This is a genomic window from Methanolobus vulcani (assembly GCF_006546655.1).
GTDB classification, from domain to species: domain Archaea; phylum Halobacteriota; class Methanosarcinia; order Methanosarcinales; family Methanosarcinaceae; genus Methanolobus; species Methanolobus vulcani_A.
The window spans coordinates 57,672-115,342 of sequence record NZ_VIAQ01000008.1; the positions used below are offsets into that span (position 1 = coordinate 57,672).

Below are 57,671 nucleotides of genomic sequence, written 5' to 3' on the forward strand. Positions count from 1 at the left end.
GTTTTTCCACGGACAGGACAGCAGAACTTGCAGGAATGTTCGAAATAAGTCCCTTACAAAAATTGGTTGTTGAACAAATGGGTGTACCCGGAAAAGGAGATGGGATACACACCGTTATGGAAATAGCCCACGAGACAAATTCAAAATCTGTTGCCTTTGTAGACGGGGACCTTTTATCCATCAAAAGAGAATGGATAGAAGAAATGGTAATGCCTGTGCTCTATGGAAGAACAGACCTTGTAGTTCCTTTTTATGTTCGGGATAAATTTGACGGAGTTATAACTAACAATCTTGCATATCCATTCACAAAAGCATACTATGGGAGCGACATTAGACAGCCCATTGGAGGGGAGTTCTGTATTTCCAGGAAGCTCATGGAAATTCTTCGTAATCACCCTCTTTTCCCGTCGGATTTTGGAATAGACATATTCATCACAACGGTTGCTGCGGCTGAAAGAGTAAGGATAAGAGAAGCCATGCTGGGGCTCAAGCTCCATGAATCTACAACAAAGTACCTTGACCCGGAATCATCCCTTATACCAATGTTCAGGCAGGTAGTCACAACCATGTTTGATCTGGCACTTTATTATTCATACAGGAACGGAATACCTGCAAAAACAGACATAATAGCATCAGACTACTACGGGCCTATACCTGTTCAGGTGGAAGTGAATAGGGAGAAAATGGTGGAAACAGTTGCAACACGCTATGATGAATATAGTGAGATATTTGAAAAGATACTACCAGAAGAGGTACTGAAAATTATACAAAGATTCCCTGAAGGTAATGTAGCACTTGATGCAAAGAACTGGGCAAAATGTGTCTGGCATCTGTTCTATAAATATTCAAAAACAAAGGATGCTACACTGATAGATGCACTTCGTGTACTATGGCTTGCCAGGTTTGTGGAATTCTACAACGAATGCAAGGATATGAATTTCATTGAAGCTGAAACAGCCATCCGTGAAAATGCAGGTATCTTTGAAGACCTTAAATGTGAAATATTGAATAAAAACTTATGATGTAGGTGGCATACCTTTGCTATAGGAAAAAACGAAGCCTGCTTAAAGGTAGGCTTCAGTAACATAACGATGCATCATCCTGTGACTGTTGAAATAGTAGGCTATCATCTCAATTGAATTGTTCATGAGGCACATCCATTCATCCTTTCTATGATAGTATTTAGGGATCATGATGTATTCCAGCTTATTGTACAGGTCATCTAGTTCTATCATTTCAATTTCTTCAGGTGATTTATTTACATGAGGCATAGGGCCGATAGCATAACCGGTAACACCTTCCACACACCCTTCCAGCCACCAGCCGTCAAGAACACTGAAATTCACGACACCATTATGGGCTGCTTTCATTCCGCTTGTACCTGAAGCTTCAAGAGGTGTTTTAGGATTGTTCAGCCAGATATCCACGCCAGGAACAATTTTCATTGCAAGGTCCATACCATAATTTTCAAGGTATGCAATTTCGATTTCACCTTTAAGTTCCTCTTTGTACTGGAAAATCCTTTCAATAAATTGTTTCCCCTGTATGTCTCTTGGATGAGCTTTGCCTGCAAATATCAGTTGGATCTTTCCTGCTTCATTTACTTTTCTCAGTCGTTTAAGTTCAGAAAATATGAAAGTAGGTCTCTTGTACTCTGTAATGCGCCTTGCAAAACCAATTGTCAGAACATCAGGGTCCATGTTTGTTCCGCATTTACTATTAACATAATCAAGAAGATCTTTTTTAGCAAGCTGGTGTGCATCCCATATCTCATTATCCGGAATGCTCCTGACCCTTACAAGAAGTTCAGGTTCATTGGCCCAGCCAGGAAGATACTTGTCGTAAAGTTCCCTGAAATAGGGGCAGACCCATGTATATGAATGTATGCCGTTGGTAATGGCATTGAACTTATAACCGGGAAACATTTTTTCAGAAATTTCCCTGTGTCTTTTTGCCACTCCGTTGATATGATTGGATAGATTTAATCCAAGAAGAGTCATGTTAAGCTCATGTTGCCCACCGTATTTTTTGAGTTTCTCAAGATCAACACAATCATTCATTAATTCAAGAACAATATCATATGGAAAAGTATCGTGACCGCTTTCAATTGGAGTGTGAGTGGTAAAAACACAATGATCTTTTACATATAAGGCATCCATGTTGTTCTGACGCAGCAGTTCAGTAGCAAGAAGGCTGGAATGACCCTCGTTCATATGATATTTATTGATCGAACAACCAAGGCTGTTCAGCATCCTTACACCACCGATTCCAAGTACTATTTCCTGTTTCAGGCGGTATTTTCTGTCTCCTCCGTAAAGGCTGTAAGTAATTCGCCTGTCTTCCGGATTATTTTCTTCAATATCCGTATCCAGGAAGATAACAGGAACTTTTTTATCGGTTAGGCTGAAGTGATTGTATATCCATGCCTGTATCCTTACGTCCCTTCCCTGTATCTTAACTGTTACTTTATAGGGCAAAAGTTGCATATAATTAGAAGGTGTCCAGTCATGCTGATGCTCGGTTTGTCTGCCTGCATCATCCAGTTTTTGCATGAAATAGCCTTTTTTGTTAAGGAGGGTGACACCTATTAAAGGAAGACCCAGATCGGCACTTGCTTTTATTGTGTCTCCGGCCAGTATGCCCAGACCGCCACTGTAGGTCGGCATTTCATTTTTCAATCCAATTTCCATTGAAAAATAGGCAATCTTACTTCCGCTTACTCCAATAACATTATCCATGTTGTCTAACACCTTTGTTACATATACATTATTTAATAAGATTATATATGATATTCTTGAGAATTAAAAAGACTTTCTGGTAAGATTTTTGAATTTCAGTTTCATTTTGATTGCATGGAATCAAGGTCCTTCAAAGCAGCATCCCTTAATTGTTCTCTCAGGTCTGGTATCGCCGACAATGCCCGCTTCCAGTCCGGCATCTGAATACTATGGGGCGTTTCCAGATGGGAATATTCCTGATAGGAATTACCTGTATCCAGGATTATCCGGGAGAAGACCTCAACATACCTTTCTTCCACATGCCTGTCATATTTCAGATTATTACATATGGCATCAGCATGATGCTGTCTGATAAGATCCTGTGCAAAGCGTATGTACTTCACATACACACTCTGAATGAAGGACTGGGAGATATGGACGCTTGTGGTCTCATTGGCAATACGGAGCAGGGTTAGTACAATATCATTCACCATCTTTGACAGACCTTCACTTACGTCCTCTCCGGCATCCTTGTGTTTGTGTTCATAGAACCCAAGATCAGTCTGACATGTTCTTTTCAGGGAACTGTTCCTATAAACTTCAGCAAGAAGACCCACTTCAAGCCCCCAGTCGGCCGGAAACCTCAGGTGTAACGCAAGGTCAGATGAAAAAGCGAATTCTCCTGCCAGTGTATATCTGAAAGCCTGAAGATAATCAAGTACATGGGATTCGTAGTTAACATCCTTCTGTAAAGCTACCAGGAACGGACGGACAAAGAGACGGAAGACCCTTCCATACATAATCCCTTGCTTTCTGTTTATGCGTGCATAGTATCCTTTGTTAAAAAGGAAGTTAAGGTCTGGATTCAATATAGGATATAATAGTTTAGCCGGGAAGTCCTTTGAATATGTAACAACATCCGCATCGTGAAGTGCAATAGCAAATGAATTAAGACTTGCTACACCAATAGCAAGCCATACATCCTTGCCCTTGCCCCTAAACTGGGAGAAATCAAGATCCTTTTCACTCATCTCATCAACGACTTTTGAGACATTCGGACCATTGCACCATACCACTATATGATTCAATTCAAGTTTCCGAAAGAAACGTACTACATGTTCGTATTCTTCCCTGCTATCAGCAGCAAGCGAAATGACAACTTCATTAATGAACTCACATTTATTCAGTTCATCACGTATGTTTGCAAGGCATGGACTTTTAATTTCCTTGTACAGCATTGGAATTATCAAAGCAGCAGGTCTTGATTTAGAAAGTTCCTGTAAATGCCTTACCATTACGCTATTATCTGTTGCAAAATCATGTATTGTAGTTATTTTCTCCTGATAAAAATCCATTAGTACTCACTCCCTTTATTACCCCTTTTAATATTGAATTATGGAAATATGTATAATTTGATCATCTGCTAAAGAGCAGCTATTTGAAAGAGTATTCATTATCAAATTTACTGGTATAATTCCTGTAAGCTCTGATATATTCTGCATGCGGCCATATCAGAGGTATTGTTACATACGCAAGGCCGTCCCCCCATTTAGGATGTGAACGGACGTTTTCTATCATGGTCATTTTACTGTCCCTGAGTATCTTGGCATTGGTATAGTCCTCCAGCCAGAGTTCAAACCTGTCTATTGTTGAGATATGTTCAGGCAACATGCAGTTGTGAGCCATATCAACCACCCAGCCAAGGTACATTTCGGCCATATCCATGTTATCGGTTTCAACATAATGGTTGGCAAGCTGGCATGTAAAATGACACCATGGCCCGTATCCGCCGTTATTCCTACCCCAGTATTCAGGATACCTGTTAAGTCCCCCTATTTCCTGGTCCCAGAGTTTTTCATGTATTCTTTTTACAGTGGACCTGATCTTCACATCATGGTCACTCAGAAGTCCGAAATATGCAGGTGAATACTCCACCACATCCACATCTATTACAGTGGAAGCAAATGCATCATAACCAATTGGTTTGCTGTTGCGGTCTTTTATTCTTATGCATTTGATGAAAGACCTTCTTCTCGGACTGTAAAGACGAGTCAGAATTGAATCCTTTACTTTTTGTGCTTCTGACTTCCACTCAGAAACATCTTTACCAATTGCCTCTCCCATTTTTACGGCTGCAAGTACTCCGGCACAGCAGGCACAGTTAGCATATATCTCAAATCCATGCTCATATGCCGGATACTCATGAATGCTATTGATGGTATGAATTAGGTCAACCTCTTCATTCTTGTTCATGAGAATGAAGTCCACAGCTTTTGTGACCTGTTCCCAATACTTTTCAACAAACCCACGGTCTGCCATTTCATCAAAAAAGGAAGCACCTGTGGCTTCAAAGTATTTTCCCATTGCAAACAGGACAAGACCATTACCGTCTATCTGCAGATCCTTGTAACTTGCATCGTTTCCATCAACATCATATCTCTGGGAGAACTCCCCTAGAGGTTTTTGGGCATTCAGGACAAATTCAAGTCCTTTCTTTGCCTCATCCAGCATGCCCGCGGCAACCGCACCGAGAATATCTACTGAATGGTCTCTTGGATATATGAATGGGTAACGGGTGCCCGGTGGACTTGCATAGAAACCTCCATTCTCATGCTGATTTTCTTTCAGAATCCTGACACTATTCTCGTATATTTTAGCAGCCTGTGGGAAATTCAAAAAATCACTCCTTTTTAGGTCTTACTTATCAAGGTATTCTACTTTATTTACACAAAAAGCACGGTCGAGTATTTTATTTACCTGTTCCTTTGTCATCCTGGCTTTTTCTATTGCTTCTTCATTGTAAACTTTGATGTTCTTAATTACCGATTTACTACCCACATTGTAGATTCTTGCTCCTGCAAGTTCAGCCCGGCGCTTGACATAACTAGTCTGAAATATGTCAAGAACACTTATTATAGCAGGATAATTCCAGGGTTCATCTGATTCTTCTTTTAGTTTGTTCACGTAGTTTGTAAGCTCAGTAAACTGGTGCGGAGTCTCCCCACCATAAATATGAATGAAATCTATCAACTCGTTTCCAAAAGGATAGATTGGAAGATAGTTTATGTCATCCTCCCACGCACCTTCAAATCCAGGACCTTCTATGTCAGCCAGTTTGGTGCCAAGGGTATCGATCCATTCATAAGTCTTCTCAACCCCTGAGATATCCACCATTTCAACTATCCCAATTAAAAATGCTTTTGGAAGTATGTTCTTTAACCGTATCATCTTGAGTCTCCCTCTCCTTGATTATTATAATACAATGTATCCTTATGCAAATCATGCGGTATGATTGCTATAAAATATCGGATGTTATCTACGTCTCCCTTGCATATAGTTTGTATTAAGGGTATAAATAATTTAAAGCTAGCAAGTCTGTAGAAATATTCAAATTATTATCGGAAAAGGAAAAAGAAGGAATAATAGAGCTTTTTACATCAACAACTCTGATATTGCCATGTTCCATCCAACAGGACCTATGCCTTCAACTTTGTTGACTTTTGCATCCATTATTTTAGGGTCATGCTTGCCGTTATGTTTTTGAACTAAATACGGAATATCAACGACTTTCAGCATTGGATAATCATTAAGACTATCCCCAAGACCTACTGTTTTTATATCACCGTATTGCTTACGGTATATTTGTGTGAGAATGTTTACGGCTTTTCCTTTGTCATTCTCTCCGATGATATGCCAGTATCTACCACCACGGGTGTAGTTTAAGCCGTTTGCCTGAATTTTACTGATGAGCGTTTCAGCATCCTTTTCGTCACCATCAAGTTTGAATGCTTCATCGTATTCCCTTTGTTTTGCAAGGCAGGCCGAATCAAGATCAAGTCCTGTATCTTTGCTAACTTCCACATCGGTCATGTCTCCAAAACCTGTAACTGATAGGTCTTCAGATGCTGCAATATTAAGCAGTACATTTCTCAGCAGGCTATAATCCGTTCCAAGCTCAATTATATCATACTTCTCTGTTGATCTTGAAGATACATAATCCACATCAAAATAGTCATGCGGGATAAAAATTGCTCCACCGTTCTCTGATATGAAAGGATGTCCTGTATTCAGTTCATCTACATAGACCTCAATCTCAGCCCGGGTCTTACTGGTACAGAATACAAGTGGTATTCCCTTCTCTTTCAGCATATCGATAGCCGGCATTGCAGCTTCATACGAGTATGTGTCATGATCTACCAGTGTCCCGTCAAGATCCGTAAAAACGATGTATTGCATTGAACTACTCCCTGAAATGATGGTAGTAGTATTTTGTTGGGAGTTATTGTTAAATGATTGGGTATGAAAAAAGAAAGGGATTCTATTTGTTTTGCATCACAAAATCCACAAAGCTACCTGCAAACTCCCTGTAAGAGCTTGCAACCAGATGCGCATAACATCCAATAGTATTATTGACCGTAAGTCCGTCCCAGCCATCGATAATGCCGGTTCCGCGGGAGAGTTTGATTGCAAACTTTGCATCCTTTGGAATCTCTGTAACTTCGGAATGATGGAACTCATGACCACGGAATGAATTTCCTGATTTACCAATAACAGAATTCATTGCAAGTTCACCAATGTTGTAACTGACAACACGTTTGTGACCCATAAGAGTGTGTCCGGGGAGTGCACCAACCATATCATGAGTGGATTCAGGCATCTCTGCCATATGATGTGCACCTTTGCCTTTAACTCCTGTACTGAGTTTCTCTGTCAGGTACATAAGGCCGCCGCATTCTGCATATATCGGCATACCGGAACGGGAAACATCTAAAATTGCCTCTCGCATGGATACGTTATCTTCAAGTTCTGCGGCGTAAAGTTCGGGATAGCCACCGCCAAGGTAGAGTCCGTCAACATCCGGCAGCTTGCTGTCGTGTATCGGGCTGAAGTACTTGATATCCGCTCCTGCCATTCCAAGCAGTTCAAGATTATCGTGATAATAGAAATTAAAAGCCTCGTCAAGGGCTACACCAATAACCGGGCGCTTACCTTCAATTTCCCTTGGAGTGAAAACTGTCTTTGAAGGACGCTCAAGTGCCGGAGCAGCATGAGCCATTTCCAGAAGCCGGTCTATCTGAATACCATCTTTTATCTTGTTCTTGATAAATTCGATTCTCTCGTCGTAATTATCTGCTCGGCGGCGCTCCTCTATTGCAGGAACAAGACCAAGATGTCTCATGGATATCTTCATCGAATTATTACGGTGGATCACACCAATAACAGGAATTCCTGTGTAATGCTCGATAGCTTCAGTAGCTTTCTTAGTGTGCCTTGGACCACCAATATTGTTGAGAATAACACCGACAATATTCACGTCCTTATCAAAGTCCTTGAAACCATTGACAAGAGCAGCAGCTGAACGTGTAATACTCCTTGCATTAACAATAAGGATCACAGAACATTTCAGTATCTTGGCGATCTGTGCAGTGCTGCCGGTGTCGGTAAAGCTGTCAAACCCCTCATAAAGACCACGGACACCTTCGATGATTGCAATATCAGCATCCTCATCAACCTCTGCGCCGTGAATGAAAACGTCCCTGACACCATCCTCATCCATGAGGAAGCCATCAATATTGCGGGCTCTTCTACCTGTAATTTCAGAATAGTAACTTGGATCGATATAATCCAGTCCGACTTTGTAAGGCTGGACCTTGTATCCGGCTTCCGTAAGAGCTGCAAGCAGCCCTATTGTTATTGTTGTTTTTCCGGAGGACGAACTCCCTGCTGACAGGAGTATTCTTGGTATTTCTTTTTTCTCAGGAGGTTGAGTGACGTCAGACATTTTTTATCAAACCTTAACGTGTAAGTTCACGCAGTCTTTCGTCTTCAAGGGATGAAGGAAGCACTGAACTGTCGTTTGACATAATAGCATGTGCAAGCTCACGATATACACCTGCAACAGATGAATCCGGAGCTTTTTCAAGTACAGAAAATCCATCTCTCTCACAGTCCTGGACGATCTGTTCCTTTGGAATAAAAGCCATTAGCTTGCTTCCAATCTCTTCAGAGAATTTCCTGACAATTTCTTCTTCTCTGGTAACACTTCTGGAATTGCAGATTATGCCTGAAAGTGGAGTATCGATCTTGGCAAGTCCCTTGCAGATATTGTTTGCCGCGTAAAGTGGCATATATTCTCCTGATGTGAGTATGTAAGCCTCGTTTACAAGTCCCTTGCGTATTGGAGCTACAAAGCCGCCACATACGATATCTCCGGGGACATCGTAGATGATAAGATCCATGTCATCAATGGACTTGCAGACCTTTTTCAATCTCTGTATTGCCACAATGATGCCGCGTCCTGCACAGCCTATTCCGGGCTCAGGACCACCGACCTCTACACATTTTACACCCTTGTAACCGTCAAAGACAATGTCTTCTTCCTTGACATCAATTTTCTGCCTTAGCAGGTCAAGGATTGTTGGTATTCTCTTACCGCCAAGAAGTGTGATGGATGAATCACTCTTAGGATCACATCCGATGATCATAACTTTATAGCCTTCGTCTGCGCAGGCTGCTGCAACATTGGAAGCAGTGCTGGATTTGCCGATTCCACCTTTACCGTAAATGGCTATCCTTTTCTGTTCCATCAGGCTTCCTCCGTTTTTTGCATGTCCTTTACAACCTCACGCATTGTTGCACCGAACTCGGATTCAACAATGTTGCTTACGCCAAGTGTCTTTGGATGCAGGTCAATTTCCACAATAACATTAGAGTGTCCCATATCCTTGAGAGGGTGTACCTGTCTTGGACCGTTCGTTACGGAAATTACGTCCATGTTCTGAAGGTTGTCCATTGGTATGGCATGTGGAACACCGGTAATTACGGCAAAGTCAAAGTCGCTGTACTTCTCAGCTATAAGCTCGCTGACCTTTTCACCAGTGACCGGGTACTCATCCATGCCACCGATTATCTCATGGATTTCAATTCCCTTTTCTCTGAAATCGTTCATAATGCTGATTGCATGGTGGCGTACACGTGGAAGGCCGAGTGTGTCATCCACATTTGCCATGTTGATAACATTATCAGAAACACCAAGCTGTTCAGCTACTTCATTGATTGCAACAGTTATATCTGCAAACATGTAACCCGTTTCTTTCTTGGCGTTCATGATTGTCAGGCATTTCTTGCCTTCTTTCAGGTAATTGATAATCTTTTCAGCAACCTTATACTTCAGATCGCCACGGGATGGAACAAGGTATTCCTTACTTGCTGCACCATGGCGTTTCTCAACGTTAGTTGCTTCCTTAAGCAGCACCTTCTGTCTCTCAAGTTCCTCATCAGTAATTACACCTGCATCACATGCTGATTCGAGGGCAATAAGAACACCTTTGGTATTGTTCGGGTATCCTGCATGTACCTCCACACATATGACGGGCACGTCAAGGTTTGCGTCCTTTACAGGTTCGCTTAGTTCCTCGCCAATGATCATACTGACACATGTCCCAACAATTCCTATGAGTTTTGGGTTGAACATCTCATTGACTTTGCCAAGCAGAGTTGAAAGTTCTTCACGCCCTCCGAAGACAAACCCGTTCTCATCAAGAGCTGTTGTTACAACGTGTATGCCATCTTCCTCAAGCAGTCTTGCATGTTTGAATGAGCATCCTGGCGGACCGTGCAGTATTGCAACATCTACATTCAGGTCACGCAGTGTGTATAACGCAGCCACAATGGAGCTGGGCCGCGGGTGTATTATAGAAATATCTTTTTCAGCCATATTTATCCCGATAAACTTGGTTGATTCTTTTAGGTTATTATAATTTTGCAATTTCGTAATATTTAGTATACTTATTACCAGTCTGTTTTTCTGCATTATCTATATCTTTATTGTATAAAAGCCCTAATCATCATAGTCAATAAACCATGAATGGATGAATCTCATCTGAAGCATTTCACACATGATAGAATTATGTCTTTTTCAGAAGCCATCTCTGTGGCCATCTCCAGTCCTTCTTCAAGTCCGCTGGCATAAGTGTAATTGTCATTTCCTATGTCCTGCATCCTTTCTCCGACAAGTATCAGCCTGGAAAGTTCATCACTGCGCCGCATCACAAACTCAGAAACCTGTTCCGGTGGAAGTCCTTCGCATACCTGTGCGGCTTCTTCACCAAGCACCATAATAATTCCTGATTTTTCATCCTCAAGCCTGCTTAAAGCATAGTCAAGCGAACGCTCTGCTGATTTAATGTCCATTCCCGAGTTTGAATTATCAATGAGTATCCTGCCAGCAAGCTCTTTTTCCTGCATTCTTCCCTGGAGTCCTTTAAAAGAACCAATGACTTCAATGATGTCCTGTTCAGGAATATCCATCTTCAAAGCAACAGCAGTTGATACTGCAAAAGCTGTTGCATATGACTTTGAATTGTATTTTTCTGACAATCCAGATGAGAAAGTTCCATCCTGGTATTTGAAAATGACAGCTTTGCTTTCAATGTCAGCCACAAAATCTGCATTCTTATAATCATCGCCGGAATATTCCGAATCTCCAAATGTAAAAAATGCTCTTCCAAATTCGCTTGCCATTTTCAGGGCTTTCCTGTCTTTTACATTTAGGAAAAATACCTCGCTCTTTCCAGCATAGGAAAGCACACTCATTTTTGCATCGCTGGAGTTCGAAGTTGATGCAGCTATTGGGTAATCCGGTTCAAGTGTTGTAATAATTCCTATATCTGCAAAACCTGTCAAACCGATGGAAACTTCAAAAATGTAACAGTCAGCCGAAACATTAAGTTCTTCCAGTTTGTCAATTGCAAGCAGTATGCTCCCAGGTGCAATGCTAAGTCCTAAGTTTAGTATTCTGCACTGCCCTTTTTCCCACAGTTCCAGACCTCTGGATGTGTGAAGTACTACTTTCATCTTCCGTGAAAGCATTTCAGCAAGCAGGGATGCAGAACTGGTTTTAGCTTTTGACCCTGTAATTTCGATAACAGTTCCTTTCTCAGGCCATCCTTTCATGGATAATATACTGCCTACTGCCTGATGGTGAGTGACTGTTTTTATGCCCTTTTTCCTGGCTTTTACCAGTACCGGATATTCAGGGTCAAGATGAGCAGGACTGATTATAAGGTCATTATCATTAACTGGTACTGGTTCTTTTGATGTCTTAATGCCATATCTTTCTTCCATTTCCAGAAGCACGTTCTCATTGACAGTTCTGTACACATCAACAGCTGTTACGGAATAGCCCATCTCTGCAAGTTTTGTGGCAATAATAATTCCTGCATGTGTCAGGTCAAGGACAATAATTCCGGAAGCGTCCTGGAATCTTATTTTGGAAATATCCATATTATCAACTGAAAGCATAGCAAGTGTAAAAGAACAAAAAGAAAAAGATTGTTTTTAGTCAAAGCAAGAATGTCAAATCAGAAATATGAGAGTGGAAAAATCCTTAACTCTCATCGTCTTCTTCGTCATTCTTATAGCTGTCAGAGCCTACCATTGCAGCTGCGATGGAGTCGATTCCATCAAGCCATTCTGCAACAAGTCCGTATGGAACTTCTTCCATGACCTTTTCTGTAAGCTCTTTTCCGCTAAGAACAAGGGCACCTATTTCTGCAATTGTGCCAATAGCAATCTCAATATCATCAGAAGCTTCTGCTTCAAGTGCAACCTTTACAAGATCAGCAATCTCTGCGTTCTCATCATAATCTCCACTCAGGTATGCTTCACATGCTGCAAAGCTTCCCATGAGGGATGTCTGGAGTGATTCGATCATCATGTCCGCATCTTCTGATATTGAATCTATCTCTGCAAGTGCAATATCCCTGATATCTGCAATGGAGAGCATTGCAGTTTCCGGTGAGATCTGCCCGTTCTCACACTTTGCGATGATCTTGAGGCATGCAAGGATGATGTCATCTTCCATGTTTACGAAGATAGCACCTTCTTTTCCCTGTGGCTCATCTGATTCATCAAATTTGAAATCACATTCCTTTACCTGCTTGACCCAGTTGTTCCAGCGTTCTGCTGTATAAAAGTCCTGATGGAATACATCTCCTTCCGTCCCTGACATTCAATTACCTCTATGTGACATTGATAGTTATTATTTAATTATAGTTATTATTCGAAATTTTACTTACACTTACGATTTCCTTTTTATATAAAAGATGTTCGCAACGGAACTATAGTTTAAGTTCCACCTTCTTTAGAGAGCATCCGGATACCATTCCGTCTTCTATTGGCCCGAGTACTTTTATGACAGTACATTTGTCTCCTTCCTTAAGGCCTTCAGGATAAAGGATATCGTACACGCTGTCGTCAAACTCCTCGCATTTTGGAAGTTCGTAGCTCACTTTTGAACCCACGACAGCTTTGCGTGATTCGATTGCTGCAACAATCGGAGAGGTTTCAACCTCTACAGTAATTACTCCACCATCATGTATGAAGCATTCATGGACAGTGTCTCCCCTGAGTTTTGCAACACGATACTTTCTACCTGAATCGAGGTTCATACAGGTTCGCCTCAACTTGCATTTTTTGCACTCGCGGGACTCACCCATAAATACGAAGTCTTCTCCTTCTTTTGCAAGCTTAGAACCAATTAGTGTAATGGTAGTATCATTTGTCATATAATCACCTTGATTTTACTGATTAAGATATTTTACAGTAATTATGAAATAACTTTTGTTAAACGTGCGACCTTCTCGGCTGCTTCAGGGGTCAGACCTGCACCGAGTATCGTATATCTTTCCGGACGTATCTCATGTGCAACAAGAAGCGCCTCTAATATATATCTATCTTCTATGCCGAGTTCACTGGCAGTTGTAGGAGCTCCGATTATCTCCAGACATTCTTTGATCTTCTTCCAGTCACCGCCATGCAGGTACATCATTATTATGGTTCCTACACCACATTGTTCTCCGTGAAGTGCGGAATTCGGTGCAACCATGTCAAGTGCATGACTGAACATATGTTCAGAACCTGATGCCGGTCTGGAAGAACCTGCAATACTCATAGCAACTCCGCTGGATACAAGCGCTTTTACAACGATTCTCACAGAACTTTCCAGTTCAGGCTTGATATCCTCCGGGCAGTCCATCAAAATCTGTGCTGTCATTCTGGAGAGAGCTGCTGCATATTCGCTAAAAGGTTCATTCCTCAGTCTGTGAGCAAGTTCCCAGTCAAGGACTGCCGTATAATTTGAAATAATATCTCCGCATCCGGCAGCAAGTAAACGGTAAGGGGCTTTTGCTATGATACTGGTATCTGCCACCACTGCCATGGGGGCGTTGACCTCTATGGAGGATTTTTTACCTTTATCATGTATGGAAGCTCTGGAAGATACGATCCCATCATGTGATGCGGCTGTTGGTACGCTTATGAATGGTAGGTCAAGTTGTGTGGCTGCAAGTTTTGCCACATCTATAGATTTACCGCTTCCAACACCAATAAGGTATCTGGAATTTGCTTCCTTTGCCAGGTCTGTAATTTTGTTGACTTCTGTCATGGAAGCCTCTTTTGAAGAAGCTATCACAGGGTCATATCCACATTCATTAAGGATATCATATACAACATCCCCGGCTATTTTCTTGGTATGATGTCCCGTGACAATAAAAGCCCCTTCTTTGAGTTTGAGGTCATTACATACATCCTTCAGGTCATAAATAACATCAGGACCAACAACAACGTCTCTTGGTAACTGCATCCATTTTTTTTTGCCTTGTGTGGGAATCACTTAATATACCTGCCAGAAACTGAATAATTTGTTTTTTTATATGGAAATCCATTACAGAGATAATAAATAATATCAAACGAGTACAAGTCTTGTGATAACCTGTCCTTTAAGCAGGAAAAATCTCTTGATACTCTCTTCATTTCCCATAAACTATTAAATGTTAATTGTATTTAGGATATTCCTATATTATGTTACTGCTGTGATTATATGCCATTCATAGATAAAGTTACCCAATTCATTAACGAATATTACATAGACCCGATACTACATGATAGTGGCTACAATATCGTTAATACTGTCACATGGGCAATTGTGCTGGGAATTTGTATTTTCGGCGTTGTGAAGCTGTTGAAAAAACTGGATATCGAGATTGACGACAGGTTTACAGTATCCGTGATTCCTTTTATCCTCGCAGGCTCATCTATGAGGGTTTTAGAGGATACGGGATTCCTTACTCATCCTCTTAGTTATCTTCTCATAACTCCGAACATTTATTTTGTGGTATTTGTCATCACAGTTTTCTTCCTTGTACTTTCCAAATGGATAGTCAAATTGAAAGGAACAGGTGATTACAGAAAGCTGTTTGCAGGATTCGGACTTTTCTGGTTTGCAGTCAATCTTTCTATTCTTTTCTATCTGGAAGATCTGACCCGACCATGGGTTCCTATCTTTGTTCTTGCTGCAGCCAGTATGATAGTAATATTATTAAAAATGTTATTTGACCACATAGGTCTTGACCTTCTCAAAAGCAAGGTCAATATGGCTATTCTATGGGTTCACCTGATGGATGCATCTTCCACAATTGCAGGAATTGACTTTTTGGGATACTATGAAAAGCATGTTGTTCCATCATACCTGATCGACCTTACAGGAACCGCTTTTGTGATGTATCCGTTAAAACTATCTATATTCATTCCGGTACTATATATACTGGATAATCATTTTGATGAGGATGAGGAATCTGAGACATTAAAGACATTCCTGAAACTGGTAATCATAGTCCTTGGATTATCTCCTGCATGCAGGAACACAATCAGAATGGCGTTTGGAGTCTGATCAATGCACGATGAAAATGTAAGAGAGATATTCAGGACATATATTACTGAGTTAAAACCCTATTTGGCAATGAGTTTAATTATTTTTTCTTTTTCATTTGTTTTAGGGTATATTGCCTATGTTTTTTATCCTGAATATGCAACAACTTTTCTTTCAATGCTCGAAGACACTGTTGCGAAGCTGGAAGGCATGAATTCCTTCCAGATTATGCTGTTTATATTTGCCCGCAATGCCAGTGTAATGCTTGCATCCATAATAATTGGAAGTATTTTTGGCCTGGTGCCTCTTATCATTCTACTTGAGAATGGCATAGTAATTGGCTTTTTTACTCATCTCCAGGCAAGTGAAAACGGATTCCTGTTTATTGCAGCCGGACTGATCCCACATGGGATTATAGAAATACCAATGTTTCTGACATCAGCAGCTATTGGATTTAAACTAGGACATCAATCAATTAGATATCTTGCCGGAAAAGAAGTACATCTAAAAGCAGAACTAGTGCGAAGTCTCAAATTTTATTTCCACTGGATATTGCCTTTAGTATTCCTTGCAGCAGTGATAGAGACTTTCGTAACACCACTGGTTATCTACATGGTAAGCGGGGTTTGAACTTAAATTATTCATTCATATGCTACAAACGTAAACAGGTTTATTAAGAGTAAATACAATGTCTGGGCAAAACCGAGGGTAAATAATGATAGACAGAAAAGAGATCGCAGAGATCATCGAAGATTATGATTTAGATAAGGCCAAGATCGGTGCTGTGGCGTCACATTCAGCACTTGATATCTTTGACGGTGCAATTGAAGAAGATTTCAGGACTTTTGCTGTTTGCCAGCAGGGTCGTGAAAAAACCTACACAGAATATTTCAAGTCACAGAGAGACAGCAATGGCAAGGTTGTCCGTGGCATTGTTGATGAACACATAATGTTGAATAAGTTCAGCGAAACCACAAGTGCAGATGTCCAGAAGAAACTCGTAGAAGAGAACGTTCTTTTCATTCCTAACCGTTCATTCACATCATACTGTGGTATTGACGAAGTAGAGAACGATTTTAAAGTCCCTCTTGTTGGAAGCAGGAATATGCTTCGCAGTGAAGAGAGAGGTATGGACCGTGACTACTACTGGCTTCTTGAGAAGGCAGGTTTGCCATTCCCGGAAAGGATCAACGATCCGCAGGACATTGAGGAGCTTGTAATGGTAAAGCTTCCTCATGCAGTCAAGAAGCTTGAAAGAGGTTTCTTCACAGCAGGAACCTATGAGGAATATCGGCAGAAGGCACAGTCTCTGCTCAAACAGGGTGTAATCACACAGGATGCACTTGACAACGCAAGAATTGAGCGTTATGTAATTGGTCCTGTTTTCAACTTTGACATGTTCTACTCACCAGTTGAATCTGAAATGAGCAAACTTGAGATTCTTGGTATTGACTGGCGCTTTGAAACAAGTCTTGACGGACACGTACGTCTTCCTGCTCCACAGCAGATGACACTTGCAGAACACCAGCTCACACCTGAGTACACAGTATGCGGTCACAACTCTGCAACCCTCAGGGAATCTCTTCTTGAGAAGGTCTTCGAGCTTTCCCAGAAATACATAGATGCTGCAAAGAAGCACTATGACCCTGGAGTAATTGGTCCTTTCTGTCTGCAGACATGTGTTGACAAAGATCTTAACTTCTACATATATGATGTGGCACCACGTGTTGGCGGCGGAACAAATGTTCACATGTCAGTTGGTCACCCATACGGAAACACCACATGGAGAAATCCAATGAGCACAGGTCGCCGTGTTGCCTTTGAGATCAGAAGGGCAATTGAAACTGACCAGCTTGACAAGATTATTACATAATTTCATCTTTTAAGCCTGTCAGGTTTTGTCCTGACAGTTTTCCGGCTCCAACGGCCGGATTTATATTTTATTTATTACTTGCAAGAAAATAATATCGCGCATGCAATAATAGTCTTTTTATATAATTATATGCATAAATAATATCACATGCAGATCAACAGAGTTCCTACGGGGATACAAGAACTGGACGAAATTCTGGAAGGCGGTTATCCTGCACAACAGGGTATCCTGGTGAGTGGTCCTCCTGGCTCTGGAAAAAGTATTCTTGCAACCCATTTCCTTTACAGGTCATGTAAGGATGGGAAAAAATGCGTACTCATGCTTACTCAGGTCAATGTAGAAAGTTTTCTTGAACAGGCTTTGAGCATTGGAATTGATTTCAGTTCGTGCATAGAAAAAGGAACTCTTCAAATAAACAAATCTTTTGAGACCAGGACAAACAAGATCTACAATGCTGCAAGACATGGTAGTGGAATAGGATTCCTGGAAAAGGACTGTGTACAGAGTGTTCAGGATATTCCGGATGACACGGAGATTGTGGTTATCGATAATCTGGACATGCTCTCTCTCTATCATGATATGGAAGAGTTTGCGGATAAGTTTTTTACTATAAATGATATCCTTTTTGATAAGAAATGTACAACTCTTTTTTTGATAGGTCAGGAAGAAAGCGGACAGAAACTTGCAATCGCACAGCATACTTCTTTTGGTAATATAGAATTGGGTGTTATCAAGGATAGTGTGACAGGTAAAGGAATGAGGCAAATGTATATTCCTAAAATGAGATGCACTTATCTTACGCTGGAGCCTTTAAACTACAAAATAAGCAATCAGGGTATAAAGATTGAGAAGATCTTTCAGAGAGATGAGATTATAAATGATGCCATGAAATCCATAATCTGATCTCATGTCAGCATTCTCCTTTTTTATATTCTGCTTATAGTAAATTATATACATTATTAAAAGAATAGGGCATGGTTTGCCATACCAACAGGTATATTGCATTTTCTGGTCTGTTCGAAATCATTTAAATATGATTAATCGAATGATAGACCACAAATCTAAACAGGTAATCCGTTAAAACTTATACTGAAATCATTACACTTTTAGAATATTGCCCAACCGGGAGGGAAATCAAAAATTGAGTCAACCTTGTGTTAATATCGGCATGGTAGGACATGTCGACCATGGAAAAACCACACTTGTCAGCGCGCTGTCAGGAGTATGGACAGATACGCATAGCGAAGAGATGAAGCGTGGAATATCTATCAGACTGGGCTATGCAGACACTACTTTCAGGAAGTGTCCAAATTGTCCGGAACCTCAGTGTTATACAGTAGAAAAGACCTGTCCAGTATGCGGTGAACCATCAGAAGAGCTCAGGACCGTGTCCTTTGTAGATGCTCCGGGTCACGAAACACTGATGGCGACCATGCTGTCCGGTGCAGCTATCATGGACGGTGCCATTCTTGTTATTGCGGCAAATGAAACATGCCCACAGCCACAGACAAAAGAACACCTGATGGCACTGAATATCATTGGTATCGAGAATATTGTGATTGTCCAGAATAAGATTGACCTTGTACCAAAGGAAAAGGTCATTGAGCACTATCATCAGATTAAGGAGTTTGTTAAGGGAACTGTTGCAGAGGGTGCGCCGATCGTGCCAATATCCGCACAACAGAACATAAATGTTGATGCTCTTATCATGACAATGGAAGAGAAGATCCCAACACCAGTTCATAAGATCGACAAACCACCTCACATGCTTATTGCAAGATCATTCGATATCAACAAGCCAGGTACACCGATCAAGAAGATTACTGGTGGTGTTATCGGCGGTACACTTACAGAAGGAATGCTGCATCCTGGTGATGAACTTGAAGTCAAGCCGGGAAGAAAGGTTGAGAGTGATGGTATGACGAGGTGGGAACCAATTGTCACCAAGGTCTCCATGATAGTTGCCGGAAAGGAAAACGTTGAAGAGGCAACTCCAGGAGGACTGCTTGCAGTCGGTACTACTCTTGACCCGTCACTCACAAAGAGTGATTCACTTACAGGGCAGGTAGCAGGTATTCCCGGAACTTTGCCACCAACACGCGATGATCTCAAACTCGAGCTTCACTTGCTTGAGAGAGTTGTAGGTGTTTCCGATGAGGAAGTTATCGGACCTATAAAGACAAGTGAACCACTGATGCTGAATGTAGGTACGGCAACGACTGTTGGTGTTGTCACCAGTGCACGTAAGGATATTGCAGAGGTCAAGTTGAAAAGGCCTGTTTGTGCTGAAGGGGATTCCATGGTTGCTATAAGCAGACGTGTGGGATCACGCTGGAGACTGATTGGTGTAGGAGTTATCAAGGATTGAAGGTAATTATTGATACGAACGCATTAATGATACCTGTCCAGTTCAAAGTCGATATATTTGAAGAGCTGAAACGACTTGGATTCGATATTCATGTCGTTCCCACAGCTGTTATCACTGAACTGGACAACCTGATCAAAAATCTCAAAGGACAGGACAGGATTGCAGCGAAGGTTGCCAGATCGATGGCAGAAAGATGCGAAACCGTCCATATGGACGGATATGCAGATGATGTTATTCTGGAACTGGCCATGAAACTTCAAGCAGCTGTTCTTACCAATGATATAGGTCTCAGAAGAAGGCTTGAAGAAAAAAATATCCCGGTGATCTGCCTGCGTCAGAAGAACAGGCTTGAGATTGTATCATAGGTCGTAATAGATCAGTTTAAAATCATATAAGTTGTTATATAATTATACAGGATTATTGGAGTTTTTCATATGTACAAAAAGATGAAGCTTGCCGATACTATTCGTGTTGCGCCCGATCTTTTAGGCAAGGATGTTAACGAGAATGTCAAGAATGCCCTGAAGCACAAGCTGGAGGGCAGAATAGACAAGGAAATTGGTGCTATCGTTGCCATCACACAGATCAATGAGGTTGGTGAAGGTCATATTCTTGTTGGTGACGGTGCTGTATACTACGATGTGAACTTTGATGCAATTGTCTTTGTACCAACTATCCAGGAAGTTATTGAGGGAGAAGTTGTCGAGACGGTTGACTTTGGTGCCTTTGTGAGTATCGGGGCTATGGATGGACTCCTGCACGTAAGTCAGGTAACTGATGATTTCATGTCATACGATGGAAAGAACGGCAGACTTGTCAGCAAGAATGGTGGCAGGTCACTTTCAGAGGGTGACAGGGTCAGGGCACGTATCGTTGCTGTAAGCATCAATGAAAGAGAGCCAAGGGAAAGCAAGATAGGACTGACAATGCGTCAGCATTCCCTGGGTAAGTTCGAATGGCTGGAAGAGGCCAGAAGGCCTTCCGCTGAGAAAGAAGAGTAAACAAAACCGGAGTGCTTTAGATGAGTGAACAGGTTTGTAGGGAATGCCACAGGATCATTAATGGGCAGACATGTCCCATTTGCGGTTCAAGTAATCTCAGTGCTGATTGGAGCGGTATGGTAATTATCATCGATCCGGAACGCTCGGAAATTGCAAAGAAAATTGATGTGAAGGTCCCGGACAGATATGCGTTGAAGGTGCGCTAATTGGGCCTTGAGCTTACTTTGCCCGAGACACTGCGTCCACGTTTTCGGGAAATATTCGGACATCTTTACAGAGGAAAAGGTGCCGATACCATTGAAAAACTTTCAGTGGATCTTGGTAGTCCCACAAAACTTATATCCGTGGGTGATGTTACTACCTTCCACTTGCTCAATCATGGAATTATTCCGGACATCCTTATAGTGGATGACCGAACAAAACGCGGTCCGGCTTCAGATCGGGTCGTGGTGGGTACCAAGCATAAGGGGTTCACCGAAATATCCGTTGACAATCCAGCAGGGGTCATAACCGAAGATCTGATAGATGCTGTAGGAAATGCGCTGAAATCAGATGAAAATGTCAGGATATTTGTGCGCGGCGAGGAGGACCTTGCGGCTGTACCTGCAATTCTTATGGCACCGGAAGGTTCAGCTGTCCTTTACGGACAGCCGGATGAAGGTGTCGTACTTGTTAAGATAACATCAGATAAGAAGGAACAAATGGAGGATCTGTTAACGGCAATACTTGACGAACAGAACTTCTGTAATCAGGATATAGAAACTATTCGGAGGAAACTGAATGGACATCAAAATCATTAAAGAGAAAAATAATGCACTCCTTAACAGGCGTGAATTAAACCTTGCAGTTACATTTGATGGTGCAACACCATCAAGGAACGATGTTAAAGCTAAAATAGCAGCTATGCTCAATGCACCACTGGAACTTGTTATCGTACAGAAGATGAACAACGAGTTCGGTAAGCAGGAAGTTGAGGCATATATCAAGATCTATGAAGATGCAGCTCGCATGAATCAGATCGAGGAAGCATATGTTCTTGAAAGGAACAAGCTCCCGGAGCCAGAAGTTGCTGAAGATGAGGCCGCAGAGGAATAATAATGGCAGCAAAAGACTACTATAAGGTAAACGGCGATTCCATCGAGCGCACACACCAGTCCTGCCCACGCTGTGGAGAGGGAGTTTTCCTCTCAGAGCACAAGGACAGACGTGCATGCGGAAAGTGTGGATACACCGAGTTCAAGAAATAATCTACTTTTTTGCAACCCATAGGGTTGCCTTTTTTTGTTTTCTTTTCTACTTTTTGATATGCTGTATAATTGCTGTGTATCTGAAAGCATTTTCCGGTTCAGTATTATATATATATATTTTGCAGATATCGTTTTATGCTAATTTCTATCTTGCTTTGATCCGGGTAGAGCTAGCTGATTTTGAGTTATTTAATTCGTAACAATTTATTATATTTTTATTATACATGCTCCGGTGGTACGTCGTGAATTTTTGTATCTCTTGATTCTCTTTTTTCATAGGGGGCAATCCGAAAGGTTTAATAATATGTACTATGTTTGCATATATTAGTCTTTAAACAAACAACAGTAATTATAACAATAAGTTCCATGAATGAATTGTAGATACAATTTATTGAATAATTTTGGATACTTAGGTTGTTGTTGATACATACTATCAATTAGTAGGGGGATATTATGAGCTACGTATATGCAGCCGTGATCGGCATACTGATAGGCATCTCTATCTTCGGACTAAAGACCGGAGTAGGGTGTGGCTTTTCGACTGTAAAGAAAAAAGATGTACTGATACTTGCAAGTGGTTATTTTCTTATCTCCGTCATACTTGGAAGCCTTGTGGAAATGGTAGACCAGTCATATCTTGAAAAAATCTCTAATCTTGGAATGACATTACATGTATTCATTGCACTGCTTCTTATTGCTGCAGGCGTCTACACGCAGAAAAAATGGAACTGTGGACATGATGTCTCAAAAAAGACATTCCTTGTAATTTCAGTTCCCTGTCCTGTATGTCTTACAGCTCTTTTTGTATCCTGCATGATACTTGCTTCAACCCTTGAAGTAAGCGGATGGAAGGTCGGGATTCTTGTAGGACTTGTATTCTTCATTTCAGTAATATCATCAACATTTGTCTTCAGGAAAATGAAACGCACACCTGAGGATCTTGGAACTGCAATGATGTTCCTCGGGTTATTCTATCTTCTCGGAGCAATGATAGTTCCCGCTTACATCAAGGCAAAGAAACTCAGCATGGTAATGGACTGTGGTGGCGATTTCGATATAGTTCCGCTGTTGGTATTATCAATATTCATTATTGGGGGCTATGCGCTCAATAGCATAAGAGGTCAATAAAAATGGATGCAACTTCTTCGTTGTTTGGTATATTATATACATTTTCAGCATCATTGCTGTACCCGGTAATTATTATTCTCATATTACTTGTGGTATTTTCTTTGATGCTCATAGGGGAATTCCTCTCAGAATATGCAAAAAGGCACAGAGATATTGAAAACCTTGAACTTTGCTGCAATGCTGTCAGAGAACAGATCAGTTCTCAGGAATTTGAAAAAGCTGCAAAGTCACTTCGCAATCTCAAGCAGAACTTTATGGTCATGAGCTTTGCAGAATCTGCAGCTGGTCATCTTGAAAAGAACATGCTTCCAGCCATTGAATGGCTTTCTCAGGAATATGAGATCAGGATGGCAAAGAGGCTGGAACAGACCAGGATCGTTGCAACAATCTCACCAATGCTTGGTCTTATGGGTACACTTATCCCGCTGGGTCCGGCACTTATCGGTCTTTCACAGGGTGATATTGTCCAGCTTGCAAACAATCTTATGATTGCTTTCGCTACAACCGTTATCGGACTTTTTGCAGGAACTATTGGTTATGTTCTCACCCAGATCAGGAAAAGATGGTACTGGCAGGATATGGCTGATATAGATTATATCCTTGACACGCTGGAGGTTGAGGAGTGACCAAGAGAAGTGCAAGGCGACACAGACGAACAGGACTCATTAATAATGAGGATGAACAGAACCCTCTTACAGGGGTTGCCAACCTTTTTGATATTGCCATGGTTTTCTCAGTTGCATTACTTGTGGCACTTGTTATGTCCTACCAGATGCCTGAACTTCTCAGTCCTACAGAGGATATTACTCTTGTGAAAAACCCTGGTCAGAAGGATATGCAGATTATCATTAAGGAAGAAGGTAAACCCATCGAAGTTTTGAATATGACCGATCAGATTGGTGGTGGTCAGGGTGAAGCACTGGGAACTGCCTACAAACTTGCTGACGGAAGAGTTGTTTACGTACCTGAAGAAGAGGATGCTGGTGAAGAGGAGGTAGAAACTACTACTTCCGGTTAATTTTTTTCTTATATTAAATCAAGTAGGGTGGTTTTAACTTAAATATTATTTATTTAGGTGTAACATGGGTGGTATACACAAAATAAATTGAACATACAAGATGGTGGTCGATATGATAGTAAAAGATAGGAATTGGTTTAAAATCGTAGGAAAGACATTTTTGGTCTTTCTTTTATGTATAGTTATGCTCTCAGCTAATGCAATGGCATTGGATTTGAGTCAGTTCGAGCTTGTATCAAACATAGAATCAAATAGTAATGGTAACTTTATTTTTGAAGACATCTCAAATGGTAATTACACACTAATTGCTGTCAACGAAACCAATAGTTCTAAAAGTGGTCTAATTTACTATAAGAAAGAAATAGTCGTTTCAGTTAACAACAGCGATCTTTCCGATTTTGATCTCTCACTTGATAGTAGTGACCTCACAGAATATGAAGATATCTGTTCACTTTTGGATCGCTCAAACATTTCCGGCCGTGCTTACTATTACTCCTCTGGAATGAACAGAGAGTTCAATAAGGCATGTACTATCGTAATGCTTGATCCAGTAACACAGGAACTGGTTAAAAATACAACCAGTGACAGTTCTGGTAATTATCTGTTAACTGACATTCCAAATGGTAATTACACACTAATTGCTGTCAACGAAACCAATAGTTCCAAAAGTGGTCTAATTTACTATAAGAAAGAAATAGACGTTTCAGTTAACAACAATGATGTTTCGGATTTTGATATTTCACTTGACAGTAGTGACCTCACAGAATACGAAGATATCTGTTCGCTTTTGGACCACTCAAACATTTCCGGCCGTGCTTACTATTACTCCTCTGGAATGAACAGAGAGTTCAATAAGGCATGTACTATCGTAATGCTTGATCCAGTGACACAGGAACTGGTGAAAAATACAACCAGTGATTCCCTTGGTAATTATCTGTTTACTGACGTTCCAAATGGCAATTACACACTAATTGCTGTCAACGAAACCAATAGTTCCAAGAGTGGTCTAATCTACTATAAGGAACAAATACCTGTTACAGTCAACAACAGTGATCTTTCCGATTTTGATCTCTCACTTGATAGTAGTGACCTCACAGAATACAAAGAGATCTGTTCACTTTTGAGCCTCTCAGACATTTCCGGCCGTGCTTACTATTACTCCTCTGGAATGAACAGAGAGTTCAATAAGGCATGTACTATTGTACTCCTTAAGCCAAAATCTATATATCTTCTCCCGATAGCCGGTTTTTCAATAGACAAGACCTCAGGAGAAACTCCATTATCAATTCAGTTCACAGATCAGTCATTAAATGCTGAATCATGGTTCTGGGATTTTGGTGATGGAAGCAATTCAACCGATAAGAATCCATCGCATACTTATCTTAGCGAGGGTACTTTTACTGTAGAACTTACGGTAACAAATTCAGAAGGTAGCGATGTAGAGACAAAGACGGACCTGATTATAGTTCAACTACCCGACCCCATCATTATACCAAATTATGATACGACATTCAAGTTATTCCTCAGTACCACCAGTGATTCCCTTGGTAATTATCTATTTACTGGCATTCCAAACGGTAATTACACACTAATTGCTGTCAACGAAACCAATAGTTCTAAAAGTGGTCTAATTTACTATAAGAAAGAAATAGACGTTTCAGTTAACAACAGTGATCTTTCCGATTTTGATATTTCACTTGACAGTAGTGATCTCACAGAATACGAAGATATCTGTTCACTTTTGGTCCGCTCAAACATCTCCGGCCGTGCTTACTATTACTCCTCTGGAATGAACAGAGAGTTCAATAAGGCATGTACTATTGTGATGCTTAATCCAGTAACACAGGAACTGGTTAAAAATACAACCAGTGACAGTTCTGGTAATTATCTGTTTACTGACGTTCCAAATGGCAATTACACACTAATTGCTGTCAACGAAACCAATAGTTCTAAAAGTGGTCTGATCTACTATAAGGAACAAATACCTGTTACAGTCAACAACAATGATGTTTCGGATTTTGATATTTCACTTGACAGTAGTGACCTCACAGAATACAAAAAGATCTGTTCACTTTTGAGCCTCTCAGATATTTCGGGCCGCGCTTACTATTACTCCTCTGGAATGAACAGAGAGTTCAATAAGGCATGTACTATCTTATTGCTTGAACACAGATTAGTTCAATCACTCCCAGTTGCAGATTTTTCAGCAAACCAGACTTCAGGTGAAAATCCATTATCAGTACAATTCACAGATGAGTCATCAAATGCAGAATCATGGTTCTGGGATTTCGGTGACGGAAGTAACTCAACCGATCAGAATCCATCACATACATATCTTAGTGATGGAACTTTTACTGTAGAGCTTACTGTAACAAACACGGCTGGTAGCGACGCGGAGATAAAGTCAGATTTCATCACTGTCAATGCATCCAGCAATTCCAGTGACAGCTATGGATCGGTATACGAGTTTTTCCTTAGCACCAGTTGTAACAATCTAGGAGAGTTCAGTTTTGCAGATGTGCCTAATGGCGAATACAGGATTGCAGCTATTAACTGGAGTACAGCAATGGCACCAGGTATGTGGCTTACAAATGTCACAGATGTCACCGTGGAGGATGGACTACCGGTTGATGTTGGCAATCTCTCAATGAGAAAGAACTATGAGACTATTGACCACGATGATATCCTCTCAATGTTGAATAATACCAGCATCTCAGGTAAGACGATCGGAAAGAATCTGGATAATAAGATATCCACTGTGTTACTCACCAACCAGTTCGGAGAGTATGTTGCTAATACAACATGTAATGAGGATGGTGAATTCCTGTTCACAGGTATCAGAAATGGGGAATATACAGTGTCAGCCGTGAATTGGAGTACAGCAATGGCACCAGGCATGTGGCTTACGAATGTCACAGATGTCACAGTAGAGTATGCTCAGCCAGTTGATGTTGGCAACCTCTCAATGAGAAAGAACTATGAGACTATTGACCACGATGCAATTCTTTCAATGTTGAATGAAACCAACATCTCAGGTAAGACTATCGGAAAGAACCTGGATAACAAGGTATCCACTGTGTTACTCACCAACCAGTTCGGAGAGTATGTTGCTAATACAACATGTAATGAGGATGGTGAATTCCTGTTCACAGGTATCAGAAATGGGGAATATACAGTGTCAGCCGTGAACTGGAGTACAGCAATGGCACCAGGCATGTGGCTTACGAATGTCACAGATGTCACAGTAGAGTATGCTCAGCCAGTTGATGTTGGCAACCTCTCAATGAGAAAGAACTATGAGACTATTGACCACGATGCTATATTTGCATTGCTTGACAGAACAACAATATCTGGTAAGACCATTGGAAAGAACCTGGATGACAAGCTCAGTGACGTTATACTCATGAGAAAGCGCACAGTTGCAGTGTCCAATGAACCTCATCTGAATGTCTCCTTTATAACGGGATACTCATCATATAAGACACAGCTTGCCAATTTTGCTCAGAGAATTAACTCAAATTCAACATATAATATCGCAGCTAGCTACTATATTACTGATGACCTGCCAGATGATATCGATTTCAACCATACGGATATTATCTATATTGTGATGGTTACGCAGACAGCTTCTGAATTTGAGGAACAGGTCCAATTTGCTATAGACAATGGAGCAGTCGTTATCGGTAAAAACACGGATCTGCCAGAAAGTGATTATGCAATCCCTTCAAGCTTTGGTAACGATACTGAAGAATTCAAAGCCCATCTATATGAATACTGGACAGGAACTGCAATCGATGACACAAACCTTGACAATCTCATGTTTTATCTGGCAAAGGAATATTACGGACGTGAGGATCTTACCGTTGAAGCTGCTGACTATGTGTCATCGGCCATATACCACTCTGCAATAGCAGATAAAGTTCCTGAATACATGATGCTTGATACCGAAGAATACTTTGAGTGGTATGCTAGCAGGACAGATGGTCATGCATTCGATGAAAATGCTCCAACTATAGGCATAACATTCTACCGTTCATACTATCTTGATGATATCGATGCTGTAGACAAGCTAATAGCAAGCTTTGAGGAAAAAGGAGCAAATGTGATAGCTTGTTTCGGAGACCCTGATACATCCATTGATTCATATTTTAACTACAGTGAAGAAACAAAAGTAGATGCTGTTGTTTCGTTCAATTACCGTGGAAATTACTTTGATCTTGAAGAAATGAATGTACCTGTTATAGATGCCATTCTCAACCCGAGCATGAATGCTTCAGAATGGGCAAATTCAAGCACACCACTTGCTATTGCAAGGATGGACAGGATCTACAGACCTGAATCATACGGACTTATTGATCCGATTATGATTGGAGCTACAGAAACAATACAGGTTGCCAACACTACTGCATATATTGCCGTGGATGAACAGATTGACTGGCTCACAGATCGTGCTATTGCACAGGCAAATCTAGGGCTGGAGGATGAATCTGATAAGAAAGTTGTAATTATCTACTACAACCACGGCGGTGGAAAAGACAACATAGGCGCATCATATCTTGAGGTCATGCCAAGTATCGTAAACCTTCTTGAAGGAATGGAAGCTGAAGGATATGATATAGACAGTAGCATGATTCCGAACAAGACCGAACTTGTTGATCTTATTACCTATCAGGGAAGAAATGTTGGAACATGGGCACCGGGAGAACTTGAAGCACTTGTAGAAACCGGTGAAGTTGAACTTATTCCTGAAAGCACCTATCTTTCATGGTTTAACGAACTTCCGGATGAAAGAAGGGAAGAAGTTACTGAAACATGGGGTGAAGCACCAGGAGAGATAATGGTTTACACCGATGAAAATGGTGATAAATTCATCGTGATCCCAAAGATAAATATCAGTGACAATGTGATACTTGCACCACAGCCAACAAGAGGCTGGTTACAGGACAATGAAGTTCTCTACCATGACACAGAACTGGCACCACATCACCAGTATATTGCGTTCTATCTCTGGTTGCAACATGAATTCGATGCAGATGTAATGGTCAACATGGGAAGACATGGAACTGTTGAATGGCTTCCTGGAAAGGAATTTGGTCTTCTGAGTGAAGAGTGGCCCGCACTTATGGTTGGTGATATACCTGTGATCTATCCATATGTAATGGATGGACTGGGAGAAGGAATACAGGCAAAACGCAGAGGTAATGCGGTAATCATTGATCACCTTATACCTCCTGTAATATCCGCCGGTCTGTATGGTGATTATGCAACACTCAGCAGTGAAATCACAATATACAAGACATATGTTTCAGAAGATGAATACAAAAAGGCTCACTTCGATGATATTGTAAACCTCACAATTGCGCTCGGACTTGATGAGCAGGTAAATATGAGCCTGGCAGAAAATGACGACACAATTGATGATTTCCTTGAAGAAGTGGATGATGTACTTATAGAACTTAAGAGCCTGTCAATGCCATATGGACTGCATGTACTTGGTGAAGCTCCTGAAGGTGACGAACTTGTGGGAATGGTCAACTCCATGCTGGGTAATAATTTTTCAGAACTTGTTGAAATGCACAATACATCTGATAGTGCATCAACAGACCTGTTAACTCTTGTATTACTTGAGAACATGCCCACAACAGATGCCCAGCTTCAGATACTTGGAACCTCCGTGGCTGAAATTGATGAAAAATTAAATACATCCATTAAATATGCTGAATTACTTGGAGAAGCTGATAACGAAGTGCAGCAGGTTCTGAATGCGATGGATGGTGAATACATCGAAGGAAACCTTGGTGGAGATCCTGTGCAGAAACCAGGGACACTGCCATCCGGAAGAAATTTCTATTCCTTTGATGAAAATCTTATACCTTCAGAAGAGGCATGGGACAATGCTGTAGAGCTTATCGACAAATGGCTTGCAGAATACTATGCTGAAAACGGAGAATACCCTACAAAAGTAGGATATATACTCTGGGCTGGTGAAACCACACGTCATGAAGGAGTAATGGAAGCACAGATACTCTACCTGATGGGTATAAAGCCGGAATGGGACGACGGAGAAGTTGCAGGAATAACTGCGATAAATTCGTCTGATTTGGGAAGACCACGTATTGATGTGGTTGTACAGATATCAGGTCTTTACAGGGATACTTTCCCTGGAAAGATTGTACTTCTTGATCGGGCTGTAAGGCTTGCTTATGAGCAGGAAGAAACTGCAGATTGTCCAAACTATGTTAAACAGAGCGCTGATGAACTAAAACTCATTTTCGATGAATCCATAGAAAATGAGACATTATCCCTTGATGTTGCTCAGTTCAGGATATTCGGACCTGCGCCAGATGCTTATGGAACCGGAATGGCAAACGCAGTGGATTCCAGTGATACATGGGAAAATACATCTGAACTTGCAGAGCTCTACATAAACAAGATGTGCTACATCTATGGAGAAAATATCACGGGTCAGACAATAGCCGAATACATCAAGCAGCAGACCGGTCGTGTTGTTGAAATAGACAATACAGCTGTCTTTGAGAACAACCTAAACGGAACTGCAGCAATATTCCACAGCAGAAGTTCCAGTACTTATGGTTCTCTTGATACGGATGACTTCTACCAGTACATGGGTGGACTGTACAATGCTATTAAATATATTAGTGGCACCGACCCGGATACCTATGTAGTGAACCTGCGGTATCTCAATGATGCAGAAATACAGACACTTCAGACATACCTCACAAACGAACTTTACGCAAGGTACCTGAATCCATCATGGATAGCAGGAATGCAGTTAAGTGGCTTTGAAGGTGCACGTGAAATGTCAGAGTTCATTGATAATCTCTGGGGATGGGAAGCACTCAATCCAGACATTATCAGTGATGATGTATGGAATAGCGTATATGATACATACATTAATGATGCAGAGCTCAGCAACTGGATGCAGGCGAATAATCCATACGCATATAATGCTGCACTTGCAACTATGGCTAACACAGCCCTTAAAGGAAACTGGGATCCTTCAGATGCCATCTTGAATGACATTATCAAGCGCTATGTTGAATCAGTAGTTGATTATGGAGTTACATGCTGCCATCACACTTGTGGAAATGCACTGCTTGATGACTTTGTACAGGGTCAGATGCAGGCAGCAGGAGTCAGTCTTGAAATGCAGGAAGCATACAAGAAAGCGATGTATGAGGCTACCTTCAGGGAAGACACTCAGGTGCAACAGACTGATATCACTTCAGTAAAAACAAAAGATGATTCTCTAAATTCTATCCAAAGAGCAATGCTTGCTGAAGCAGCAGCCAACCAGAGCTCAACATCTGAATCAGGTGGTGCTGGAATAGATACAGTACAGCCTTTAGAGGAAGGCTCAAAATCCACGCCGGATGACTATGTAGAAGGTTATGAGATGACTCCTGAATCGGTGAATAATGCAGACACTACAAGCAGTCTCTCATTCTCTAGTTCAGATGTCGTTGCATCAGTATTCGTATTGGGAGCCGTTGGAGCCATATATCTGGGATTCTGGAAGAGGAGGAAAATATGAAACCGTTTTAGGTGCTTCTGCACCTGTTTTTTTAATTAATAATTAAACAGGGTATAAGACCAGAGAAAATAAGACACTCCCAAAAAGCCGCCAAGCAAGAATAGGGAGTGTCATCAAACGTTATCGGGGGATAACATGCAAATAAAAATAAAATCGATATTAGTACTTAGCATATTATTGATGGCAGCACTAACCTGTGTTGCTGCGGGTTCAGAAACAGACTACGGCACACCAGTGCAGGATACTGTAAACAACGACAATAGTATGAATCCGTCATTCTCAAGTTCTGATATCCTTGCTTCTGTATTTGTTCTGGGGGCGCTTGGATTTATATATAGGATTCTGGATGAGGAGGCAATTCTAAACTAGAAATTGGCACTTTTCCTGAAAAGTGCCTTTATTTTATATGATTCTTTACTACTAGTATTTACATATGTATATACAAATTACTATTAGTAAAAAGGAGTATATATGTTTGAATTATACACTTAGTTACTTAGTATATACAATTAAATAATAATAGTATGGGTGGTTCAATAAAATATATTCCTATTTTAGAGTTCCAGCCAGCGCATTAAGCATGAACTAATAACAAGGTTATGTTCATGTGATCTTAAAAAACAATGTATCCGTAAACACTTCTCTGTAGCCGCCAAGCAAGTTCGAGAGTGTTCTTACACATTATCGGGGGATAACATGTAACATACAAAAGTAATTTCATTATTATTAAATGTATTGTTTCTTTTTGTGCTAACTAATATTTCTGCTATCTGTGTGGCAGATTTAAAATGTCTTTTGATTATGATTTCATGAAGATGTCCATGGCGCTTTAAGAAGTGTCTCTTATTTTATGTTCTATGTCTGCAGTGCCGCACGCAGGTTATATATTTATCACTAATATACTATTTTTTAAATAGTCATCTAATTTTATATAGAAGTTAGGTTGAATATATTTATCACTTACATATATCTCGAAAATATTTCTGCGATTGTTATTTTATACCCAGCACAAAAACAGGAAATGAATACATGACGAATAGGAAAAAAATTGCATTCATCTTCATAATTTTATTGTTTTTTGCACCTCTTGCTTCGGCAAATAATGACAACACAATTTTTTTGAAAGCGGGCAATATTGATACTGATAATCAAATAGATCAGAACGCATCTGAGCAGAATATGATACAAACGTCTTCTGTCTCAGAGACATTGGATAGTTCCGAAAGATATTACATTGTGCAATTTAATGGGCATGTTACAGAACAGTGGAAAAACGAAATAAAATATGTAGGTGCTGAATTTTTTGATTATATCCCAAATAATGCTTATTTGTTACGGATGGATGAGACTGAAAAATATCTAGTGGAATCTTTCGATTTTGTATATTGGATAGGTGATTATTTACCTGAATATAAAATTGATCCTGCTATAGAAAATTATAGTAATATAATATCTTTGAGTTCAAGCGAAATAGTCGATAATAAAATAAATTTATCAGTCATTATTTTTGACTCTGAGAATATCACAAGGATTGCAGAGGAAATCAATTCAATAAATGGAACCATCATCAATAGCTATGATCCCCTTCTAAAAGTAGAAATCCCTGAATACAAAATATATGAAATAGCAACAATAAATGGAGTCTACTGGATTGAAAACTACTCAGACCCTGTTCTTTTCAACGATGTAGCTGCCGAAATAATGAATGTAGAACCTGTACACAGCAATCTCAAACTTAACGGAAGTGGACAAATCGTTGCTGTATGTGATACTGGATTGGATACAGGTGTTAATGAATCAATACATGAAGATATAAGGGGAAGAGTCGTAGATATTATTGATTACTCAGGTGATGGAGCTGAAGATTATGCAGGACACGGTACGCATGTTGTAGGATCAATTCTTGGAGATGGAACTCTCTCATCGGGTCAATATAAAGGGATAGCACCAGAAGCAAGTCTTGTGTTTCAAGCTGTGCAAAAGAACACAGACTCCACAGATAAAATGTCTGGAATCCCCTCTTTGGAAGTACTGTTTCAGGATGCCTACAATCTCGGAGCAAATATACATAGTGATAGTTGGGGAGATCCAAGTAATATAGGTGGATATACGGAATGGTCACAGCAAGTAGATCAATTTATGTGGGATCACCCTGAAATGCTAATCATCTTTGCTGCTGGTAATGAGGGTGTTGATGTTGATAGAGATGGAGTGATAGATAAGAATTCAATAACTAGTCCGGCAACAGCAAAGAATTGTATTACTGTTGGTGCTTCAGAAAATGAAAGGGACATCATAACATATGTATGGGGTACTTCTTATGGAAGTCCTATTAGTATGGATTATCAAACCGATAATAGCAGTGGTTTAGCTGCATTTAGTAGTAGAGGGCCCACTGATGACAATAGAATAAAACCTGACTTAGTTGCTCCGGGAACATTTGTAGCTTCTACACGCTCCAGTTTAGCTACCATGTTTGATTATGGAATTACAAATACTAACTATGCATATTTAAGTGGAACAAGTATGTCTACACCACTTGTTTCGGGTTCTGCAGCTCTTGTTAGAGAATATTATACTGAAGTTGAACAATTGAATAGTCCAAGTGCGGCTTTGATAAAAGCTACGTTGATTAACGGCGCATATGATATGACTCCTGGTCAATATGGAACCGAAAATAATAACGACGAGATATCTGGAAGACCGGACTATTCACAAGGTTGGGGACGTGTTGATGTCGAAAACTCAATACTTGTGGAATACCCTGAGGTAATCGCATATTTTGATAACGTCGCACTTTCTGATTCAAAATCATGGATTCATGAATATGACTATATAGAAAGTGGTCTGTCTGCAAGAGCAACTCTTGTATGGACGGATTATCCTTCATCGTTGCCTTCATCAAAGGCACTTTACAATGACCTTGATCTGGTAATCTCAAGTTCATCAAATTTATATTATGGAAATGGTGGCCAAGATCACATAAATAATGTAGAAGGGGTTGAAATTGAGACAACATCCGACGAGAACTATACAATAACTGTTGATGGGTATGATGTTCAGGAGGGGCCACAGCCCTTTGCACTTGTATTCTCTTTCACATGTGACAACAATGAATTCCCTGCAAACGGTTCCTATGCTCCCAGTTCCATAACTGGAGTATCTACTGATGTTGTTCATCCAGGTGGGGTGGACGAAAATTTCATAGAAATGAAAATCGATGAAAACCCTGTTACTTCATTTACTTCTAATACTATAACCGATGGATATAGGATCGAATATGATACTTCTGATGCTTATCAGGCTGGAGGACATAATGTATCGATTACTGCTTCAACTGTGAGTGGTCAGCAATTCTCTTACGAGTGGGAGTTCAATGTTCTTCCTGAAATCACCAGTTTCGAGTTTAGTGACCTTTCAGTTGCCGGAACAATTGATGGTGATGCCAAAACCATAACAGCCACAGTACCTTATGGAACCGATGTTACTGATCTTGTTCCTACTATAATTCATACCGGTTCCAGTATTTCCCCCGGTTCCGGTATTTCACAGGATTTCAGCAGTCCAGTAGTTTATACCGTTACAGCAGCAGATGGCACAAGTCAGGACTATACGGTAACTGTTACTGTGGCACTCAATCCTGCAAAAGAAATCACCAGTTTCGAGTTTAGTGACCTTTCAGTTACCGGAACAATTGATGCTGATACCAAGACCATAACAGCCACAGTACCTTACGGAACTGTTGTTAGCGATCTTGTTCCTAGTATCGTTCATACCGGCTCCAGTATTTCCCCAATTTCTGGAGTTTCACAGGATTTTACAGAATCTGTTGTTTATAATGTAACTGCAGCAGATGGCACAAGTCAGGAATATACTGTAACTGTTAATATGGCACTGAACCCTTCTAAATCAATTACCAGTTTCGAGTTTAGTGACCTTTCAGTTATCGGAACAATTGATGCTGATATCAAGACCATAACAGCCACAGTACCTTATGGAACCGATGTTACAGATCTTGTTCCTACTATCGTTCATACCGGTTCCAGCATTTCCCCAAGTTCTGGAGTTTCACAGGATTTTACAGAATCTGTCGTTTATAATGTAACTGCAGCAGATGGCACAAGTCAGGAATATACTGTAACTGTTAATATAGCACTGAACCCTTCTAAATCAATTACCAGTTTTGAGTTTACTGATCTTTCAGTTACCGGAACAATTGATGCTGATATCAAGACCATAACAGTCACAGTACCTTATGGAACCGATGTTACCGACCTTGTTCCTACCATCGTTCATACTGGTTCCAGCATCTCTTCAGGTTCCGGAGTTTCCGATGATTTCAGTAGTCCAGTGGTTTATACCGTTACCGCAGCAGATGGCACAAGTCAGGACTATACAGTAACTGTTACTGTGGCACTGAATCCTGCTAAATCAATTACCAGTTTCGAGTTTACAGATCCTGTTGCTATTGGACATATAAACGAAACTGAAAAAACAGTGACAATGACAGTCCCTAATGGAACTGATGTTACTGCCCTTGTCCCTAGTATCATTCATGCCGGTTCCAGTATTTCCCCAGATTCCGGAGTTTCACAGGATTTCACAGAATCTGTTGTTTATAATGTAACTGCAGCAGATGGAACAAGTCAGGAATATACTGTAACTGTTACTATTGCTCCTGCCAATGCTAAGGAAATAACCAGTTTCAAGTTCACAGATCCTACGGCTGAAGGCGTGATTAATGAAACAGCAAAGGCAATTACTCTAACAGTACCATATGGAACAAATGTTACAGCTTTGGTACCTATAATAGAATATACAGGACAAAGTTTGTTCCCCGAGGCAGGAATTTCGCAGAATTTTACAGAATCGGTTGTATATAACGTAACTGCGGTGGATGGAACAAGCCAGGAATACGTAGTAACAGTTGAAGTTGCTAATCAAATCATTACAACAACCTCTACTTCCACTTCCAGTGGTGGTGGAGGCGGAGGTGGTGGTGGCGGTACCACTGGAGAAGAATTTGAGAACATCGCAGTAAAGGATGCAAGCTCCGTTTTCGTTGGAACAGGTAATGTTAATTTTGAGTTCTACAGAGATGGCAACGATATTCAGTATGTTAGCTATGATTCACTGAAGAATTCAGGAACTATCTCTGTGACAATAGAGGTACTGAATGATAAATCTACATTTGTTTCTTCTCTTCCTGCAGGAGAGATTTACAAGAACATAAACATCTGGGTTGGTAAGGTAGGATATGCAACAGAAAATAACATTGCTAATCCTGTGATTGGGTTCAAAGTACCAAGAAGCTGGATAGAGGAAAATAATATTGATGAGGGAAGCATTGTTCTTGAAAGATATGATGGTGGCTGGAGCAGACTCTCAACCACACAGACAGGTTCTGACGATGAATATCTGTACTTTGAGGCAAGTACACAGGGATTCTCATCTTTTGTTATCATGGGTGAATCCATGGTAATTGAGAGTAGTCTGAATTCAGTAGATTCTCAATTCTCAACAGCCGATGAAGAACTGGAATCAAATATCACAGCAGAAGACTCTGAACCCGAAAATACTTTGAATGCACTTTCAGGCTTGATATCATGTCTGATTCTAAGCCTTGTCTGCTTCCTATATAGGAAGCAGTAATCTTATTTTTTCTAAATACTCATCTATTTTCTCAATATGCATATCTATTTTATAGTGCAATACATATATATGTCTCTATAATAATAACGTCCTATTCTGATTATAGCTGAGGATGTTTATGTGCGCTAAAAACAAGATTCTGATCTGCCTGGCCATGATTATCATGTCAACACCATTTTCAGTATCAGCAGGCATAAATAACACTGATCTGGCAAATGACGATATGCTTCTTCTAAAAGCAGGACACGTAAACACAACAGATTCCGGTGAAAGTCAAAATGAGATTCAGTCTATGTCATCTCTTCTTTTAGATAGATCATCAAACTACTATATTGTACAGTTTTCAGGCCTTGTAAAAGAGGAATGGAAATATAATGTCAGCTCAAAAGGTGCAGAGCTATATGATTATGTTCCAAATAATGCTTTTATTGTAAAAATGAATTCAAGTATCAAAAACCAGGTTCAATTACTGGATTTTGTCAAATGGGTGGGTGAATATAAGTCATCATATAAATATGATCCCGAAATAACTACTGGCAACACAGACACAGAATTTTTGTTTATTGAAAAGGAAGAAACTCAGAGATATTATGTTTCCCTCTTTTCTGAAGATGAATACACACTAACAGTTGAATCACTTGAAGCTTTTGGAATTGAGGTCCTCGGAGGTTACAGAAAAACTATCAGTGTACAGGCATCAAAAGATCAGATTGATGATATAGCCACAATTACAGGAATCAGTTGGATAGAAGAATATATCCAGCCAACAATACACAATAATGTTGCTGCTGAAATAATCACTACTGATGTTGTTCATGATGCATATGGCTTAAAGGGTACCAATCAGACTGTCGCTGTTGCAGACACAGGAATTGATATTGGCGTTAACAATGAGTCCATGCATGCTGACCTTCGTGGAAGAATAGTTGCAATATTTGATATTGCAGGGGATAATGAAAAAGCGGATCTTTATTCAGGGCATGGAACTCATGTATCAGGTTCGGTTCTTGGAAATGGAAGCAAGTCAGGTGGGCTATATGCAGGAATGGCACCAGAAGCCGAGTTGGTATTTCAGGCTCTCGGCTATTATAATACAATAACTGGTTCTGAGGGATTGAAGTTACCCTATGGTGGTTTGGAAGAATTATTCCAGCAAGCCTATGATGAAGGAGCAAGAATACACACTAATAGTTGGGGTTCTGATGAATATGGAACTTATACAGAACACTCTAAACAGGTAGATCAGTTCATGTGGGATCATCAGGATATGCTGATTCTTTTCTCAGCCGGAAATGAAGGAGTTGATTCCGATAGAGATGGTGTAATAGATGAGGATTCCCTTTGCTCACCGGCAACTGCAAAGAATTGCCTCACTGTTGGCGCATCCGAGAATAATAGAGGATCCAAATTCTCAATAGGAGATTATACAACTTGGGGACATGCATGGAATGCTTCTTTTCCTGTATATCCAATATCTAATGATTACATGGCAGATGACAGCAACGGAATTGCTGCTTTCAGCAGTCGTGGACCAACAAATGATGAAAGGATTAAACCAGATGTTGTTGCCCCCGGTACTTTTATCGCATCTACAATATCAAGTGTTGCAAGTGGAACTGGTTGGGGTGTTGTCAGTGATAACAGTTACTACTTGTATATGGGTGGAACCAGTATGTCTACACCAATTACAGCAGGAGCTGCTGCACTTGTAAGAGAATATTATACGGAAGTTGAAAATCTCACCAGTCCAAGCGCTGCGTTACTAAAAGCCACTATAATAAACGGTGCATACAATATAACCCCTGGACAATACGGAACTGGAGACTATCAGGAGATTGATGGGAGGTATGATTATTCTCAGGGATGGGGACGTGTTGATATTACAAACTCCATATATCCAGATTCTCCAGTTGTAATGAGATATTATGATTATGTTTCTCTTAATTCCAGTGAATCCTGGAATGTAAGTTACGATATACTTTGTACATCAGAAACTGTGCGAATAACGCTTGTATGGACAGATTATCCATATGCTGAAACTTCTGATGATAATAATCTTACACTTGTGAATAATCTTGATCTTATTGTGGAAGCACCAGATGGCACATATTATGGAAACGGTGCTCCTGACATAAAAAATAATGTGGAAGGCGTTGAACTACTAGAACCAGTTGCAGGTACTTATACAATAATAGTAAATGGAACAAATATTCCAAAGGGTCCGCAGAATTTCTCACTTGTACTCTCTTACGGGGAAGTCGGTGACATCTACATGTACCCTGAGCACAATTCCTATACGACCAATGCAAGCACTGAAGTCTATATGAATCTCACACATGCCGATGGAATTAACCAAAGTTCCATTGAAATGCAAATAGACGGTTTATCGGTATTATTTTCTAACGAAACAATATCAAGTGGATATAAGATTCAAAATATTACGGCTCAGTCATATTCTGAAGGATTCCACAATGTGTCTGTAAGTGCACTTACAAATCAGAACGAGGAACTGAACTACGGATGGAGGTTCTATGTCAGTGTTGAGGACAATATACTGACTGTTCAGAGTCCTCTGGAAAATTCTGTTATACAGGAAAACACAGTCATGATAAATGCCAGCGACAATAAGTGGTGTGATTTCTGGTACAACATAAACAATGGAGTAAACTCCACGTCGGAGTACGGCTATTCCTTCAATACAAGCACAGAACTTGAAGAAGGGACTTATAATATCACGCTGTTTGCCAGAGACATAACAAACTATACTAATTCCACAACAGTCAACTTTACTGTGTTTACAGAACCAGCAGATATTGATTCCCCTACATCAGGCACAATCTATTATCTGCCTGATAGCAGCAGTTTTACATTGAACGGTACAGTGGGAGTTGCAACCAATGTTTCTGTTTATGTGAACGGAGCTCTGACCAATTATTCTGAACCGGTTTCAAACGGAGTGTTCAATGTAAGTAATGTTCCACTTTCAAACGGGACAAATACCATAAATGTCAGTGCTATGTACAATAATTCTCTGACAAATTACTTCACTGCAAATACTACAATCTACCTTAACCTTGGGCAGACTGTGGATACGAGTTCAGGTGATATAATCAATGTTCCTGTCCCGGGTATAAGTGATAACGTTAGCAACCCAATGTTCAATTTCAATATAAGTGGTACATCCTCTAATCCTGGCAATATTTCTGCTTCCGTAGTAAGAGGAACAGAACCAGGAAATGACTCATTCCTTGCAGCAAGTCCTATCGATATCAGAGTAATCAACAATTCAGATGAAAACTATTCATACCAGTTTGGCAGGAATGTCTCCCTAACACTTGGATACGATCCTTACCCTGTGAATAACACAGACAAACTTACAGTTGCATGGTATGATCCTGATGATGGAACATGGATTCCTTACAGGAGTATCATTAATAGTACAGCCCATACAGTTACTGCAAATATAACTCACCTGAGCATTTATGCTCCTCTGGAAGATAATACAGAACCTGTGATCAGCAGTGTGACAAACTCCAGTACATCCTCAACTGTCACGCTTGCATGGAACTCTTCAGAAGATACTAACTATGTGGAAGTATGGAGGACTGGTTCACTTCTTGGAAACTATTCAGGTTATGGAATAACAGATACAGGCTTAAGTGCCAGCACTCTTTATAATTACAGTCTCCGTGCGGTTGACTATGTAGGAAATATGGGTGAATGGTGCAATACATCAGTGAGAACTAGCGCCGCAACAAGTACACCATCTTCAAGTAGCTCTTCCGGTGGTGGAGGGGGAGGCGGTGGTGGTTCCACCGGTGAGGATGTGGATAACATTGCATTCAAGGACGTGCTTTCGGTATATGCAGGAAAGGATGATCTTGTGGACTTTGATTTCACCAATGAGCAGAATGAGGTAGATTATGTCCGCTATACTTCACTTAAGAATGCAGGCAAGATCAGTGTGACAATAGAGATGCTGAAAAACACATCTGCACTTGTTGACGAATCTGCTTCTGGTTTCGTATATAAGAACATGAATATATGGGTCGGAAAGACCGGTTATGCCACAGAGAGCAATATTAAAGACCCTGTAATTGGTTTCATGGTTAGTAAAGAATGGGTGGATGACAATGATATCAACATTGATACTATAGGCCTTAATCGTTATAGTGAAGATGTCTGGACGAAGCTTGATACTGAACAGACCGGTTCAGATGAGGACTATTACTACTTCGAGGCAAGTACTCCGGGTTTCTCTCCGTTTGCTGTGACTGCAGATATTCCAATTACTCTGGATAAAGAGAATGAGGAGAAAAGTGCTACAGAATCTGTTACTGCATCTGAACAGCTAATTAATGAAGAGGGTAATGAGAGCGCAGCAGAGGAAAATAATGGTGAAACAGACAAAAACACGCCTGCATTATCAGGTCTTATAACACTGGCAACACTTGTAGTTGCATCTGCGTTCATCAGGAAACAGCAAAATTAATATTCACCTCCGTCCCATTTAGCGCCGGAGATATCAAGTTGAAAGGAACAGTGCTTGGCATTGAGGGCACTGCATGGAACCTCAGTGCTGCCATCGTTAACGAGAAAGATGTTATTGCGGAGGTTTCCGACATGTACAGACCTCCTATAGGCGGGATACACCCAAGGGAAGCTGCCCAGCATCACGCAAAATATGCTTCCTATGTGGTAAAAGGTGTACTTGAGGAAGCAAGGCAGAAAGGTGTCGATGCATCAGATATCGATGCGATTTCTTTTTCGCAGGGTCCGGGACTAGGAGCCTGCTTGCGTACAGTGGCTACTGCTGCCAGAATGCTTGCAATAAGTCTTGATGTTCCACTTGTTGGTGTAAATCATTGTCTTGCCCATGTTGAGGTTGGCCGCTGGAAAACACCGGCAACTGACCCGGTCACACTTTATGTGAGTGGGGCTAATTCACAGGTTCTGGCTTACAGGATGGGAAGATACAGGGTTTTTGGCGAGACACTGGATATCGGACTTGGAAATGCATTTGATAAATTTGCCCGCAGTGCCGGTCTTGGACATCCGGGAGGACCGCAGATAGAGCAGTTCGCTAAAAATGCTTCTAATTATATTCCGCTTCCTTATGTTGTAAAGGGAATGGACTTATCATTTTCAGGACTCTCAACCGCAGCAACAGCAGCATTGAAAGACCATTCCATGGAGGATGTGTGTTATTCTTTCCAGGAGACTGCTTTTGCAATGGTGGTCGAGGTTACCGAGCGTGCACTTGCCCATACGGAAAAGAATGAAGTGCTTCTGGCAGGTGGTGTCGGTGCTAACACGAGACTTCGGGAAATGCTTGATATTATGTGTACCGAACGTGGTGCTAATTTCTATGTTCCTGAAAAGAGATTCATGGGAGATAATGGAGCCATGATTGCTTATCTTGGACTCCTCATGTATGATTCGGGCAATGTAATAGATGTTGAGAATTCGCATGTGAATCCGAACTTCAGACCGGATGAGGTTGATGTAACATGGATTCCCAGAGACTTTGAGAAAGGGAGGCATTCATGAATCTAACCAATGGTGCTGAAGCTGTTGTCAGGGTTGAGGGCGGCGTGTTTATCAAGGAAAGAGTCTCGAAGAGCTATCGTCAGAAGGAACTTGATGAGCGTATCAGGAAGGAGAGGACAAAAGCCGAAGCACGGATTATATCCGATGCAAGAAGAGCCGGTGTGCCAACTCCTATCATTTATGACATTGAGAACTCTACAATAAAGATGCAGTACATTGATGGTATTGCATTAAAACACGTGATCGATGAGAATCTCAGCGAACAGATAGGTGTCCTTGTTGCTGAATTACATGCAGCCGGGATTGTACATGGTGACCTGACAACGTCCAATCTTATACTTTTCAACGATAAAATTTACATGATAGACTTTGGTCTGTCCTTTTATGAAGGCAGTGTAGAAGCACGTGGTGTGGATGTGCATGTCCTTTTCAGGACATTTGAAAGCACACACAGAAACCATGAAAAGCTCATTGAGGCATTCTGTCGTGGATATAGGAAAGAATTCGAGCAGGCTGATGAAGTGCTTGAAAGAGTGAAAGAGATAGAAAAGAGGGGAAGATATGCGTAAGATAGTTTTTGTCACAGGTAACAAGGGAAAGTTCAGGGAAGTCAAGGATATACTTGCTGCTAAGGGATTTGAGGTCATACAGAATACAGATGGATACCCTGAACTTCAGGAAGATGATCTGGAACCCATTGCAGCCTATGGTGCCAAATGGGCATCTGAAAAACTAGGAATGCCTGTAATGGTGGATGACTCAGGACTATTTATCAATGTGTTAAATGGTTTCCCGGGTCCATATTCTGCTTTTGTGGAAAAGAATCTTGGAAATCCGAGGGTTCTTAAGATTATGGAAGGTGAGACCGACAGGTCTGCTGTGTTTAAGTCTGTTATAGGATACTGTGAACCAGGAGCTGAGCCGCTGACCTTTACAGGAACTGTGGAAGGGAAAATTGCCTTTGAGGAACTTGGCACAGGCGGTTTTGGATACGATCCTATATTCGATTACAATGGAAAGACCTTTGGAGAGCTTGGTGATGAGTTCAAGAACACAGTTTCACATCGCAGGCGTGCAGTTGATAAGTTTGTGGAGTGGCTGGATTCACAAAGCTAACTGCAATTATAGTTTACATCACTGTATTGATTTGATAAAGGAAAGGATGTGAAAAACGTGGGGGTTGAAAACGCTTCTTTTTTCAGGGATACCAGAGGTATTGACACAGTTCCTTTAAAATTAGTATTCTATCTTGCCATAACAGGAGTTATTATTTTCCTGATGGCTTTCTCTTGGAATAATATAGCACCGGTTTATTCAGGAGCAAAGGACAGCAAGCAGATTAATTCTGCTGCCCTGGAAATCGTTGCTATACAGGATGGCTATGCCAGGAATATTCAGGATGTGAATTCGCCAGAGGGTTCTATATGCAGCATTGATCTCACATTATCTGACGTAAGATTCCTGTCATTTGGTGTAGACCCGGACTCTAATATAAATGGTAATCTCAGTGATAGTTCATGGATTGTTGAGAACAATACCATAATCTGCCAGTATGAGAACGGTGCAAGAAATCTGTATCACATTGATGGTGAAACTATTAGTTTCAAAAAAGGTAAGCTGGACAATTCTACCGGTCTGTGGGTGCCGGATGAGAATGCTTTCTCATCAGGAGTCGTGATAGAAGGTCCGATATCAGGGACATTTAATTTTGAACTTGTACTTGACGGCGGAAAATATACCATTTCACATTTTTAGGATAGGATACTTCTATCCTTCATTTATCAATGGCTTAGTAATAAAAAAAGTGTTCAGATCAACATGAAAAAGTCACGTTGATTCTGTTTAAGCAAGTAAAATCACACTTTAGATAAGTTCTACTGCTGCACCCAGTTCTTTCATGGTCTCAAAGAAGTTTGGGAATGAAATGTCCACGGCTTCAGCAGTGTCGATGACAGTATCTCCGGCAACCATTCCTGCAATGGTGAGTGCCATTATTATTCTGTGGTCGTGCCATCCATGAAGCTCGGCTCCTCTGAGTGTACCACCTGTGATGATAAGCTGGTCAGGTTCTTCCCTGACAGAGATGCCCATCTTGGTAAGTTCAAGTGCCATTGCGTGCAGTCTGTCGGTTTCCTTGTAACGGACGTGTTCTGCATTCTCTATCACAGTAGTTCCCTGGGCACATGCAGCCAGAACTGCAATTGTTGGTACAAGGTCAGGTGTTGCACCGGCATCGAAAACTGTTGCCTTAAGGCCGTTACCTGTGATCTCTGCCACACCACTCTCTTTGTCCCAGGATATCTTTGCACCCATGCGTTCAAGGACATCGATAATCTCAATGTCTCCCTGTTTTGATGGGAAAAGGTTCTTTACGATAACTGTTGAGCCTGTAACAGCAGCTGCTGCAAGCAGGTATGAAGCTGATGAGAAATCTCCCGGAACAGTGTACTCTTTCAGGTTGTACTTCTGGTTTGCAGGAATGATGAACTTGATAGTGTTACCTTCTTCAACAAGGATCTCTGCACCTGCCTGTTCTATCAGTTCCATTGTAACGTCAACATAAGGTCTTGACTTCATCTCACCTTTTATGGAAAGTGTTGTGCTTTGTGTGGTCAATGGACATGCAATAAGAAGTGCTGATATGAACTGTGAACTTATGGAACCATCAATTGTTGTAATGGCGCCTTTAAGTCCTCCACGGACTACAATAGGTGCACAGCCGTTTCCTCTGGTGGAGTATGCTTCTACACCAAGTCTGTTCAGGACATCAAGAAGAGGCTGGTTTGGTCTGTTCCTGATAGAACTGTCACCTGTAAGTACGGTAACTCCGTTTGTAAGTGAGGAAACTGCAGTCATAAAACGCAGTGTTGTTCCAGAGTTTGCAACATCAATGACGTTGTTTGGTACATGAGGCTTACCATTCACCCCTCTAACGTGAATTCTATCTTCGTATTTCTCAATGTTTGCTCCCAATGCTTCTGCTGCACGAATACTTGCAAGTGTATCGGCTGACATAAGAGGGCGGTGGATCACACAGTCATCGGACAGTGCTGCAATTGTAATTGCACGATGAGTATAGCTTTTTGATGGTGGTGCAAAAACTTCACCGTTTACTTTTGAAGTGCTGACAGATACTTTCATTTTATCATCTCTCTGCTAATATAATATGTAAAGAATATCTTAAAAATCTCATTCCCTATATAAGATGCAAATTAATTTCAATTAGTTTAATTTAAATATAAGTTTACTCTTTGGAGTTTTACTCTTTGCTTCCTGTGACAAAATGACTTTCTTAATGATATTCTTATCGATGTAATGAGAATGACTGATTCTTTTTTGTTAAAGACCTCATTTAAGATAGCTTAAATAAACTTGTAGTATGTCCTCTCTTCCGCTTTCTTTTTATTATATGCCGCAAAATCAGAGAATAAATTATTTGATATCAGCATATTAATAGATTTATTATACATGATGGTGCGAAGAATGAAGTGTTATACCATAGGATACGGAAATCGCCAGCTTGATGAGTTTATCTTCATGCTGGCAAAGAACAAGATCACACATCTGGTCGATATAAGAAGGTATCCGCAGTCAACTTTCAAGGAATATGACAGGGAATCACTGGAAGATATACTTCCGAAGAACAGTATTCTTTATTACCATTGTGAAGGTGTAGGGGGAATGCGTGATTCCACTTATGTTGAGTATATGGGTACGGAATCATTCCAGAACAGCCTGAAAAAACTGATGTCTCTTATCAGCAAAGTGAACTCTGAGAATGGCAGGATAGTTCTGATGTGTGCCGAAAAAAGCCCGAAAGGTTGCCACAGGCACTATCTTTCAAACAAACTCGAAGAAAATGGTATAGAGGTCATCCACCTTGTTGAACAGGGGCAGACAAGCCTCTTTAATTACTAACTATTTTTAACTTAATTTTACATTGCACGCAGACGCCTGATACGTTCTTCTGTAGCAGGGTGTGTCCTGAACAGGTTCATCAGAGAGTGACCTTTCAATGGGTTTACGATGAACATGTGTGCAGTGGTCTCGGATGCCTGTACATCGCCTCTTCTTGGACGGTAGTTGCTGCTTCCATACTCAAGTTTTTCAAGTGCACTGGCAAGAGCCCATGGTTTCTGTGAGATACGTGCTCCTTCCTCGTCGGCTGCAAATTCCCTTGATCTTGAGATTGCAAACTGGATAACCGTTGCTGCAATTGGTGCTACGATAGCAAGTGCAAGGAATCCGATAATATTCCCGCCGCCTTCATTGTCCCTACCACCAAAACCGCCGAATATAGCTGCCCACTTGACCCAGGTTGCGATCATTGTAATGACACCGGCAATGGTTGCTGCAATGGCACTGATAAGCGTGTCTCTGTGCTTTACATGTGAAAGTTCATGTGCCAGAACACCTTCAAGTTCCTCTGCGTTTAACAGGTCAAGTATCCCTGTGGTTGCAGCTACTGCTGCATGCTGAGGATTCCTGCCTGTTGCGAATGCATTTGGCATCGAAGTGTTCACGATATAGACCTTTGGCATTGGCAGGTTTGCACGCATGGCAAGTTTCTGTACAATTCCATATAATTGCGGAGCTTCGGCTGCAGTGACTTCCTGAGCACGATACATTTTCAGGACAATTTTATCACTATACCAGTAGCTTCCAAAGTTCATGATGAGAGCAAATATGAATGCAATCAACATTCCTGACGTTCCACCGAGCAACTGGCCTACAATAACCAGTAAACCGGTAAGAGATGCCAGTAATAAAGTGGTTTTTAGCATATTTCCCATAATTTTCCTCTTAGATATGATGTCATTTCTAAGTGTAAACTTGTTGTTTGTTCTTCTATAAAAACGTATCTGCAAAATTATTATCTATTCTTAATGAATATAATCATCAATAGGCCGCAATAAACTTTAAACAACTGAAAGACAGTTGTCTTTAATGATTCAGAAAACAAAAAGTAAAAAAAGAATATGAATGAAAATCATTCATATTTCTTCAATAACGATATCTTCTCCAAGTTCAGTTTCGTTGAGCATTGCCTCTAGTTCAGCAAGCTCTGCTTCAAGATCCTGTATCTCAGTATCTGTAATACCCACCATTTCTTCACTAAGGGCCTCATCTGCAACACTTATGTTCTGCGCAGCGGTATCGGTACTTGCTGCTTCATCTTCTGTAGTGCTTTTGTCAGCACAACCGGAGATTACAATAGCGAAGAGCAGAACACCAATGATGACGATATTCCTTAATTTTGTCATTTACTCTCAACTCCTATATCATTCATCATCATACAGTCAAGTTAATGACCTGTGTTATTGAATCATTGTTCAATTTATCGTCATCAGATTCAAATGCGGTCAGAATGACGTTATATTCATCAGAATAAGCATATTCATGTGTTGGATTTTGTTCTGTGGAAGAATTACCATCACCGAAATCCCAATTCCATGAAGAGGTATTCACAGATGTATCAGTAAAAGTCACATTAAGACCATCAACAGTGTAAGTGAAGTTTGCAACGACTATTACACTACTGTCATCTTCCTCCTCTGAGTCTTCTTCCTCGTCTTCCACATCTTCATCATCATCGTCGATATTGCGGTTTGCCCATGTTCCGCTTTCATCTCCATCTATTATCTCATAGGTACCATCACCTGAAAGTACTGCAGTACCTGTTCCGTCTGCATAGAGTTCGATGTCCTCTCCGCTGACCATCACTGTAAGGCGGCTTCCATTAATATTAACGTCACCTGTGACGTTTATGTAGACGAATGCACGGTTGTTATCTGTACTGTTGCCTGACTCGATGTTGGAACTCTCATAATCGGCAACATCGATATAAGCATCTCCGGCAAGGTCTTTGATGACAAGTTTTGCATAATCATCAGCTGTGATGTTTATGGTAAGATTTCCTGAGAGCACTGCCGTACCATTACCTTCTGCATAAAGGGTACCATTTCCAGTGAGTACTACTACACCTTCTCTTTCCTGCTTGAGTTCCTTGAGCATGTTCCTGAGAATACCATTTGCATCCTTGATGTCCTTTCCAGCTTGAACGGTCTCTCCATTGGCATATCTATTTCTGGCCTGCTCAATAAGTCCCTCGTATTCACTGAGCATATTTTTAAGCTCAGTTACATCCTTACCGTTCTTTTCCATGGTGTTGATCTCATTATTAAGACGCACCCTCAGGTTCTCAGATGCCTGAAGAACACCATTTATCTTGTTTTCAACGGCTTTACTGGCAGATGTTGCACGTTCCTTGCGAGCATCATTCCAGATTTCCTTTACTGTTTTTGCAGAATCAGCTAGATCATCTCTATCTTCATCATCTTCAAGAACCTTTGTCTGTACATCTTCAAGGTCATCGATGTACTCACTTTCCTCGTCGAGAAGAGATATCATATAAGTTATTGTAGTGTTAAGGTAGTCCTTTGTTTTATTAATAGCTTCATCAGTATCAAGATTCGGATTCTTGGACTTTATGTCGGCGAACTTGATCTTTGCATCGTTATAGTCGGATGCAGCGTTCTTGTTTTTGCCAGTTACTACCTTAGCATTATCTTCATTATCAGTGCTGTCAGCAGCCTGATTTCCATTTCCGTTTCCATTATTTCCGGTCGTTTTGACATTATTGTTCTTTGCATTGTCAGATGCTGCCATTGCACCCATTGGAATGATACTAAATAGCATCATCATTACTGCAAGAAGCGTAATTATTCGCATTCCATTTTTTGTTTTGCTCATATAGAGTTCTCTCCAGTTCTCTTTTATTAATATTGTGATATTTATGAATATGAATTTAGTTTTTTATATATAATGGTCTGTAAAATGTAATATATAAATAGGATAAATCCCAGTGAAGGATTATCCCATTTATTTCTCCCTCTCTATTCTCGTTTTACTTTCGTTTTTTATAAATCATGCTTATTCTTCAGTGCATGATCCATTTCTAAGGCGATCCATATCACCTTTACCTTCACCCTGTCCATTTCCTACCCCATGAGGCCCTGTTCCATCGCAGATCCCTTCGGTTGGACAGTTGTCACATATTCCGTCTCCGTCTTCATCTACAAAGTTGTCACAGCTTCCGTCTCTAAGGCGGTCTCCGTTTTCATTGTTGTTGTCCCCTCCGTATGCTGCCATAGCAGATACTGCAAATAAGCTGAACAGCATAAGTGCTGCAGCAATCAGTGAAAGTTTTCTAGTGTTCATTTTACTCTCCCTCTATATTGTTTCCAATTTGCTTTCTTTTATTTTGACCATTACAAGTGCAGGACTGACATTGTCATGGTGGTATGACTTTGTCCTAATCTTGGTAGTATAGGTTGTTTCAACCTGCACTTGCAAATCCACAATTGGGAGAGTGGGATATAAGCATACTTTACTTCACAAAAACTTTATGTGTTACTTGTCATGCAAAAAAGAGCTATAATGGTTTATTTTCCTTGATAAAACTTTATTATGCTTCAGATTTACTTTAAGGTGACAAGTAATATATGATGCTAATAATATTGGATATGATTGATTTTTTTGATATCATCTCAATTATTTATGACCATTTCAATTCTTACTCTCATCAAGAAATAAGGATTCTCAGGAATCTCTTTGTTCTACTAGATTAGAAGCGATTAAATATGGATATATCTGGCACATTTCTCAAGCATAGGCCCTTTTCTTAATCCTCGAAAAGATATTCAGTACGGTTCTTATCAAATAGTAAGTAATTGGCCATTTTATAGTGTCAGACTAATTAAGAATTAGAATGCTGTAATCTGTAATTTGAACTAAAAATTAAAAAAAATATAATGGAAATATGAATGAAACCATTCATACTTCTTCGACTACAATATCACTGTCAGTTCCATTCGTTTCATTGATCAGAGAATCGATTTCAGCAATTTCTTCTTCAATGTCCTGGATCTCAGTGTCAGTGATACCTACCATTTCCTCATTGAGTGTATCTTCAGCGACGGATGTATTCTTATCTATGGTAGCATCGGCAGATGCTCCATCTTCTGTTGCTGCATTGTCTGTACAACCGGAGATTACAATCGCGAAGAGCAGAACACCAATGATGATGACGATATTCCTTAATTTTGTCATTCCCTCTCAACTCCTATATCATTCATCATTTTCCTCAGTGTTTTCCTCGTCGTCCACTTCAGGTGCAGTCCATTCTTTCTCCACACCTTCAACTTCATAAGTGCCTTCTCCGGTGAAGATCATGTTTCCACTTCCTTCAACATCAAGGGTGATATCAGTTCCCCGCAGTGTGACTGTAAGACGGGTACCTTCTATTATGACATCTCCTGTGAGGTTATGATAGACATATGCCCGGTTGTCCACATCACTGTTACCTGCATCGATGTTTGAATATCCATATGTAGCATCCTCAATATCCACCTCTGCATCTCCTGCCATGTCCTTGATGACAAGTGTGGCATTGTCTGCATTGAAGCTCATTGTGAAATTACCTGAGATAACTGCAATTCCATCTCCTTCAGCAGATAGTACTCCATCTCCTGTCAGGGTCACAAGTCCTTCACGATATTGCTTGAGTTCCATCAGCATCTCTTCAAGCACGCCATTTGCCTGTCTCATGCTCGTACCAGCCTGCCTCATATTCTGAACAGACTGCATCTGTCCCTGTCCGTTTCCACTCCTTGCCTGTTCCTGATACTGCTCTGCTTCGGCAATGTGGGCGTTATATTGTTCAAGAAGTCCTTCAAGTTCGGTTACATCTTCACCTCTGGCTTCCATACGCATGATCTCGTTCTCAAGGCGAAGTGCCATTGCCTGGGATGTCCTTATGACTGCCGTCATCTTGTTGTTGATAGAAGTAACTGCAGAGGTATTTCTCTCCTCACATGCCTCTTTCCAGATATCTCTGATATCCTGAGCAGCTTCAGCAAGTTCTGCTCTTGTTGTAGCATCAGCAACATCTTCTTTTATAGCATTCAGTTCCTCTGTGTATTCATCATTATCAAGGGTCTCTATCATAATGTCGATGGTACTGTTCAGATATTCCTTTGTAGCCTCTATGGCTACTTCGGTATTGAGGGCTGAATTGTTTGCCTTGATTCGCAGGAAGTTCTCAGTTGCTTCTCCGTATCTCTCCCTGACTGTCATATTCTGTCTGAGCTGGGTTGCAATTTCATTGCCTGACATATCCATAGTGGCATTGATCCTGTCCCTGTCCTGTATCTTCTCCTGTATACCATCAGCATCAGCAATTGCTGCTGCAGGGGCTATGCTGATCAACATGATCGCCATGGCAAAGCATGCGAATAATTTCATTCCTGTATCTTTCATTTGTATACCTCTTACCTGATCTAAAATTTTTAACCATCAATGCAAAATAATCAAGTATGTAAATGACCCATGTGAATATGTTTCATCACCTGTGTCTATAGTTGATTGTTTGGCAGGTGAATATATAAGCATACTTTACTTTAATCACAATTTTAGAATATGTTTTATAATTTCAAGGCTTATACTGGCTTTAAATCCTTGATAACACTTCATCTAACTTCAGATTATAGTTTCAGTAACTATTATATGGGTGTACTATGTAAATATACATTCTGTGTTGAACAAAAAGATAACTCTACTTTGCCTGAGTGCTATTTTATTTGTATCTCTTGGCTTTTCGGCATCTGCTCAGGAGGCTACAATACATGGTGCTGTATATGAGTGGGATTCATTTGATCCCCTTGAACATGTTATTGTAGAGGTAAATTCAACACCTTCCCAGTCAATGCTTGCAAATTACGGTATATATTCATTCAATCTGGATCCTGGGACCTATCTGATATCTGCAAGTTATTACAGTGGAAATGAACTGACAGCATATACTGAAGAAGAAGTCACTATTACGGACGATGGTGATTATGTATTGGATCTTATCCTGTTTCCAGTCTATTACGATGATTCATTGCTTAATGAAAGCGAATTTACAGAACTTGATGATATAGCCAGCTTTTCAGATTCGGATGACGAGGCTCCTTCATCCGTTCTATCAGGAAGCTCAGTTCTTATTATTGTTATATTTTTGATCATCATTCTTACCGGAGTTCTCTTTTTTGTGAAGCAAAAAAAGAATTCTTCCACATCAGAAGATTCATCATGTGATGATTTGTCAGATGAATTTGTATCTGACGATACAATATATGGTCTGGCTGGTCTGCCGGATGACCTGCGCGAGGTTGTTTCAATTATTGCAAAGAATGATGGAAGAATCACTCAGAAAGATCTTCGTACAAAGGTCAAGCATTCAGAAGCCAAAGTAAGTTTAATGATTTCTGATCTTGAAAGCAGGGGAATCGTGCGCAAATTCAAAAAAGGTCGAGGTAACATTATTATTCTTGAAAATCTTGATGAGCCGGATTCAACGGATAGTTCTGGTTCTGAGTCCGAAATGGCAGAATCATCAAATAACGATCAAGATAATGACAAATGATGAAAAGCCAAACCAAAACGTATAACTGTATTTAACGAGTATGAATGTAAAATTCACAATAATTCTATTTATGAGATTATGAGGGTATACATGCGAGTTTCCATGGATATTGAGTTAAAAGATATTCCCGGGCAGTTACTTTTAGCTTTGAGGCCGGTTTCCGAGCTTAAAGGTAATTTAATTTCAGTGGTTCATCATCATGAAAAAAGAACTCCCCGCGGAAGCATCCCGGTTCAGTTGGTTTTTGAGATAAAACCGGACAAGCTTAATGATATTGTTTCAAGTCTTGAAGAGAGTGGTATAGATATCGTACGCATTGATGAGAAAAGATTTTTCGAGCATGGTGCAGTGCTGCTTATAGGACACATAGTCCACACAGACATACAGGATACCATAGATACCATTGACAAAACGGGCTACGCAGAAGTTGTTGACCTTAACCTTTCAATGCCAAAGATAAACATGGCATCGTCTGCATCATTAAAGATAGATGCAATCAGTAAGGAACACATGGAGTCAGCTATTGCTCTGTTACGGGAGATAGCAAAGAAGAAGGATCTGCTGGTAATTGAACCTATAAAAAGTATAGGGGTGGCATGATGAAAACTATCCGTGTATCTGTTATTGGTTTTGGTGCCGTAGGTCAGGGTGTTGCCAGAGTACTCATTGACAAAAAAGATTACCTTGAAAAGATGGGACTTGATTTCAAGGTCGTTGCTGTTGCGGATTCAAGGACAGCTGTCATTGATGATAATGGTGTTGACCTGAGTTCTGTGCTTGTCAGAAAACAAAACGAAGGTGTTGTGGGTTCTGAAAAGATCACCGGCCTGGAAATTATCGAAACAATCGACCACGACCTTGTAGTTGAAACAACTCCTACTAATATAGTAACTGGTGGTGTTGGTCTTCAGAACATGCTTGCAGCTTTTAAGCATGGAAGAGATCTTGTAACCTCAAACAAAGGTCCACTTGCAATGAAGTATTGTGAACTTATCGAGGCTGCAAGGGCCGGAGGTTCACATTTCCGATTCGAGGCAACAGTTGGCGGTGCAATGCCGGTCCTTAACCTCGCAAAGGATGTTCTTGCAGGTAACACCATCACCAATGTTGAAGGTATTTTTAACGGAACATGTAATTATATCCTGACCCGCATGACGGAGGAGCATGCTCCTTATGAGCAGATGCTTGCAGAAGCTCAGGAACTCGGCTATGCAGAAACCGATCCGACATATGATGTTGAGGGGATTGACACTGCATGTAAACTTGTTATCCTTGCAAACTGTGTGTTTGGCATGAACGCAAGCCATGAGGATGTAACTATTACTGGAATTACCAAGATCACGCCGGAGGCACTGCTTCTGGCCCAGAACGAAGGCTATGCTATCAAGCTAATTGGTGAGGTCAACGACAGCAGGATCAATGTTTCACCAAAACTTGTGCCAATAGACCATCCCCTTGCCGTTGGTGGTTCCCTTAATGTGGCTTCAGTCCAGACTGACCTTTCAGGTCCGATTACTGTAACAGGACGCGGTGCAGGTTCAATTGAAACCGCAAGCGCCATTCTCAGTGATATGATCTCTATTTACAGGGACTAATTTAGCATCCAAAATCAAGGGTGTATTATGACAAGTTTCAAAGAATTTGCCAGAGCATGCAAGGTTATCGAAGGAACCCCCGGTTCTCTTGATATGACTGCTCTGGTTGCGGAGTTACTTGAAAAGGTAAGTCCTGAAGAACTTCCTGTTGTAACTCATTTTGTAATGGGTGAGATATTTCCTGCCTGGAGCAGCGAAGAGATTGGTGTTGGTGCAGGTATTCTTTACAGTGCTCTTGCAAAATCAGCAGGACTTTCAGTTGCAGATATCAAGGAAATTGTCAGGGAAACCGGTGATATTGGCAAGACGGCAGTCAAAGCACTGGAAAAAGTATCAACCGGCCAGGCCACTTTTTCTTCTTTTATGGAAGAAAATTCAGACCTTTCAATTCTTGAGGTTTTCGAGAGGTTCCAGGCCATTTCCAGAACATCCGGAAAAGGTTCCCAGACTTCCAAGATTAAGAATCTCCAGTATCTTTTTAATTCTGCATCTTCTGAGGAAGTAGGTTACATAGCCCGTATTTCAGTGGAAGAACTGAGAATTGGAGTAGGTGAGGGCATTGTACGTGATGCAATCTCAAAGGCTTTTGACGTGCCTTCGGACGAGATTGAAAGGGCTTTCATGCTTACAAATGACCTTGGGCTTGTGGCTGTGACTGCAAGAGAAGGCGGCAGGGATGCTGTTCAGTCTCTGGGACTTGAGCTTAATCGTCCTATCCGCATGATGCTGGCTCAGGTAACTCCTGATTTTGATGTAGCACTTTCTGATCTTGGAACCGCAGCAGTAGAATGGAAATTCGATGGTGCCAGGGTTCAGATCCATAAAGAAGGCGACAATATCACACTTTTCTCCCGCAGGCTTGAGAATATAACAAACTCTCTGCCAGATATAGTGGAAGCTGTAAGGGAAAACATCGATGCAGAGTCTGCCATACTTGATGGTGAGGCAGTTGCAATTGATGAGAATGGCAGGCCAAGGGCGTTCCAGGATATACTGAAACGTTTCAGGAGAAAGTATGATGTCCATTCAACTGCACGTGAGATTCCTCTTATACTGAACCTTTTTGATATAATGTATTTGAATGGTGAGGAATTGCTTGATCTTCCTCTTGTTCAGAGGAGAGGGAAACTTGAAGGCTGTGTCAGGTCTGGAGATAAAATAAAGGTTGATACCCAGTATATTACAGATGACCTTGATAAGATAATGGAAATCTACAACGACGCCCTTAAAGCCGGACATGAAGGTGTCATGATCAAGAATCCGCAGTCTCCTTACTCTCCCGGAAAGCGGGGTAAGAACTGGCTCAAGAAAAAGCCGGTAATGGAAACACTGGACCTTGTGGTTATCGGGGCGGAATGGGGATATGGAAGGCGTACAAGTTTCCTTGGATCTTATGCACTTGCATGCCATGATCCTGATACAGGTAGATTCCTGCCTGTAGGTCGTGTAGCAACAGGTTTTTCCGATGAGCAGCTTGCAGAGCTTACCGAGCTTTTTTCCGATCTTATTGTCACTGAAGTTGGCACAGGGGTTGAGATCAAGCCGGAGATCATATTTGAAGTTGCTTTTGAGGAAATTCAGAAAAGTGTCAATTATGAGTCGGGATATGCACTCCGTTTCCCGAGACTTGTCAATGTACGGTCTGATAAATCCATTGAAGATGTAGAAACTATAGGCCGTCTTGAAGAAATGTATCTTGTCCAGCGTGAAAGGAACTGAATGTCAGTTCTCAGCGCTTCCTTTCTCATTTAATCAAAAGTGTTATTAGGCAATAGCAATTCTTCTCAAATATGAGAATCAGAAGTCTTGCTTTTTTTATTTTACTTATATCACTTGTCAGTCTGGCATTTTCAGGTTGTGTTGATGATAATTCTGCGGATGATGTTACAGCTGAAAATGGTTCCGACTTGGAATCAGTGGATGCCGACAGCATTGTGTATATTGAAAATTATGCTTTTCATCCGGATTATACAACCATCTCACTAGGAGATACTGTTATGTGGGTCAACAATGACTCAGTGGCATTTATTATAAAAGGCACTCTTGCTGGCGGTGGAAGTTTCCAGTCCCCTACACTCAGGAAAGATGATACTTTCACTTATACTTTTACAAGAAGAGGCACATACAAGTATGAGCTTGTAACCCATCCATGGACAAATGCTGGTTTCATAGTTGTGGAATGATCGGGTACTTCTTACTTCATTATGGCCTGTAGTTCTATCAATTGTGGAATTGCGGCCATAAATTTCTCTTTTTATTGGTTTATACTGTGTCTCTGATTTTCACTTAATGAGGCACAATATTTATCTATAATTATAAAATTATTTGATACATTCTCTGTATGATCTATATATTTACAAAACCAAAAAGGATAGGAAGTTAAAATGACAGATATCCGGTTTATATTAATATTAGTTCCAGTAGTATTGCTTATGAACATGGTGGCGTACTATGTTTTTGTCCCTTCCGGTTACAGGAATAAAAATCCCTCTATAGGAAATGGTGTAGATAAACAGACTTTTATCAGGGAGATATTACCCTACGTAGGACTTGTTTCCTTTGTATATATTCTGATAAAATCACAGGGGATAATTGTAAGTGAAATTGTAAATGTGACGGGTATTCATCTGGATTATTCTCTCGCAAAAGACATATTTTTTATTGAGGGCAGCAGAGTCAGCATTTTTCAGACATTCACAAGTCCTGTACTTACAGACGTAAGTTCGTTTATCTATATTTTTGGTTTTTCTTCCTTGCTGACATTTACGTTCATTTTCTTCATGGTGACAA

At 40.7% G+C, this 57,671-nt stretch carries 49 protein-coding genes (2 of these 49 cut by a window edge); 30 read left to right on the plus strand and 19 right to left on the minus strand.

Going from position 1 to position 57,671, the window contains the following annotated elements; all coding sequences use genetic code 11:
- Positions 1 to 1,022, plus strand: the 3' portion of a protein-coding gene (locus FKV42_RS02735; RefSeq protein ID WP_154808717.1) for a glycosyltransferase. It extends 106 nt beyond the left edge of the window; 1,022 of the gene's 1,128 nt are visible here — the last part of the coding sequence; its start codon lies beyond the left edge, outside the window; its stop codon occupies positions 1,020 to 1,022.
- 42 nt (positions 1,023 to 1,064) lie between these two features.
- On the opposite strand, the gene glgP is transcribed toward FKV42_RS02735, so the two are convergent.
- The 12 genes from glgP to FKV42_RS02795 form a co-directional block, all read right to left on the minus strand.
- On the minus strand, positions 1,065 to 2,738 hold the full coding sequence (gene glgP / locus FKV42_RS02740; protein WP_154808718.1) for an alpha-glucan family phosphorylase: 1,674 nt from the start codon (positions 2,736 to 2,738) through the stop codon (positions 1,065 to 1,067).
- Between the two features lie 101 nt (positions 2,739 to 2,839).
- A complete protein-coding gene (locus tag FKV42_RS02745; protein ID WP_154808719.1) occupies positions 2,840 to 4,072 on the minus strand; it encodes a glycosyltransferase family protein in 1,233 nt (410 codons plus the stop codon).
- Positions 4,073 to 4,151: 79 nt separating this feature from the next.
- The gene (locus FKV42_RS02750) at positions 4,152 to 5,393 is read right to left on the minus strand and encodes a glycoside hydrolase family 15 protein (RefSeq protein ID WP_154808720.1); all 1,242 of its coding nucleotides are present in this window, start codon (positions 5,391 to 5,393) and stop codon (positions 4,152 to 4,154) included.
- A 21-nt stretch (positions 5,394 to 5,414) separates the two neighbouring features.
- Positions 5,415 to 5,945, minus strand: coding sequence for a hypothetical protein (locus FKV42_RS02755; protein ID WP_154808721.1), 531 nt, complete (start codon positions 5,943 to 5,945; stop codon positions 5,415 to 5,417).
- Between the two features lie 204 nt (positions 5,946 to 6,149).
- Complete coding sequence (gene mpgP, locus FKV42_RS02760) at positions 6,150 to 6,953, minus strand: mannosyl-3-phosphoglycerate phosphatase (RefSeq protein WP_154808722.1); 804 nt, start codon at positions 6,951 to 6,953, stop codon at positions 6,150 to 6,152.
- Between the two features lie 82 nt (positions 6,954 to 7,035).
- The gene (gene cfbB / locus FKV42_RS02765) at positions 7,036 to 8,499 is read right to left on the minus strand and encodes a Ni-sirohydrochlorin a,c-diamide synthase (RefSeq protein WP_154808723.1); all 1,464 of its coding nucleotides are present in this window, start codon (positions 8,497 to 8,499) and stop codon (positions 7,036 to 7,038) included.
- 13 nt (positions 8,500 to 8,512) lie between these two features.
- Complete coding sequence (cfbC, locus tag FKV42_RS02770) at positions 8,513 to 9,307, minus strand: Ni-sirohydrochlorin a,c-diamide reductive cyclase ATP-dependent reductase subunit (protein WP_154808724.1); 795 nt, start codon at positions 9,305 to 9,307, stop codon at positions 8,513 to 8,515.
- Positions 9,304 to 10,434, minus strand: coding sequence for a Ni-sirohydrochlorin a,c-diamide reductive cyclase catalytic subunit (gene cfbD, locus FKV42_RS02775; protein ID WP_154808725.1), 1,131 nt, complete (start codon positions 10,432 to 10,434; stop codon positions 9,304 to 9,306). The genes cfbC and cfbD overlap by 4 nt, the downstream gene beginning before the upstream one ends.
- Before the next feature lie 161 nt (positions 10,435 to 10,595).
- Positions 10,596 to 12,020: a coenzyme F430 synthase gene (gene cfbE, locus FKV42_RS02780; protein WP_230375438.1), complete on the minus strand. Its 1,425-nt coding sequence runs from the start codon at positions 12,018 to 12,020 to the stop codon at positions 10,596 to 10,598.
- A gap of 85 nt (positions 12,021 to 12,105) precedes the next feature.
- Positions 12,106 to 12,729 (minus strand): DUF2150 family protein, encoded by a 624-nt coding sequence (locus FKV42_RS02785; protein WP_154808726.1) that lies wholly within the window; start codon positions 12,727 to 12,729, stop codon positions 12,106 to 12,108.
- Between the two features lie 109 nt (positions 12,730 to 12,838).
- Positions 12,839 to 13,285 (minus strand): UPF0179 family protein, encoded by a 447-nt coding sequence (locus FKV42_RS02790; RefSeq protein ID WP_154808727.1) that lies wholly within the window; start codon positions 13,283 to 13,285, stop codon positions 12,839 to 12,841.
- A gap of 41 nt (positions 13,286 to 13,326) precedes the next feature.
- Positions 13,327 to 14,391, minus strand: coding sequence for an NAD(P)-dependent glycerol-1-phosphate dehydrogenase (locus tag FKV42_RS02795; protein ID WP_268865963.1), 1,065 nt, complete (start codon positions 14,389 to 14,391; stop codon positions 13,327 to 13,329).
- Between the two features lie 207 nt (positions 14,392 to 14,598).
- On the opposite strand from FKV42_RS02795, the gene FKV42_RS02800 reads away from it, so the two are divergent.
- The 22 genes from FKV42_RS02800 to FKV42_RS02905 all read left to right on the plus strand — a co-directional run bounded on the left by FKV42_RS02800 (position 14,599) and on the right by FKV42_RS02905 (position 44,573).
- The gene (locus FKV42_RS02800) at positions 14,599 to 15,447 is read left to right on the plus strand and encodes a DUF63 family protein (protein WP_154808728.1); all 849 of its coding nucleotides are present in this window, start codon (positions 14,599 to 14,601) and stop codon (positions 15,445 to 15,447) included.
- Positions 15,448 to 15,450: 3 nt separating this feature from the next.
- Positions 15,451 to 16,056, plus strand: coding sequence for a stage II sporulation protein M (locus tag FKV42_RS02805; RefSeq protein ID WP_154808729.1), 606 nt, complete (start codon positions 15,451 to 15,453; stop codon positions 16,054 to 16,056).
- An 85-nt stretch (positions 16,057 to 16,141) separates the two neighbouring features.
- The gene (locus tag FKV42_RS02810; RefSeq protein WP_154808730.1) at positions 16,142 to 17,299 is read left to right on the plus strand and encodes a formate--phosphoribosylaminoimidazolecarboxamide ligase family protein; all 1,158 of its coding nucleotides are present in this window, start codon (positions 16,142 to 16,144) and stop codon (positions 17,297 to 17,299) included.
- A gap of 147 nt (positions 17,300 to 17,446) precedes the next feature.
- Entirely contained in the window at positions 17,447 to 18,202 is a 756-nt protein-coding gene (locus FKV42_RS02815; RefSeq protein WP_154808731.1) for an RAD55 family ATPase, read from the plus strand.
- A gap of 238 nt (positions 18,203 to 18,440) precedes the next feature.
- The gene (locus tag FKV42_RS02820; protein ID WP_154808732.1) at positions 18,441 to 19,667 is read left to right on the plus strand and encodes a translation initiation factor IF-2 subunit gamma; all 1,227 of its coding nucleotides are present in this window, start codon (positions 18,441 to 18,443) and stop codon (positions 19,665 to 19,667) included.
- A complete protein-coding gene (locus FKV42_RS02825; protein WP_154808733.1) occupies positions 19,664 to 20,032 on the plus strand; it encodes a DNA-binding protein in 369 nt (122 codons plus the stop codon). The genes FKV42_RS02820 and FKV42_RS02825 overlap by 4 nt, the downstream gene beginning before the upstream one ends.
- Before the next feature lie 69 nt (positions 20,033 to 20,101).
- On the plus strand, positions 20,102 to 20,668 hold the full coding sequence (locus FKV42_RS02830; protein ID WP_154808734.1) for a DNA-directed RNA polymerase: 567 nt from the start codon (positions 20,102 to 20,104) through the stop codon (positions 20,666 to 20,668).
- 20 nt (positions 20,669 to 20,688) lie between these two features.
- A complete protein-coding gene (spt4, locus tag FKV42_RS02835) occupies positions 20,689 to 20,874 on the plus strand; it encodes a transcription elongation factor subunit Spt4 (RefSeq protein WP_023846141.1) in 186 nt (61 codons plus the stop codon).
- Complete coding sequence (locus FKV42_RS02840) at positions 20,875 to 21,468, plus strand: GTP-dependent dephospho-CoA kinase family protein (RefSeq protein ID WP_154808735.1); 594 nt, start codon at positions 20,875 to 20,877, stop codon at positions 21,466 to 21,468.
- Positions 21,449 to 21,763 carry a 30S ribosomal protein S24e gene (locus FKV42_RS02845; RefSeq protein ID WP_154808736.1) on the plus strand — a complete coding sequence of 105 codons (315 nt, stop codon included), beginning with the start codon at positions 21,449 to 21,451 and terminating at the stop codon, positions 21,761 to 21,763. Before FKV42_RS02840 ends, FKV42_RS02845 begins: the two co-directional genes overlap by 20 nt.
- A gap of 2 nt (positions 21,764 to 21,765) precedes the next feature.
- On the plus strand, positions 21,766 to 21,915 hold the full coding sequence (locus tag FKV42_RS02850; RefSeq protein ID WP_154808737.1) for a 30S ribosomal protein S27ae: 150 nt from the start codon (positions 21,766 to 21,768) through the stop codon (positions 21,913 to 21,915).
- A 453-nt stretch (positions 21,916 to 22,368) separates the two neighbouring features.
- Positions 22,369 to 23,043, plus strand: a complete 675-nt coding sequence (locus tag FKV42_RS02855; RefSeq protein ID WP_154808738.1) for a DUF2162 domain-containing protein — start codon at positions 22,369 to 22,371, stop codon at positions 23,041 to 23,043.
- 2 nt (positions 23,044 to 23,045) lie between these two features.
- The gene (locus FKV42_RS02860) at positions 23,046 to 23,669 is read left to right on the plus strand and encodes a MotA/TolQ/ExbB proton channel family protein (protein WP_154808739.1); all 624 of its coding nucleotides are present in this window, start codon (positions 23,046 to 23,048) and stop codon (positions 23,667 to 23,669) included.
- Entirely contained in the window at positions 23,666 to 24,061 is a 396-nt protein-coding gene (locus FKV42_RS02865) for a DUF2149 domain-containing protein (RefSeq protein ID WP_154808740.1), read from the plus strand. Before FKV42_RS02860 ends, FKV42_RS02865 begins: the two co-directional genes overlap by 4 nt.
- A 112-nt stretch (positions 24,062 to 24,173) precedes the next feature.
- A complete protein-coding gene (gene cobN / locus FKV42_RS02870) occupies positions 24,174 to 31,616 on the plus strand; it encodes a cobaltochelatase subunit CobN (RefSeq protein ID WP_196214027.1) in 7,443 nt (2,480 codons plus the stop codon).
- Between the two features lie 180 nt (positions 31,617 to 31,796).
- Positions 31,797 to 31,985, plus strand: a complete 189-nt coding sequence (locus FKV42_RS02875; RefSeq protein WP_154808742.1) for a hypothetical protein — start codon at positions 31,797 to 31,799, stop codon at positions 31,983 to 31,985.
- Between the two features lie 1,086 nt (positions 31,986 to 33,071).
- Positions 33,072 to 37,268, plus strand: coding sequence for a PGF-pre-PGF domain-containing protein (locus tag FKV42_RS02880; RefSeq protein ID WP_196214028.1), 4,197 nt, complete (start codon positions 33,072 to 33,074; stop codon positions 37,266 to 37,268).
- A 118-nt stretch (positions 37,269 to 37,386) separates the two neighbouring features.
- Positions 37,387 to 41,760, plus strand: a complete 4,374-nt coding sequence (locus FKV42_RS02885) for a PGF-pre-PGF domain-containing protein (protein ID WP_196214029.1) — start codon at positions 37,387 to 37,389, stop codon at positions 41,758 to 41,760.
- Between the two features lie 38 nt (positions 41,761 to 41,798).
- A complete protein-coding gene (locus tag FKV42_RS02890; protein WP_154808745.1) occupies positions 41,799 to 42,818 on the plus strand; it encodes a bifunctional N(6)-L-threonylcarbamoyladenine synthase/serine/threonine protein kinase in 1,020 nt (339 codons plus the stop codon).
- The gene (locus FKV42_RS02895) at positions 42,815 to 43,387 is read left to right on the plus strand and encodes a Kae1-associated kinase Bud32 (RefSeq protein WP_154808746.1); all 573 of its coding nucleotides are present in this window, start codon (positions 42,815 to 42,817) and stop codon (positions 43,385 to 43,387) included. Before FKV42_RS02890 ends, FKV42_RS02895 begins: the two co-directional genes overlap by 4 nt.
- The gene (locus FKV42_RS02900) at positions 43,380 to 43,934 is read left to right on the plus strand and encodes an XTP/dITP diphosphatase (protein WP_154808747.1); all 555 of its coding nucleotides are present in this window, start codon (positions 43,380 to 43,382) and stop codon (positions 43,932 to 43,934) included. Before FKV42_RS02895 ends, FKV42_RS02900 begins: the two co-directional genes overlap by 8 nt.
- Positions 43,935 to 43,982: 48 nt before the next feature.
- Complete coding sequence (locus FKV42_RS02905; RefSeq protein ID WP_230375439.1) at positions 43,983 to 44,573, plus strand: hypothetical protein; 591 nt, start codon at positions 43,983 to 43,985, stop codon at positions 44,571 to 44,573.
- Between the two features lie 108 nt (positions 44,574 to 44,681).
- On the opposite strand, the gene aroA is transcribed toward FKV42_RS02905, so the two are convergent.
- Positions 44,682 to 45,959, minus strand: a complete 1,278-nt coding sequence (gene aroA / locus FKV42_RS02910; RefSeq protein WP_154808749.1) for a 3-phosphoshikimate 1-carboxyvinyltransferase — start codon at positions 45,957 to 45,959, stop codon at positions 44,682 to 44,684.
- Between the two features lie 342 nt (positions 45,960 to 46,301).
- Here aroA and FKV42_RS02915 point away from each other — a divergent pair, with 342 nt between their 5' ends.
- On the plus strand, positions 46,302 to 46,736 hold the full coding sequence (locus tag FKV42_RS02915; RefSeq protein ID WP_154808750.1) for a DUF488 domain-containing protein: 435 nt from the start codon (positions 46,302 to 46,304) through the stop codon (positions 46,734 to 46,736).
- Between the two features lie 17 nt (positions 46,737 to 46,753).
- On the opposite strand, the gene htpX is transcribed toward FKV42_RS02915, so the two are convergent.
- From htpX to FKV42_RS02945, 6 genes are all read right to left on the minus strand, one after another.
- Positions 46,754 to 47,611, minus strand: coding sequence for a zinc metalloprotease HtpX (gene htpX, locus FKV42_RS02920; RefSeq protein WP_154808751.1), 858 nt, complete (start codon positions 47,609 to 47,611; stop codon positions 46,754 to 46,756).
- 201 nt (positions 47,612 to 47,812) lie between these two features.
- A complete protein-coding gene (locus FKV42_RS02925; protein ID WP_154808752.1) occupies positions 47,813 to 48,082 on the minus strand; it encodes a hypothetical protein in 270 nt (89 codons plus the stop codon).
- Between the two features lie 28 nt (positions 48,083 to 48,110).
- Positions 48,111 to 49,571, minus strand: a complete 1,461-nt coding sequence (locus FKV42_RS02930) for a PKD domain-containing protein (protein WP_154808753.1) — start codon at positions 49,569 to 49,571, stop codon at positions 48,111 to 48,113.
- 180 nt (positions 49,572 to 49,751) lie between these two features.
- Entirely contained in the window at positions 49,752 to 50,039 is a 288-nt protein-coding gene (locus FKV42_RS02935) for a hypothetical protein (protein WP_154808754.1), read from the minus strand.
- A gap of 615 nt (positions 50,040 to 50,654) precedes the next feature.
- Positions 50,655 to 50,930, minus strand: a complete 276-nt coding sequence (locus tag FKV42_RS02940; protein WP_154808755.1) for a hypothetical protein — start codon at positions 50,928 to 50,930, stop codon at positions 50,655 to 50,657.
- Between the two features lie 18 nt (positions 50,931 to 50,948).
- Complete coding sequence (locus FKV42_RS02945) at positions 50,949 to 52,139, minus strand: hypothetical protein (RefSeq protein ID WP_154808756.1); 1,191 nt, start codon at positions 52,137 to 52,139, stop codon at positions 50,949 to 50,951.
- A 277-nt stretch (positions 52,140 to 52,416) separates the two neighbouring features.
- On the opposite strand from FKV42_RS02945, the gene FKV42_RS02950 reads away from it, so the two are divergent.
- From FKV42_RS02950 to FKV42_RS02975, 6 genes are all read left to right on the plus strand, one after another.
- On the plus strand, positions 52,417 to 53,286 hold the full coding sequence (locus tag FKV42_RS02950) for a helix-turn-helix transcriptional regulator (RefSeq protein WP_230375440.1): 870 nt from the start codon (positions 52,417 to 52,419) through the stop codon (positions 53,284 to 53,286).
- A 90-nt stretch (positions 53,287 to 53,376) separates the two neighbouring features.
- Positions 53,377 to 53,886, plus strand: a complete 510-nt coding sequence (locus tag FKV42_RS02955; RefSeq protein WP_154808757.1) for an amino acid-binding protein — start codon at positions 53,377 to 53,379, stop codon at positions 53,884 to 53,886.
- Positions 53,886 to 54,881, plus strand: a complete 996-nt coding sequence (locus FKV42_RS02960; RefSeq protein ID WP_230375462.1) for a homoserine dehydrogenase — start codon at positions 53,886 to 53,888, stop codon at positions 54,879 to 54,881. The genes FKV42_RS02955 and FKV42_RS02960 overlap by 1 nt, the downstream gene beginning before the upstream one ends.
- Before the next feature lie 27 nt (positions 54,882 to 54,908).
- Entirely contained in the window at positions 54,909 to 56,600 is a 1,692-nt protein-coding gene (locus FKV42_RS02965; RefSeq protein ID WP_154808759.1) for an ATP-dependent DNA ligase, read from the plus strand.
- 71 nt (positions 56,601 to 56,671) lie between these two features.
- Positions 56,672 to 57,064 carry a cupredoxin domain-containing protein gene (locus FKV42_RS02970; RefSeq protein WP_154808760.1) on the plus strand — a complete coding sequence of 131 codons (393 nt, stop codon included), beginning with the start codon at positions 56,672 to 56,674 and terminating at the stop codon, positions 57,062 to 57,064.
- 201 nt (positions 57,065 to 57,265) lie between these two features.
- Positions 57,266 to 57,671 carry the 5' portion of a phosphatase PAP2 family protein gene (locus tag FKV42_RS02975; protein ID WP_154808761.1) on the plus strand. 449 nt of this gene lie beyond the right edge of the window, so 406 of the gene's 855 nt are visible here — the first part of the coding sequence; it begins with the start codon at positions 57,266 to 57,268; the stop codon falls past the right edge of the window.

Bases quoted from the DNA above. Each gene is read 5' to 3' on its own strand.
- glgP (WP_154808718.1), bottom strand. From the start codon at position 2,738: ATGGATAATGTTATTGGAGTAAGCGGAAGTAAGATTGCCTATTTTTCA.
- FKV42_RS02745 (WP_154808719.1), bottom strand. From the start codon at position 4,072: ATGGATTTTTATCAGGAGAAAATAACTACAATACATGATTTTGCAACA.
- FKV42_RS02755 (WP_154808721.1), bottom strand. From the start codon at position 5,945: ATGATACGGTTAAAGAACATACTTCCAAAAGCATTTTTAATTGGGATA.
- mpgP (WP_154808722.1), bottom strand. From the start codon at position 6,953: ATGCAATACATCGTTTTTACGGATCTTGACGGGACACTGGTAGATCAT.
- cfbB (WP_154808723.1), bottom strand. From the start codon at position 8,499: ATGTCTGACGTCACTCAACCTCCTGAGAAAAAAGAAATACCAAGAATA.
- cfbD (WP_154808725.1), bottom strand. From the start codon at position 10,434: ATGGCTGAAAAAGATATTTCTATAATACACCCGCGGCCCAGCTCCATT.
- cfbE (WP_230375438.1), bottom strand. From the start codon at position 12,020: ATGCTTTCAGTTGATAATATGGATATTTCCAAAATAAGATTCCAGGAC.
- FKV42_RS02785 (WP_154808726.1), bottom strand. From the start codon at position 12,729: ATGTCAGGGACGGAAGGAGATGTATTCCATCAGGACTTTTATACAGCA.
- FKV42_RS02790 (WP_154808727.1), bottom strand. From the start codon at position 13,285: ATGACAAATGATACTACCATTACACTAATTGGTTCTAAGCTTGCAAAA.
- FKV42_RS02800 (WP_154808728.1), top strand. From the start codon at position 14,599: ATGCCATTCATAGATAAAGTTACCCAATTCATTAACGAATATTACATA.
- FKV42_RS02805 (WP_154808729.1), top strand. From the start codon at position 15,451: ATGCACGATGAAAATGTAAGAGAGATATTCAGGACATATATTACTGAG.
- FKV42_RS02810 (WP_154808730.1), top strand. From the start codon at position 16,142: ATGATAGACAGAAAAGAGATCGCAGAGATCATCGAAGATTATGATTTA.
- FKV42_RS02815 (WP_154808731.1), top strand. From the start codon at position 17,447: ATGCAGATCAACAGAGTTCCTACGGGGATACAAGAACTGGACGAAATT.
- FKV42_RS02830 (WP_154808734.1), top strand. From the start codon at position 20,102: ATGTACAAAAAGATGAAGCTTGCCGATACTATTCGTGTTGCGCCCGAT.
- spt4 (WP_023846141.1), top strand. From the start codon at position 20,689: ATGAGTGAACAGGTTTGTAGGGAATGCCACAGGATCATTAATGGGCAG.
- FKV42_RS02845 (WP_154808736.1), top strand. From the start codon at position 21,449: ATGGACATCAAAATCATTAAAGAGAAAAATAATGCACTCCTTAACAGG.
- FKV42_RS02850 (WP_154808737.1), top strand. From the start codon at position 21,766: ATGGCAGCAAAAGACTACTATAAGGTAAACGGCGATTCCATCGAGCGC.
- FKV42_RS02855 (WP_154808738.1), top strand. From the start codon at position 22,369: ATGAGCTACGTATATGCAGCCGTGATCGGCATACTGATAGGCATCTCT.
- FKV42_RS02860 (WP_154808739.1), top strand. From the start codon at position 23,046: ATGGATGCAACTTCTTCGTTGTTTGGTATATTATATACATTTTCAGCA.
- cobN (WP_196214027.1), top strand. From the start codon at position 24,174: ATGATAGTAAAAGATAGGAATTGGTTTAAAATCGTAGGAAAGACATTT.
- FKV42_RS02875 (WP_154808742.1), top strand. From the start codon at position 31,797: ATGGCAGCACTAACCTGTGTTGCTGCGGGTTCAGAAACAGACTACGGC.
- FKV42_RS02885 (WP_196214029.1), top strand. From the start codon at position 37,387: ATGTGCGCTAAAAACAAGATTCTGATCTGCCTGGCCATGATTATCATG.
- FKV42_RS02895 (WP_154808746.1), top strand. From the start codon at position 42,815: ATGAATCTAACCAATGGTGCTGAAGCTGTTGTCAGGGTTGAGGGCGGC.
- FKV42_RS02900 (WP_154808747.1), top strand. From the start codon at position 43,380: ATGCGTAAGATAGTTTTTGTCACAGGTAACAAGGGAAAGTTCAGGGAA.
- aroA (WP_154808749.1), bottom strand. From the start codon at position 45,959: ATGAAAGTATCTGTCAGCACTTCAAAAGTAAACGGTGAAGTTTTTGCA.
- FKV42_RS02915 (WP_154808750.1), top strand. From the start codon at position 46,302: ATGAAGTGTTATACCATAGGATACGGAAATCGCCAGCTTGATGAGTTT.
- htpX (WP_154808751.1), bottom strand. From the start codon at position 47,611: ATGGGAAATATGCTAAAAACCACTTTATTACTGGCATCTCTTACCGGT.
- FKV42_RS02925 (WP_154808752.1), bottom strand. From the start codon at position 48,082: ATGACAAAATTAAGGAATATCGTCATCATTGGTGTTCTGCTCTTCGCT.
- FKV42_RS02930 (WP_154808753.1), bottom strand. From the start codon at position 49,571: ATGAGCAAAACAAAAAATGGAATGCGAATAATTACGCTTCTTGCAGTA.
- FKV42_RS02935 (WP_154808754.1), bottom strand. From the start codon at position 50,039: ATGAACACTAGAAAACTTTCACTGATTGCTGCAGCACTTATGCTGTTC.
- FKV42_RS02940 (WP_154808755.1), bottom strand. From the start codon at position 50,930: ATGACAAAATTAAGGAATATCGTCATCATCATTGGTGTTCTGCTCTTC.
- FKV42_RS02945 (WP_154808756.1), bottom strand. From the start codon at position 52,139: ATGAAAGATACAGGAATGAAATTATTCGCATGCTTTGCCATGGCGATC.
- FKV42_RS02955 (WP_154808757.1), top strand. From the start codon at position 53,377: ATGCGAGTTTCCATGGATATTGAGTTAAAAGATATTCCCGGGCAGTTA.
- FKV42_RS02960 (WP_230375462.1), top strand. From the start codon at position 53,886: ATGAAAACTATCCGTGTATCTGTTATTGGTTTTGGTGCCGTAGGTCAG.
- FKV42_RS02965 (WP_154808759.1), top strand. From the start codon at position 54,909: ATGACAAGTTTCAAAGAATTTGCCAGAGCATGCAAGGTTATCGAAGGA.
- FKV42_RS02970 (WP_154808760.1), top strand. From the start codon at position 56,672: ATGAGAATCAGAAGTCTTGCTTTTTTTATTTTACTTATATCACTTGTC.